48 protein-coding genes (2 of these 48 running past the window's edge) are annotated in these 57,671 nt (G+C 72.3%); 22 read left to right on the top strand and 26 right to left on the bottom strand.

Translation table 11 applies throughout. From position 1 onward, the window contains the following. Positions 1–689: the 3' portion of an NmrA family NAD(P)-binding protein gene (locus Mco01_RS04885; RefSeq protein WP_204055687.1), read on the top strand. Its footprint begins 205 nt before the window's first position; the window shows 689 of its 894 coding nt (coding positions 206–894); its start codon lies beyond the left edge, outside the window; it ends in the stop codon at positions 687–689. 212 nt (positions 690–901) lie between these two features. Here Mco01_RS04885 and Mco01_RS04880 read toward each other — a convergent pair whose 3' ends face one another. The 4 genes from Mco01_RS04880 to Mco01_RS04865 all read right to left on the bottom strand — a co-directional run bounded on the left by Mco01_RS04880 (position 902) and on the right by Mco01_RS04865 (position 6,192). Further along, complete coding sequence (locus tag Mco01_RS04880) at positions 902–1,156, bottom strand: metallothionein (protein WP_036330571.1); 255 nt, start codon at positions 1,154–1,156, stop codon at positions 902–904. A gap of 68 nt (positions 1,157–1,224) precedes the next feature. Next, a complete protein-coding gene (locus Mco01_RS04875; protein WP_204055686.1) occupies positions 1,225–2,610 on the bottom strand; it encodes a hypothetical protein in 1,386 nt (461 codons plus the stop codon). A gap of 682 nt (positions 2,611–3,292) precedes the next feature. After that, a complete protein-coding gene (locus Mco01_RS04870) occupies positions 3,293–4,684 on the bottom strand; it encodes a serine/threonine-protein kinase (protein WP_204055685.1) in 1,392 nt (463 codons plus the stop codon). A gap of 2 nt (positions 4,685–4,686) precedes the next feature. Beyond that, complete coding sequence (locus tag Mco01_RS04865) at positions 4,687–6,192, bottom strand: serine/threonine-protein kinase (protein ID WP_204055684.1); 1,506 nt, start codon at positions 6,190–6,192, stop codon at positions 4,687–4,689. Positions 6,193–6,302: 110 nt separating this feature from the next. On the opposite strand from Mco01_RS04865, the gene Mco01_RS04860 reads away from it, so the two are divergent. Both Mco01_RS04860 and Mco01_RS04855 read left to right on the top strand, forming a co-directional pair. Next, a complete protein-coding gene (locus Mco01_RS04860; protein ID WP_204055683.1) occupies positions 6,303–8,411 on the top strand; it encodes a protein kinase domain-containing protein in 2,109 nt (702 codons plus the stop codon). A gap of 6 nt (positions 8,412–8,417) precedes the next feature. Further along, positions 8,418–10,379: a hypothetical protein gene (locus tag Mco01_RS04855; RefSeq protein ID WP_204055682.1), complete on the top strand. Its 1,962-nt coding sequence runs from the start codon at positions 8,418–8,420 to the stop codon at positions 10,377–10,379. 107 nt (positions 10,380–10,486) lie between these two features. Here the strand turns inward: Mco01_RS04855 and Mco01_RS04850 are convergent, their stop codons facing one another. The 5 genes from Mco01_RS04850 to Mco01_RS04830 form a co-directional block, all read right to left on the bottom strand. Beyond that, a complete protein-coding gene (locus Mco01_RS04850) occupies positions 10,487–13,423 on the bottom strand; it encodes a glycoside hydrolase family 3 protein (protein WP_204055681.1) in 2,937 nt (978 codons plus the stop codon). Between the two features lie 35 nt (positions 13,424–13,458). Beyond that, a complete protein-coding gene (locus tag Mco01_RS04845; RefSeq protein ID WP_239103343.1) occupies positions 13,459–14,343 on the bottom strand; it encodes a carbohydrate ABC transporter permease in 885 nt (294 codons plus the stop codon). Continuing rightward, positions 14,340–15,230 (bottom strand): carbohydrate ABC transporter permease, encoded by an 891-nt coding sequence (locus Mco01_RS04840; protein WP_204055680.1) that lies wholly within the window; start codon positions 15,228–15,230, stop codon positions 14,340–14,342. Before Mco01_RS04840 ends, Mco01_RS04845 begins: the two co-directional genes overlap by 4 nt. 66 nt (positions 15,231–15,296) lie before the next feature. Beyond that, the gene (locus tag Mco01_RS04835; protein WP_204055679.1) at positions 15,297–16,610 is read right to left on the bottom strand and encodes an ABC transporter substrate-binding protein; all 1,314 of its coding nucleotides are present in this window, start codon (positions 16,608–16,610) and stop codon (positions 15,297–15,299) included. A gap of 24 nt (positions 16,611–16,634) precedes the next feature. Further along, complete coding sequence (locus Mco01_RS04830) at positions 16,635–18,917, bottom strand: TIM-barrel domain-containing protein (protein ID WP_204055678.1); 2,283 nt, start codon at positions 18,915–18,917, stop codon at positions 16,635–16,637. 172 nt (positions 18,918–19,089) lie between these two features. On the opposite strand from Mco01_RS04830, the gene Mco01_RS04825 reads away from it, so the two are divergent. Together Mco01_RS04825 and Mco01_RS04820 are read left to right on the top strand one after the other, a co-directional pair. After that, entirely contained in the window at positions 19,090–19,320 is a 231-nt protein-coding gene (locus Mco01_RS04825) for a hypothetical protein (RefSeq protein ID WP_204055677.1), read from the top strand. 99 nt (positions 19,321–19,419) lie between these two features. Then, positions 19,420–19,680: a hypothetical protein gene (locus Mco01_RS04820; protein ID WP_204055676.1), complete on the top strand. Its 261-nt coding sequence runs from the start codon at positions 19,420–19,422 to the stop codon at positions 19,678–19,680. A gap of 187 nt (positions 19,681–19,867) precedes the next feature. Here Mco01_RS04820 and Mco01_RS04815 read toward each other — a convergent pair whose 3' ends face one another. Then, a complete protein-coding gene (locus tag Mco01_RS04815) occupies positions 19,868–20,959 on the bottom strand; it encodes a glycoside hydrolase family 53 protein (protein ID WP_204055675.1) in 1,092 nt (363 codons plus the stop codon). Between the two features lie 102 nt (positions 20,960–21,061). Then, positions 21,062–23,140 carry a beta-galactosidase gene (locus Mco01_RS04810; protein ID WP_239103342.1) on the bottom strand — a complete coding sequence of 693 codons (2,079 nt, stop codon included), beginning with the start codon at positions 23,138–23,140 and terminating at the stop codon, positions 21,062–21,064. 206 nt (positions 23,141–23,346) lie between these two features. On the opposite strand from Mco01_RS04810, the gene Mco01_RS04805 reads away from it, so the two are divergent. The 8 genes from Mco01_RS04805 (at position 23,347) to Mco01_RS04770 (ending at position 30,169) form a co-directional block, all read left to right on the top strand. Further along, positions 23,347–24,660, top strand: coding sequence for an ABC transporter substrate-binding protein (locus Mco01_RS04805; protein WP_204055674.1), 1,314 nt, complete (start codon positions 23,347–23,349; stop codon positions 24,658–24,660). 2 nt (positions 24,661–24,662) lie between these two features. Next, positions 24,663–25,559, top strand: a complete 897-nt coding sequence (locus Mco01_RS04800) for a carbohydrate ABC transporter permease (protein ID WP_204056094.1) — start codon at positions 24,663–24,665, stop codon at positions 25,557–25,559. Continuing rightward, positions 25,559–26,440 carry a carbohydrate ABC transporter permease gene (locus Mco01_RS04795; RefSeq protein WP_204055673.1) on the top strand — a complete coding sequence of 294 codons (882 nt, stop codon included), beginning with the start codon at positions 25,559–25,561 and terminating at the stop codon, positions 26,438–26,440. Before Mco01_RS04800 ends, Mco01_RS04795 begins: the two co-directional genes overlap by 1 nt. A gap of 14 nt (positions 26,441–26,454) precedes the next feature. Continuing rightward, on the top strand, positions 26,455–27,456 hold the full coding sequence (locus Mco01_RS04790; RefSeq protein WP_204055672.1) for a LacI family DNA-binding transcriptional regulator: 1,002 nt from the start codon (positions 26,455–26,457) through the stop codon (positions 27,454–27,456). Between the two features lie 42 nt (positions 27,457–27,498). Further along, positions 27,499–28,536, top strand: coding sequence for a sigma factor-like helix-turn-helix DNA-binding protein (locus Mco01_RS39715; RefSeq protein WP_275410463.1), 1,038 nt, complete (start codon positions 27,499–27,501; stop codon positions 28,534–28,536). After that, positions 28,533–28,982 (top strand): carboxymuconolactone decarboxylase family protein, encoded by a 450-nt coding sequence (locus Mco01_RS04780; RefSeq protein ID WP_204055670.1) that lies wholly within the window; start codon positions 28,533–28,535, stop codon positions 28,980–28,982. Before Mco01_RS39715 ends, Mco01_RS04780 begins: the two co-directional genes overlap by 4 nt. Positions 28,983–29,300: 318 nt before the next feature. After that, positions 29,301–29,462, top strand: a complete 162-nt coding sequence (locus Mco01_RS04775; RefSeq protein WP_204055669.1) for a hypothetical protein — start codon at positions 29,301–29,303, stop codon at positions 29,460–29,462. A 26-nt stretch (positions 29,463–29,488) separates the two neighbouring features. Continuing rightward, positions 29,489–30,169, top strand: a complete 681-nt coding sequence (locus Mco01_RS04770) for a pyridoxamine 5'-phosphate oxidase family protein (protein ID WP_239103341.1) — start codon at positions 29,489–29,491, stop codon at positions 30,167–30,169. Between the two features lie 34 nt (positions 30,170–30,203). On the opposite strand, the gene Mco01_RS04765 is transcribed toward Mco01_RS04770, so the two are convergent. After that, a complete protein-coding gene (locus tag Mco01_RS04765; protein WP_204055668.1) occupies positions 30,204–30,992 on the bottom strand; it encodes a MerR family transcriptional regulator in 789 nt (262 codons plus the stop codon). A 133-nt stretch (positions 30,993–31,125) separates the two neighbouring features. Beyond that, on the bottom strand, positions 31,126–31,689 hold the full coding sequence (locus Mco01_RS04760) for a TetR family transcriptional regulator (protein ID WP_204055667.1): 564 nt from the start codon (positions 31,687–31,689) through the stop codon (positions 31,126–31,128). A 121-nt stretch (positions 31,690–31,810) separates the two neighbouring features. On the opposite strand from Mco01_RS04760, the gene Mco01_RS04755 reads away from it, so the two are divergent. Beyond that, positions 31,811–32,752: an SDR family oxidoreductase gene (locus tag Mco01_RS04755; protein WP_204055666.1), complete on the top strand. Its 942-nt coding sequence runs from the start codon at positions 31,811–31,813 to the stop codon at positions 32,750–32,752. A 72-nt stretch (positions 32,753–32,824) separates the two neighbouring features. Here the strand turns inward: Mco01_RS04755 and Mco01_RS04750 are convergent, their stop codons facing one another. Then, on the bottom strand, positions 32,825–33,538 hold the full coding sequence (locus tag Mco01_RS04750) for an SDR family oxidoreductase (RefSeq protein ID WP_239103340.1): 714 nt from the start codon (positions 33,536–33,538) through the stop codon (positions 32,825–32,827). Positions 33,539–33,614: 76 nt separating this feature from the next. Between Mco01_RS04750 and Mco01_RS04745 the strand changes: the two genes are divergently transcribed. Both Mco01_RS04745 and Mco01_RS04740 read left to right on the top strand, forming a co-directional pair. After that, the gene (locus Mco01_RS04745) at positions 33,615–34,148 is read left to right on the top strand and encodes a TetR/AcrR family transcriptional regulator (RefSeq protein WP_204055665.1); all 534 of its coding nucleotides are present in this window, start codon (positions 33,615–33,617) and stop codon (positions 34,146–34,148) included. Positions 34,149–34,238: 90 nt separating this feature from the next. Beyond that, entirely contained in the window at positions 34,239–34,673 is a 435-nt protein-coding gene (locus Mco01_RS04740; RefSeq protein ID WP_198167472.1) for a YbjN domain-containing protein, read from the top strand. On the opposite strand, the gene Mco01_RS04735 is transcribed toward Mco01_RS04740, so the two are convergent. After that, on the bottom strand, positions 34,670–35,311 hold the full coding sequence (locus tag Mco01_RS04735; RefSeq protein WP_204055664.1) for a TetR/AcrR family transcriptional regulator: 642 nt from the start codon (positions 35,309–35,311) through the stop codon (positions 34,670–34,672). The two genes, Mco01_RS04740 and Mco01_RS04735, sit on opposite strands and share 4 nt — an antisense overlap. 100 nt (positions 35,312–35,411) lie before the next feature. Between Mco01_RS04735 and Mco01_RS04730 the strand changes: the two genes are divergently transcribed. Next, on the top strand, positions 35,412–36,533 hold the full coding sequence (locus tag Mco01_RS04730) for a Gfo/Idh/MocA family protein (protein WP_204055663.1): 1,122 nt from the start codon (positions 35,412–35,414) through the stop codon (positions 36,531–36,533). A 25-nt stretch (positions 36,534–36,558) separates the two neighbouring features. Here the strand turns inward: Mco01_RS04730 and Mco01_RS04725 are convergent, their stop codons facing one another. From Mco01_RS04725 to nrdR, 4 genes are all read right to left on the bottom strand, one after another. Continuing rightward, positions 36,559–37,185, bottom strand: a complete 627-nt coding sequence (locus Mco01_RS04725) for an NADPH-dependent F420 reductase (RefSeq protein ID WP_204055662.1) — start codon at positions 37,183–37,185, stop codon at positions 36,559–36,561. Between the two features lie 54 nt (positions 37,186–37,239). Next, positions 37,240–38,277: a hypothetical protein gene (locus tag Mco01_RS04720; protein ID WP_204055661.1), complete on the bottom strand. Its 1,038-nt coding sequence runs from the start codon at positions 38,275–38,277 to the stop codon at positions 37,240–37,242. A 170-nt stretch (positions 38,278–38,447) separates the two neighbouring features. Next, positions 38,448–41,288, bottom strand: coding sequence for a vitamin B12-dependent ribonucleotide reductase (locus Mco01_RS04715; protein ID WP_204055660.1), 2,841 nt, complete (start codon positions 41,286–41,288; stop codon positions 38,448–38,450). A 91-nt stretch (positions 41,289–41,379) separates the two neighbouring features. Further along, on the bottom strand, positions 41,380–41,844 hold the full coding sequence (nrdR, locus tag Mco01_RS04710; RefSeq protein WP_036330608.1) for a transcriptional regulator NrdR: 465 nt from the start codon (positions 41,842–41,844) through the stop codon (positions 41,380–41,382). Positions 41,845–42,297: 453 nt separating this feature from the next. On the opposite strand from nrdR, the gene lexA reads away from it, so the two are divergent. Both lexA and Mco01_RS04700 read left to right on the top strand, forming a co-directional pair. Beyond that, positions 42,298–43,011: a transcriptional repressor LexA gene (gene lexA / locus Mco01_RS04705; RefSeq protein WP_232326716.1), complete on the top strand. Its 714-nt coding sequence runs from the start codon at positions 42,298–42,300 to the stop codon at positions 43,009–43,011. A gap of 167 nt (positions 43,012–43,178) precedes the next feature. Beyond that, entirely contained in the window at positions 43,179–44,276 is a 1,098-nt protein-coding gene (locus tag Mco01_RS04700; protein WP_239103339.1) for a MalY/PatB family protein, read from the top strand. A gap of 9 nt (positions 44,277–44,285) precedes the next feature. On the opposite strand, the gene Mco01_RS38910 is transcribed toward Mco01_RS04700, so the two are convergent. Next, positions 44,286–45,950: a cellulase family glycosylhydrolase gene (locus tag Mco01_RS38910; RefSeq protein WP_239103338.1), complete on the bottom strand. Its 1,665-nt coding sequence runs from the start codon at positions 45,948–45,950 to the stop codon at positions 44,286–44,288. 181 nt (positions 45,951–46,131) lie between these two features. Further along, entirely contained in the window at positions 46,132–48,594 is a 2,463-nt protein-coding gene (gene leuS / locus Mco01_RS04690) for a leucine--tRNA ligase (RefSeq protein WP_204055659.1), read from the bottom strand. Between the two features lie 430 nt (positions 48,595–49,024). Here leuS and Mco01_RS04685 point away from each other — a divergent pair, with 430 nt between their 5' ends. Then, a complete protein-coding gene (locus tag Mco01_RS04685; protein WP_204055658.1) occupies positions 49,025–50,899 on the top strand; it encodes a hypothetical protein in 1,875 nt (624 codons plus the stop codon). A 6-nt stretch (positions 50,900–50,905) separates the two neighbouring features. On the opposite strand, the gene Mco01_RS04680 is transcribed toward Mco01_RS04685, so the two are convergent. Then, positions 50,906–51,883: a phosphotriesterase family protein gene (locus Mco01_RS04680; protein ID WP_204055657.1), complete on the bottom strand. Its 978-nt coding sequence runs from the start codon at positions 51,881–51,883 to the stop codon at positions 50,906–50,908. Positions 51,884–51,971: 88 nt separating this feature from the next. Continuing rightward, entirely contained in the window at positions 51,972–52,643 is a 672-nt protein-coding gene (locus tag Mco01_RS04675; protein WP_204055656.1) for a hypothetical protein, read from the bottom strand. A gap of 504 nt (positions 52,644–53,147) precedes the next feature. On the opposite strand from Mco01_RS04675, the gene Mco01_RS04670 reads away from it, so the two are divergent. Beyond that, on the top strand, positions 53,148–53,522 hold the full coding sequence (locus tag Mco01_RS04670) for a hypothetical protein (protein ID WP_204055655.1): 375 nt from the start codon (positions 53,148–53,150) through the stop codon (positions 53,520–53,522). 7 nt (positions 53,523–53,529) lie between these two features. Here Mco01_RS04670 and Mco01_RS04665 read toward each other — a convergent pair whose 3' ends face one another. The 3 genes from Mco01_RS04665 to Mco01_RS04655 all read right to left on the bottom strand — a co-directional run bounded on the left by Mco01_RS04665 (position 53,530) and on the right by Mco01_RS04655 (position 57,052). Beyond that, positions 53,530–54,798 carry a cytochrome P450 gene (locus Mco01_RS04665; RefSeq protein ID WP_204055654.1) on the bottom strand — a complete coding sequence of 423 codons (1,269 nt, stop codon included), beginning with the start codon at positions 54,796–54,798 and terminating at the stop codon, positions 53,530–53,532. Between the two features lie 111 nt (positions 54,799–54,909). Further along, positions 54,910–55,767 (bottom strand): alpha/beta fold hydrolase, encoded by an 858-nt coding sequence (locus Mco01_RS04660; RefSeq protein WP_204055653.1) that lies wholly within the window; start codon positions 55,765–55,767, stop codon positions 54,910–54,912. Between the two features lie 10 nt (positions 55,768–55,777). Further along, on the bottom strand, positions 55,778–57,052 hold the full coding sequence (locus Mco01_RS04655) for a cytochrome P450 (RefSeq protein WP_204055652.1): 1,275 nt from the start codon (positions 57,050–57,052) through the stop codon (positions 55,778–55,780). Between the two features lie 100 nt (positions 57,053–57,152). On the opposite strand from Mco01_RS04655, the gene Mco01_RS04650 reads away from it, so the two are divergent. Then, a protein-coding gene (locus Mco01_RS04650) for an NACHT domain-containing protein (protein ID WP_204055651.1) crosses the window boundary here: on the top strand, positions 57,153–57,671 show its beginning. Its footprint extends 1,515 nt past the window's final position; only the first 519 of its 2,034 coding nucleotides appear in the window; it begins with the start codon at positions 57,153–57,155; the stop codon falls past the right edge of the window.

Genomic DNA, 57,671 nt, shown 5'->3' with positions numbered 1-57,671 from the left:
GGCTGATGCCGACCGACCACCACGCGGCCAGCGTAGACGAGGCCTACGTGGGGTTCACCCGGCCGGCCGCCGAGGCGGTGCGCTCCCGCGGGGTGGGACGCGTCGTGAGCGTCAGCGCCCTCGGCCGCGGCACCCCGTACGCGGCCGAGGCCGGGCACGTGACCGCGTCGCTGGCCATGGACGACCTCATCGCCGGCACCGGGGCGGCGTTCCGCGCGCTGGCCATGCCGTCGTTCATGGACAACCTGCTGCGGCAGGCCGGGGCGATCAAAGAGCAGGGCGCGTTCTTCGACGTCATGTCGCCCGGCGGCAAGCGACCCCTCGTCGCCACCCGGGACATCGCCGCCGTCGCCGCCCGCCTGCTGCTCGACGACACGTGGACGGGACAGGCGGAGGTCCCGGTGCTCGGCCCCGAAGACCTGTCCTACGACGACATGGCCGCCGTGGTCTCCGAGGTGCTCGGCACACCGGTCCGCTACCGGCAGATCCCCGCGGAGGCGTTCAAGGACCGGCTCACCGGCTCCGGCATGTCCGAGGCCATGGCTCAGGCGATGGTGGACATGATGATCGCCAAGGACCGCGGACTGGACAACGGGGTCGTCCGCGCGCCGGAGAACGCGATCGACACGCCCACGACGTTCCGGCAATGGTGCGAGGACACCCTCAAGCCGGCCGTACGGGCGCTCTGACCGGTTTCATCGCGCGGCCCGTCGTCAGGCGCGGGCGCACCTCGGGATGGGACGCGGCCGGCGCCGGAAGGACGCCGGCCGGGAAGCCCAGGGCGCGCGGCAGTGACCGAGGCCCACGTCGACAGCGGCTCGGGCGGCGCCGGCAGTGGCTCGGGCGGCGCCGGTTGAAGCCGAGGCCCGCGTCCGGCCGGGAGGCCGGGGGCGCGGGACGGTCACATCATGCCGGCCGTCGTGACCTCCCTGTCGACGATGGTCCTCGCCCCGGACTCGCGCGCGCAGTGGGCGCAGCAGTACCACCGGCCGTCGACCTCCGACCCGTGGCCCACGATCCGGCACCCGCAGTGCTCGCACACCGGCGCCATCCTGGTGATCGCGCACTCGAAGCTGTCGAAGACGTGCACCGCCCCCTGGCTGTGCACCTCGAAGCTCATGTCGTAGTCGTTGCCGCAAACCTCGCAAGTGGCCATGTTTCCCCCCGTTGCCTCGTAGTCCAGAAGGGTGCATACCCGTCCCCACCTGGGCGGACACCAGGGGTCTACAGCTGGCCCAGCAGCGCCTTCGCGACCGACTTCGCGCCGGCGGTCGCCTCCTTCTGGTCCATGAGCACCGAGCCGGCCGCGTTGATGGGCGTCCCGGCGGGGCGGTCGCTGCCGCCCAGCAACACCCAGATGACGGTCTTGCCGCTCCACGCGTAGATCTCGTACCGGTTCGACTGGGCCGTGTCGGTCCGCTGGCGGATGGCCTGGCCGTACGCGTCCTGACCGAACCCGGGAAGCTTGTCGACCCTGCCCCAGTGGATGCCGCCGATCCCGCCGTTCGCCGTGAACTTGGTCTTGGACCGCTGGTCGATGAGGTAGTAGCGGGCCGAGTCGGCGTCCGCGAACTCGTGGATCGCGATCCGCAGGTTGCGCCACCGGACCCTGCCCTGCGCGATCGGCATCGCGTCGTTCCACCACTGGCACTGGGTGACGGTCGCGCCGCCCTCCCTGCCGCGCGCGGCCGCGCCCTCCGTCTTCGGGACGAGCGTGGCGGCGAGCGCCCGGAGCGCGACGCACCGCTCGGGGAGCGGGATGCGCGTGGGCGACGGCGAGGGGGTGGGGCTCGGCTTCGGCCGCGCGTGGTACGGCAGGGGCCGGCCGGCCCGCCACGCGTCCACCGACCGCGCGAGCTGCCCGAGCAGCCCCTTCACCTCGCGCAGCGCGTTCGCCTCGGTGATCGACTGGACGGTGTCGGCGGAGAAGACGTCGGCCTCCTTGTTCTGCTGGCCGGCCTGGTACTTCACCTGGAAGACGACGTCCCCCACCCTGCCGACGCCCTGGCCGAAGGAGTACCAGTACTTGTCGCTCTCCCGCGTCCACTGGTACTGCGCGGCGGCCTGGTCGCCGATGCCGGTGAACTGCTGGGGGGCCGAGTAGTAGTGCTCCTTGTTCGAGACCGTGGCGTTGTAGCGGTACTGCTTGTACTCGCCGTCGAACTGGATCCGGGCCGCCTTGTCGGCCGTGGTCGTGCCGAGGGCCTGGTAGCGGGACACGTTAACGGTGATCTCGCGGCTGCGGGTCACGTCCTTGTACGAGATGTCATGGTTTGCCCAGCCGCAGCTCCAGCGGATGTAGCTGACGAGCGTGTCGTTGCGGTTGTCGTCGGTCGACGAGGTGATCTTCGCGTTGGGCACGAGCCGCTCCGCCTGGTCCGGGTCGAGCATCACGCACACGTCCGCGTTCGCGTTCGCCGCGGCCGGCGACGCGGCGGCCGAGTGGGACGCGGCGACGACGCCGGTCGGGACGACCGGCCCTCCCCCGCCGCGCGCGCTCATGAACGCGAACGTGCCGCCCGCCACCGCGAGCACCGCCACGACCGCGACGACCGCGACGACCGGCGTCACCCACCCCCGCCGCCGGGGCGGCGACGGCTGGGTCGGCATCTGCCACAGCTCCGGAGGCGGCGGCGTCGCACCCTGCCACCCGCCGTGAGGCGGCGTGCCGCCTTGCCACCCACCCTGAGGCGGCGTGCCGCCTTGCCACCCACCCTGAGGCGGCGTGCCGCCTTGCCACCCACCCTGTGGGGGCGTCGCGCCCTGCCAGCCCCCCTGCGGCGGTGTGCCGCTCTGCCAATCGCCCTGAGGCGGCCACTGCCCGCCGCCACCGGCCGGCCCCTGGGGGGTGCCGCCCCACGGTGTCCCCTGTCCCGGCCATCCCTGCTGCGGGCCGGGCTCGAAAGACTGCGGACCCTGCTGGGTGCCCTGCTGCGGTCCCGGCCCGTACGGTCCGCCTGCCTGGCCGGGCCACTGCCCCGGCGGGACCTGCGGCGGGTACGGAGAAGCGGGCCCGGGCCAGGGCGGCCGGCGGTCCGGCGGACCGTACGCACCGGGCTCGCCCGGCGGAGGTCCGTACGGGCCGGGGGGAGGCGCGCCGCCGCCGGCCCGGGACGGCGGATCGGCGTCCGCGGAGGGCTCGGCCGGGGCCGGCAGGCCGTACGGCGGGATCCCTCGGCCGGGGCGGCCCTGAGGCGGGGGCGGCGGGGGCGGGCCGCCGTCCGGCCCGAGGGCTCCGTCGTCACCGCTGGTCATGTCGTCTCCTGGAGGGTTGGAAGGCGAGGAGAGGAGGTCACTCGAGCCCGGCGCCGACGAGCCGGGCCGCCTGCTCGGCCGTCCGCCGGTCCTCGGCGGTGGCGGGAGGTGAGCCGGCCCGCCGATAGGCGACCTCGGCCACGAGATTGCCGAGCCGGAACCACACCGTGGTCCCCACGGTCCCGGCGTCCACGACGTCGCAGGCGACCGCCTCGTCGCCGAGGCCGGCCTCGTCGCGCACGCCGGCGGGGGCCGTGCGGGCCTGCGCCGCCCGGCGCGCCGCGAGGTCGAGGGACGCCGCCCGGCCGCCGTCCTCCGCGCCGCCCGGCAGCCGGTACGCCACGGTGATCGTGGCGTCGCGCCCGCCGGCCCGGTCGGTCCACCGGCAGCCGGATGCGGCGGGCTCGCCCCGGGCGTCGGCGCCGAGCAGCTCGCGGACCTGGGCGTCGGTCAGCCCGCGGCAGGGGTCGGGGGCGCTCGTGAAGCCCCCCGCGGCCTCGCCGCCCCCCGAGGCGAACCGCCAGGCCGCGAGCCCGGCGGCGACGCCGACCACGATCACGAGCGCGGCGCCCAGGGCGAGCCGCAGCAGGCGGCGCGGCCGGCGCCCGGCCCGCGCCGCGGGCGTGGCGGCGACGGCCCGCAGGGCCTGCCGTACGACGGCCGGAGGCGGACGCCGGGCGGGGTCCTTGTCGAGCAGGGCGAGCACGATCCAGGCCATCCCGGGCGAGGCCCGGACCATGGGCTGCGGCGGCTGCATGAGCACGGCCGCCACGAGGGCGGCGGCCATCGGCCGCTGGAACGGGGATCTCCCCTCGACGGCCGTGTACAGGGTCGCGCCGAGGGACCACAGATCGGACGGCGGGCCGTCGGGCTCCCCCCGGAAGCGTTCCGGGGCCATGTACGCGGGCGACCCGGCCGAGCTCTGCCAGCCGGAGCCGTTCCCCTGGCTCACCGGGGCGGCGATGCCGAAGTCGGTCAGCAGCGCCCGGCCGTCCGGGGCGATCAGCACGTTCGCGGGTTTCACGTCGCGGTGCAGGATCCCCTGCGCGTGCGCCGCCTCCAGGGCGTCGAGGACGGCGAGGCCGATCTCGGCCGCCCGCGCCACCGGGAGCGGCCCGTCCTCGCGGATCACCTTGTCGAGCGACCGGCCGGCCACGAGGTCCATGACGATCCACGGCTGCCCGTCGTGCCGGACGACGTCGTGGACCATGACGATGGACGGGTGGCTGAGCCGTCCGGCGGCCCTGGCCTCCTGGATGGCCCGCCCGGTGAACTCGGCGAGCTCCGCTCCGGCGACTCCCGCCGGGATGCGCAGCTGCTTGACCGCCACCTCCCGGTGGAGCAGCTCGTCCACGGCCCGCCAGACGGTGCCGCCGCCGCCCTCGCCGACGGGTTCGGCGAGGCGGTACCGGCCGGCCAGCAGGTCCACGGCTACGCCAGCCCTCTCAGCCCGTCCGCGGCCGCCCCGGCCGCCTCGACCGCGCGCCTGCGCAGGTCGGCCGTGGACGGGGCGTCCAGGTCGGCGTACTGCAGGCGGCCGACGAGGTCGCCCAGCCGGAAGTACACGACGGCCGCCTGGGCCCGCCCCTCCGGAGTGGTCGTGTCGGAGGCGAACGCGTCGTCGGCCAGCCCGGGCACCGGATGCGCGGCCGACACGGTGACCGGGCTCCTGGTGTCGAGGCCGATCTCGTACCAGATCCAGGTGCCGTCGCGGGGTCCGGTGGCGTACTCCCTGCGCAGGCCGTCGAGGAGCGTGCGGGCCGAGGCCGGGGTGAGCGCCCAGGGGTCGCGGGTGTCGGAGTCGGTCTCGGCGGACAGCTCGACGCCGGCGCCGGTGACCGTCCACTGGCAGTCGCCGAGGCCGAGCCGTCCCGCCGGCGGCCGGGCCGTGCCGAGGAGGCGGCCCACCTCGGCGGCGGGCAGCGCGCGGCACAGGTCGACGGCCTTCGTGAACGTCGGCGAGGCGGCCTCCGGCCGGGAGACCGGGCGGTCCCCGGCGGGCCGGAACGCGACGAGCAGGGCGGCGGCGACGCCGAGGACGGCGACCGCGGCGGCGAGGCCGATCCACCGGCGACGGCGGCCGGGCGCGGCCCGCCAGTCCGACCGCACCTCGGGGACACGGCCGGCCGCGACCTCGCGCAGCAGCCCGAGGGCGGTCGCGCTGTCCGGCCGGCGCGCGGGGTCCCGGTCGAGCATCCACACCAGCGGCGGGCCGAGCGGGCCCGCCAGCCGGGGCGGACGCACGTCCTGCGTGAGCGTCGCGCGGATGACCTCGGCGTGCGTGCCCGGGTGCGGCGGGACCCCCTCCACCGCCGTGTAGAGAGTGGCCGCGAGCGACCACAGGTCGGCGGCCGGCCCGCCGGGCTCCCCCGCGAGCCGCTCGGGGGCGATGAACCCGGGCGTGCCGACCAGCAGCCCGGCCTCGGTCAGCGCCGTCTGGTCGGCGGGGCGGGCGATGCCGAAGTCGGTCAGCACGGCCCGTCCGTCGACGGAGAGGAAGATGTTGCCGGGCTTGACGTCCCGATGCTGCACACCGCCGGCGTGGGTGGCCGTCAGCGCCTCCAGCACGCGGGCGCCCACGTCCGCCACGACGGGAGGCGGCAGCGGCCCGCGGACGGCCACCTCGCGGGCCAGGTCGCGGCCGTGCAGCAGCTCCATCACGATCCACGGCTTGCCGCCCTCGAGCAGGACGTCGTGGACCGCCGCGATGCCGGGATGCCGGAGCCGTGCCGTCACCTCGGCCTCCCGCATGACGCGGGCGACGAGCTCGGCGCGGTCCCGCTCCGCCAGGCCGTCCGGGACGCGCAACTCCTTGACGGCCACCTGGCGGTCGAGGACGGCGTCCCTGGCCAGCCACACCGTGCCCATGCCGCCCGACCCGAGCGGATGCAGGAGGTGATAGCGCCCGGCCAGTGGCCCCCCCAGCGTTTCGGCCATATCGGGGAGAATACCGAAATAGTGATCGACGGCTTGGCGAAATCCCGCGCAACCGGCCGACTCCCCAGATAATGGACCACCACGAAGGATCGCCTGAAGCGGGGGACGAGGTGCTCGCCATCAGCCCGTTACGGCCGGACGATCGGGAGCGGATCGGCGGCCATCGGCTGCGCGGCCGGATCGCCGAGACCGGGCGCAGCGTGACGTACGCGGCCGAGTCGGAGACCGGGGAGCACGGCGTCCTGACCCTGTACGAGGTGGACCTCGACGACCCGGAGGCGTTCCTCGCCGGTCTGGAGGCCCTGCACCGGCTGCCGCCCTGCTACCTGGTGCGGGTGTCCGACGGGGGCACCCTCGGAGGGCGGCCGTACGTCGTGGAGGAGCAGGCCGACGGGCCTACGCTGGCCGGGGAGGTGCGCCGAGACGGCCCCCTCTCGGGCACGGCGCTGCACCGGTTCGCGATCGGCACGGCGACCGCGCTCGTCGCCCTGCACGAGGCGGGCGCGGTGCACGGCAACCTCCGTCCGGACACTGTGATCCTCGGGCCGGACGGCCCCCGGGTGGCGGGCACGGGCCTGGCGCCCGTCCTGGCCGCCTCCCCCGCGAGCGTGACGCAGGATGCCGAAGTCCTGGGCACGCCGACGCCGGAGGGGCTCACCGGCCGCCCGCCGGAGGCGGCGTCCGACATGTTCGCGTGGGGCGCGCTCGTCGTCTTCGCCGCGACCGGCCGCCGGCCCTTCGAGGCGGGCACGCCGGCCGCGGACGTGGACCTCGTGCCGCACGAGGAGCCGGACCCGTCCGCGCTGGACGAACCGCTGCGGGACCTCGTGCGGCGGTGCCTGGCGAAGGACCCGGCCGACCGGCCCGCCTCCGCCGAGGCCCTGCTCGCGCTGGTCGGCCACTGCCTGCTGACCACCCGCCTCGATCCGGAGGCCGCGCTCCCGCCCGCCGAGCCCGACGACGCCGCCTCGCCTGTGACCACGCCGGAGGAGACGCCGGCCGCCCCCTCGCACGACACCCAGGCCGCCTCGCCGCCCGACACCCCGGCCGCATCGCCGGCCGAGCCCCCGGCCGTTCGGACGCAGGACCTGCCCGCCGCCACGCCGCGCGGGAGGGACGTCGAGCCGGACGACGGTGCGACTGCCACGGGACCCGCCGACCGCGCCGCTCGGCACGTAGGCGACGACGGACGGCGGCGAGGGCTGCTGCCGTACGCGCTGTCGCTCGCGCTGGCGGGCGTGCTCATCGCGCTCGTGTCGGCCGGAGGGACGTACGCGGTCGTGTCCCGCACCCAGGCCATCCCCTCCCCGTCGGCGCCGCCGTCCGTCCAGGTCGTCCCGGTCGCGGCCGACCCCCCGACTCCTCCCGCCCCCACCGCGCGCGTCCCGGTGCCCCACGCCCGGATGACGCTGCTCGAGAACTCCCGTGACCCCGTACGGCTGACCGGCTACCGGGTCGGCGCGGACACCTACGTGCGCGCGCCCGGCGGGTCCACGTTCACCAGGACCGACGTGAAGGACGCCGACCCCCTGCCCTCGCCTGACGGGGCGTGGCTGGCCCTCGCGACCGACCGGGCCGTCACCCTCGTCGACCAAAGGACGGGCGCGCGATTCGAGACGCGCCCCGAGGCCCCCGCGCCCCTGGAAGGGGCGACGTGGTCACCCGACGGCCGCAGGCTCCTGCTCACCGCGGCGACGAAGGACGTGCCGACGGGGTTCGTCCTGATCGACCCGTCCGCCAGGACCTCGACGTTCGTCGACACCACGGACGACCTCCAGGGCGGCGAGGGGCCGTACGCGTGGCTGCCCGGCGGCTCGGGCGTCGCCGTCGGTCACACGACGGCCGCCGGTCACGGCGTCCGGTTCCGGGACCTGGGCGGCCGCGAGGTGCGGGACCTCCACTGGGTGGGCCGGAGCTCCGGACCCCGGCTGTTCTCCCCCTCGGGGCGACGGCTGGTCACCTCCTGCCCGAGCGGCGGGACGCTCTGCGTCTGGGACGCCACCACCGGGGGCAGGCAGGCGTCCATCGCGGCGCTCTTCCCCGGCGCGGCCCTGCTCGGCTGGTACGACGACCACCACCTGATCGTCCTGGACCCGAGCGGGAAGCACGCCCACCGCGTCGTGGTGATGGACGAGCGCGGGCGCGAGCAGCGCGTGCTCGCGGAGATCGCGCCTGAGGACGGCGCGGACGCCCTGCTGTTCACCTACACCCGGAGCTGACCCCCGATGCCTCCCGTCGTTCCGCTCTCGCCGGGGGACCCGGCCGCGCTGGGCCCGTACCGCCTGACCGGGCGGCTCGGGCCCGCCGTCTTCGCCGCGCTGTCCCCCTCGGACGAGCAGGTCGCGGTGAAGCGGTTCCCCGACCGGCGCGACAGCCGTCCCGACCCGGACCGGGTGGCCGCCCTGCGCGCGGCCGCGCCCATCGGGACCGCGCTCGTCGTGGACGCGGGTCCCGACTACGTGGTGACCGAGCTCGTCGACGGCCCCTCCCTGGACGAGACGGCGCCGGTCACCGGTCCCGCGCTGCACCGGCTGGCCGTCGCGACGGCGGCCACGGTCGCCGCCCTCCACCAGGCGGGCATCGTGCACGGCCACGTCCGGCCCGACCAGATCGTGCTGGGCCCGGACGGGCCACGCCTGCTGTGTCACGGCTCCCCGGCGCCGAACCCCGTGCTCTGGCAGTCTCCGGAGGAGTTGCTGGGCGATCCGGCCGGGCCGCCCGCCGACCTGTTCGGCTGGGCCGCCGTGATCGTGTACGCGGCGAGCGGGCGGGTGCCGTTCTCGGAGGAACGGGTGCGGCACGGCGCGGCCGACCTCGACCCGCTGGAGGGCGACCTGCGCCAGCTCGTGGCCGACTGCCTCGCGCCGGAGCCGGAGGACCGGCCCTCGGCTCGCGAGACCCTCCTGCGGCTCATCGGGCACCCCGGGGCCCTCGACACGGTCGTGCCCGGAAGCGCCCCGGCCGCGGCTCCCGCGCCCGCGGACCGGCCGGCTCCCACCGCACCCCGCGACGACCCCGCCGCCCCGGACCGCGACCTCACCGTCCCGGATGACCGTCCCCGCGTAGCCGAGGTGACAGGCCCGGCGGCCGGGGGGCGGCGGAGGCCGTCCGGGCTGGTGCTGACGGCCGCCGGCCTCGCCGTGGCGCTCGCGTCCGGCGGGACGGCCTACGCGCTCACTCCCCGACCCGCGCATCCCTCCGCCTCCTCGACGGCCCCGGTCTCCCCCGGCCCGGTCGCGGGCACGCCCTCCGCCTCGGCGCCGTCGGCGGAGCCGCCCGCGACCGTGCACGAGGCACCGGCCGATCCGGTCGTCCTCACGTCGTACCAGGTGACGGACGACCGCGGCGAGACCGGCGTATGGACCCGCTCACCCGCAGGCGGCTTCCAGCAGACCGGCGGCGGCGACGTCTTCGCCGCGGTCTCCCCCGGCGGGCGATGGACGGCGGCCGTGAACGAGGGCTTCGCGGCCGGGTCGACGCGCCAGTCGATCCAGATCACCGACCGGCGCGGCGGCGAGCGGTTCTCGCTGCCGCTCGTGTCGCTCCCCTTCATGGGCGAGGGGCCGGCCTGGTCCCGCGACGGGACCCGCCTCCTGCTCACCGTCGCCGGGCGGGAGCACGGGACCGGCACGCCGTACGCGGCGGGGTTCCTGGTCGTCGACCCGGCGGCGAGGAGCGTCCGGTTCGTGCAGACGGCGAACCGGGACGACGTCACGGCCTTCCTGTCCCTCCCAAAGTCGCGCCGCACCTTCGGGATGTTCCGCTGGTCGCCCGACGGCTCGTCGGTCGCCGCGCCGTACGTCACGCCCGAGGGCATGTCCGGCACCCGCTTCTGGGACCTGTCGGGCCGCGTCCTGCGGAGCATGCACTGGACCGGCTCCCCGGTCGGCGGGAACGACCCGTTCTCTCCGTCGGGGCGTCTGCTGCTGACCTCCGGCTGCGACCACGGCTTCGCCGTCTGCGCCTGGGACGTGCGGACGGGACGGCGGGCCGCCACCGTTCCGGGCGAACGGAACCAGGACGTGATGGGCTGGTTCGACGACGACCGCCTCATCAGGGGCGGATGGGTGGACGACCACCTGTACCGCGTGGAGACGGTCGACCTGTCGGGCAGGCCGGCGCGGACGCTCGCGGAGGTCCGGGCGTCCCGCGAGCGGCCGGTCCGGATGGTTTACAGCCGGCCCTGAGATGAGAGCCCACGGCGACACGACCAGTGCCGGCCTCCCCTCACTGACGAGCCGGCGGGCGTCACCGCGTACGGCGACGCCCACCGGCCGGATCAACAGGAGCGTCCTCAGGTCAGTTTCAGGTCCTTCAGCTTGAGGTCTCCCTTGAAGACGGCGTAGAGGTCCCTCACCCCGGTCGCCCCCTTGACGGCGGCGGTGGCCGTGGCCCACGTGTAGGGGCCGCCGGTGGCGCCGACCGGCACGGTGGCCACGAGCGTTCCCGTGGGCGAGCCGAGCCGCAGCTCGATCGATCCGCCGGACGTCGAGGCAACGCCCGCCGCGACACCGGTCGGCGGCCTGCCGAAGGCGACATCCCTGAACGCGATCCAGGCGCCGTCCTTGCCGGCCACGGCGTCGCCGCGCTCCTTCGTCTCGTCCGTCAGCGTGACCCCGGAGTAGTCGTCGAAGTCGATCGCCCGCGTCGTCGCCGACAGGTCGCGGTGCGGGATCTTCTCGCCCTTCACGTCGATCGTGGTCCGCTGCCGGATGGCGGCCGACGACGAGCCCACCAGGACGTCCTGCGCGGACGACTCGACCGTCCACTTGTTCCGGGTGACGTCCCACAGGGCGAAGTCGGCGGTCTTCAGGTGGAAGGTGACGGTCGTCGTCCGCCCGGGGGCGAGTGAGACCCGCTGGAAGGCGCGCAGCTGCCTGACCGGCTGCTTCACCCGTGAGGTGCGCTGGTGGGTGTACAGCTGGACGACCTCGTCGCCGGCCCGGGAGCCGGTGTTGGTCACCTTCACCGACACGTCGAACCCGTCGCCCCTGGGAGTCGCCGTGAGCCCCTGGTAGCCGAAGGTGGTGTACGACAGGCCGTGGCCGAACGGGTAGAGCGGGGAGCCCTTGAAGTACAGGTAGGTCCGGTCCCTCTTGACGATGTCGTAGTCGAGGATGTCCGGCAGGTCGGCGGCCGACCTGTACCAGGTCTGGGTGAGCCGCCCGGCCGGGTCGACGTCACCGAAGATCACGTCGGCGAGCGCGTGCCCGGTCTCGGCCCCCGCGTGGGTGGTCCACAGCAGGCTCGCCACCCGGTCCTGGACCTTGCTCATCGTGGTGGGGTAGCCGTCCTCCAGAACCACCACCGTGTTCGGGTTGGCCCGGGTGACCGCGGCGATCAGGTCCTGCTGGCCCTCGCCGAGCTCCAGCCCGGTGCGGTCGTGGTTCTCCCGGCCGGCGACCCACGGGTTGCTGCCGACCACCACGACGGCCGCGTCCGCGCCCTTCACCGCGGCGGCCGCGGTGTCGGCGCCCCGGCTGACGACCTCCTTGGCGAAGTGCGCCGCGTCGGCCTTGGACCCGAAGCCGAGGGTGCCGTCGGCGCCGACGGTGACGTAGTCCCCGAGCGACCACCAGCTCTCGTTGATTTCGTAGCCCGCGTAGTGCAGGAGGTAGGTCCCGTCGTCCTGCTTCTCCAGCCTGAACTGCTGCTGTACGTACCAGCCGTCCGGGTTGTCGGAGCTGGCGAGGAACGTGCCCCAGTTGCCGGTGAGCATCTTGCCGTTGCCGGCGTTGCGCAGCGTCGACACGCCGTCGGTCCAGTCGGTGACGTCGAACTCCGAGGCCGCGGCCGGCGCCGTGTCGGACACCTTCACCGGGGTGGCGGCGTCGGTCACCGTGACGTACCTGCCGCTCTTGACGTCCTTGAGCGCCACCCGGTCGAGGGCGTCGGTGCCGGTGACGGTCGCCCCGGCGCCCAGCCGCTCCTTGATCCCCTGCAAGGGCGTCACCTGATACGGCATCCGGCCGCCGTACCAGTCGCGGAACAGGGTGTTCTGCAGGGGGCCGACCACGGCGACCTTCCTGGTCCTGGCCGCGTCGAGCGGGAGCCTGCCGGAGTTCTTCAGCAGCACCAGGGCCTTGTCCGCGGCCTCGCGGTTGAGCCGCCGGTTGGCCGCGCTGTCGACGACCTCTTTGCCGATCTTCGCGTACGGCCCGCCGCCGGGGTCGAACTGGCCGAGGCGGAAGCGGACCGACAGGTCGTGGCGGACGGCCTTGTCGACGTCGCCCTCGGTCAGCAGTCCCTTGGCCAGCCCGTCCTTGATCAGGGCGGTCATCGTGGCCGGCTTGTTGTCGTCCACCGTGAAGCTGTCGATGCCCGCCTTGAGCGCCGCCGCGAACGCCTCGGTCTCGTTGGAGAAGTAGTGCTCGGGGTCGGTGAGCGCGTGCGGGGCCCAGGCGTCGCTGACGTTGTACAGGTCCTTGGAGGTCCACGAGCGGACGACGTCGTCCAGGTCGGGGTTGACCGTGTTCGGCCGCCCGTTGACGAGGTTGTAGGACCCCATCACGCCGGTCGCGGCGTCCGCGCTGATGGCGGGCTTGAACGCGGCCTCGTCGTACTCGTGCTTCACCCTCGGCGGCAGGTTGGAGGAGGTGAGGCTGCGCTGGTACTCGTTGTTGTTGGCCAGGTAGTGCTTCAGCACCGGCGCCGTCTTCAGGTAGAAGGGGTCGTCTCCCTCGAGTCCCTTGCCGTACGCGGTGGAGACGGCGCCGGTCAGCAGCGGGTCCTCCGAGTAGCCCTCCTCGTTGCGGCCCCACCGGGGGTCGCGCAGCAGGTTGACCACGGGCGCCCACACCTGGGTGCCCCACACGACCGGGTTCACGGAGTTGTAGCCGCGCACCTCGTCGCCCACCGCGGAGCCGACCCGCTTGACCAGGTCCGGGTCCCAGGTGCTCGCCAGGCCGACCGCCTGCGGGAACACCGTGCCGCTCGCGAAGGTCTGCGCCCAGTCGTGCTCGTCGTCGTTGGACCAGGCGACGCCGTGCAGGGCCTCGGTCCCGTTCTTGTGGTACGGCATGCCCAGCCGCGGGATCGCCGGCTGCGACTGGTGCAGCAGCGAGATCTTCTCGTCCAGCGTGAGCCGGCCGAGCAGGTCGTCGATCCGCCGGTCGAGGGGGAGGGAGGGGTTGCGGAAGGGGAAGTCGTCCGCCGCCGCGGCGGGAGCCGTTGACAGGCTCAGCGCCACGGCGAGTGCGGCCGCCGCCGACAGGGGCCGGCGAAGGGACATTGCGCCTCCAGGTCAGGTAGTGACGCGCGGGGGGATCACTTGACGGCGCCCACCGTTACTCCTCTGGTGAGCGTCCGCTGGAAGATCAGGAAGAAGGCGACGGCCGGCACGATGCCGAGCAGCGCGGACGCGCTGGACATGGTGGCGTCCATCATCTTCTCCCCCTGCAGGACGCCGATGGCGACCGGCACGGTCTGGTTGTCGTTGGAGATCAGGAAGATCAGCGGCAGGAAGAACTCGTTCCACGTCCAGATGAAGAAGAAGATGAGCAGCACGGAGAGGGTCGGCCGGCTGATCGGCACGACGATCCCCCACAGCGCCCGCCACCGTCCGGCCCCGTCGAGCGCGGCGGCCTCCAGGATCTCCCGGGGAAACCGGCCCAGCACCGACGACAGCAGGTAGGTCCCGAAGGCCGCCTGGATGACCGTGAAGATCAGGATGACGGAGAGCTTGCTGTCGTACAGCCCGACCTGCTTGGACAGGTAGTACAGCGGGTAGGCCAGGGCCTCCTGCGGCAGCGTGTTGCCCACGAGGAAGACCACGAGCACCCACAGCCGGCCGCGTACCCGCCCGATCCCCAGCGCGTACGCGTTGAGGATCGACAGCACGACCGCCGCGACGGCGACGGAGGCGCTGATGAGGAAGCTGTTCCAGAGCTTCTCGCCGAAGTCGACCCGGTTCCAGAAGTCGACGACGCCCTGCAGGTACAGCCCCTTCGGCAGGCTCAGCGGGTTGCCGGAGGAGTACTCGGCCGGCGACTTGAACGCGTTGAGCGCGACGATGAGGAAGGGGAACAGCATCACGACGGCGAGGACGACGAGGGCCGCGAGCACGGCCCAGCGTCCGGGAGCGCGGTGGACCGCGGGGCGGGCGGCCCGTACGCGGGCGGCGGGAGCGCTGACGACACGACCGGCGGTCACGGCTCACGCTCCTGGACGCGGAGGAAGAGGAAGGTCACCACGACGATGATCAGGGCGAGGACGGTGGCGATGGCCGAGCCGTATCCGACGTTGACCTTCTCGAAGAAGTTCAGGTAGGAGAAGTACGACGGCACCATGGTGGCGTTGCCGGGGCCGCCCCTGGTCAGCACGAAGATCGGCCCGAACACCTTCAGGGCGGCGATCGTGCAGGTGAGCAGGACGACGTAGATCTCCGGACGGATCTGCGGGATGGTGACGTGCCAGAACCGCCGCCACCAGGACGCGCCGTCGATCTCGGCGGCCTCGTGGAGCGCGGGGTCGGCCCGCTGCAGCCCGGCCATGAAGATGACGACCGGGTAGCCGAGCTGGAACCACACCATGACGGCCATCACCGTGGCGAGGGCGTAGTCGGGGTCGCCCAGCCAGTTGACCTTCAGGCCGAAGATCTCGTTCACCGCGCCGTACGACGGGTGCAGCATCCAGCCCCACACGACGCCGGCGATGGCGACCGGCAGCACCTGCGGCAAGTAGTAGGCGGCGCGCAGCGCCGACGCCGTGCGCGCGCCGAACCGCCTGCCGATGTAGTCGAACAACGCGGCCGCGAGCACCAGCCCGGCCATCGTCGGCACGACGGCCATCGCGACGATCAGCGCGACGTTGTGCTCGAACGAGGTCCAGAACCGCTCGTCCCGCAGCAGCTTCGTGTAGTTGTCGAGCCCGATCCACGTGGGCGTGCCGACCCCGGACCAGCGGGTGAAGCTCGTCGCGACGTTCATCAGGAACGGCACGACGATGACCGCGAGGAACAGCAGCGCGCTCGGGATCAGGTAGGGCCAGTAGCCGCCCCTCCCGCGGGGACGGGGCGGCCGCGCCTCGATTGGCGCCATGAGCAGAGCCTTTCGGGGTCTGCGGTGGGGGCCGGTCAGGGGTCGCCCCCACCGCGGGATGTTCGGCTAGTTGCCGATGTCGGCGAGGTTGTCGTTGTACGGCTGGGCGATCTCGTCGAGCACCTGGGCGGGCTGCTTGGTGCCGTTGATCAGCTCCTGGACGCCGGAGACCAGCACGTCGTAGTAGCCCGGGGCCGGCCAGTCGGGGTAGAAGGCCAGGCCGTCGGAGGTCGTGAGCTTGTTGAAGTTCTCGATCAGCTCCTTGCTCTTCGCGTCCTGGATGGCCGACGGGTCGGCGGCGACCGGGACGCCGCCCGAGTTGCCGAGCAGGTTCTGGACCTCCTTCTTCATCGTGATGTCGATGAAGTCGTAGGCGAGGTCCTTGTTCTTGGCCTTCTCGGGGACGACCCAGATGTTGCCGCTCGACCCGGGCGTCAGCTGGGCGCCGGGGAACAGGAACGACCCCCACTCGAAGTCCTTGATCTCCGACTGGAACCGGCCGTACCACCAGCTGCCGGAGATCATGATGGGGAACTTGCCGCCGATGAACGACACGCCCATGTCCTCGGCCTTGAGGCCGGCCGAGTCCTTGGCGATGTAGCCCTTCTTCACCCAGTCGGCGAACGTCTGCGCGGCGTAGGTGAGCTCCGGGCCGTGGAAGTCGACCTTGCCCTTGTAGAGCTGGAAGGAGTCCACCCAGGGCCGGGCGGCCTTGGTCAGCGCGAGCTGGTAGAAGATCTGCTGCGCCGGGTACTCGGCGCCGGCGGTGGCGATCGGCGTGATGCCGGCCTTCACGAACGTGTCCAGAGCCGCGGTGAACTCGTCGAACGTGGTGGGCACCTCGATGCCCTGCTTCTTGAAGGCGTCCTTGTTGTAGTAGACCATCACGTACTCGCCGTAGTTCGGCACGCCGTACCACTTGCCGGAGCCCATGATGCCCCGCTGGTCGTACTTGGCGGTGGTCTGCAGCGAGGGGCTGAGCAGCTTGTCCCAGCCGCGCTTGGCCGCCTGCTCGGACAGGTCGGTGAGCAGGCCCTGCTTGGACAGCAGGCCCGCCGTGGCGTTGCCCTTGTTGTACTCCATGACGTCGGGGGCCTGGTCGGAGTTGAGGACCATGCCGGCCGTCTTCTGGATCTGCTCGAAGCCCTTCGCCTCGAACTTCACCTTCACGCCCGGGTGGCTCGCCTCGAACTCCTTGACGGCCTCCGCCCAGGCCTTGCCCATCGCGCTGTCGGCGCCCTCGTAGTGCCACAGCGTGAGGGTCTTGCCCTGTGATCCGCCGCCGGACGAGCCCGAATCCGATGAGCCGCCGCACGCGGAGAGCGCCAGGGCGGCCGCGGCCAGAGCCGCCAGCGCCGCCGTCCTGCTTGTCCTGAACATGGGTCCTTCTCCAGGGGGTGGGTGCTAGTTGATGACGACCGGGGCGCCGGGGCCCACGAACTCGACGCCCTCGATCTGCTTGGGGCCCTCGGCGGTGACGACCAGCCGGTCGCCGTCCCGCACCGCCGTGACCGTCGTGTCCCCGTCCAGGTCCCTGATCGTCGTACGGCTCCCGCCCTCGGGGACGCCGAAGGCGAGCAGCGTGACCCGCGGGTTCTCGGCCACCGTGTCGCCCGGCTCGGTCACCGGGATCAGGGCGCCGTGCCGCGCGAACAGGGGGATCCGGTCGAGCGGCGGCGACACCGTGACGTACCGGCCGCCGTCGACCCGTTCGCCGGTCCAGTAGTCCACCCACACCCCCGAGGGCAGGTAGACCTTCCGGGTCCCGTCGGCCGAGGTCATGGGGGCGACGAGGAGGTCGGTCCCGAGCAGGTACTCCAGGTCCGCCTGCCACGCCACCGGATCGTCCGGGAAGTCCACGCACAGCGCGCGCATCATCGGTGCGCCCGTCTCCGCCGCCGTCACCGCCGCCGAGTAGATGTACGGCATGAGCCGGTAGCGCAGCCGGAGCGCCTCGATCGCCGCCCGCTCCGCGTGCGGCGGAAACTCCCAGGGCTCACGGCTCGTCGTGCCGTGGAACCGGACGAGCGGGGACAGCGCGCCGAACTGGGCCCACCGGATGTACAGGTCCGGGGTGGGGGTGCCGGTGAAGCCGCCCGCGTCGTGGCTCCAGAACGGGACGCCGGACAGCCCGTGCGCCAGGCCGCCCCGGATGGTGCTGCCCATCGACGGGTAGACGGCGTCCACGTCGCCGCTCCACTGGGCCGGATGCCGCTGCCCGCCGAGGAACGACGAGCGCGCCCACACCAGCCCGTGCCCGGCGACCTCCCGGGTGACCGCCGCCACCGCGTCGTTGAACAGCAGCGTGTAGACGTTGTGCAGGTCGGCGCCGCGCATGCCGTTGGACGCCACCGCGTCGGCGGGGACGCCCTCGGCGAAGTCGGTCTTGAAGACGTCGACGCCCTCCCGGAGGCGGTCGCGCAGCAGCCCCTGGAACCACTCGACGGCCTCCGGGTTGGTGAAGTCGACGATGCCGCAGGCCGGGTGGGAGCCGTGCCAGGAGTCGGCCACGTAGACCTCGCCGTCCGGCCTCCTCAGGAAGAAGCCGCGCTCGGCCGCCTCGGGGAACGCGGGGCTGAGGTGCGAGACGTACGGGTTCATCCACAGGCAGACCCGGAAGCCCTGCTCCTTGAGGCTCGCCAGCATGCCCACCGGGTCGGGGAAGCTCTGCGGGTCCCACCGCAGGTCGGACCAGTGGTTCTCGGTCTGCCAGTACGTGTCCAGGTGGAGCACGTCGCACGGGATGCCGCGCTCGCGGATCCTCCTGGCCCGCTCCAGCACGCGCTCCTGGTTGTCGCGGAAGAAGCCGGAGGAGATCCACGTGCCGAACGCCCACTTGGGCGGCAGGACGGGCCTGCCGGTCAGCCCGTCGAAGCGGGCGAGCACCTCGGACGGCGTGGGCCCGGCGATCACGTAGTAGTCGATGAGGTCGTCCGGCACCACGATCTGGACGGCGCTGTGCGTCGACTGGCACATGTCGAACTCGACCGGGGCGCCGCTGTCGACGAGCAGGCCGTACCCGCGGCTGGACAGGTAGAACGGGACGTTCTTGTAGGCGCGCTGCGACTCGGCGCCGAACGCGTCGAAGTTCCACATGAGCGGCCGCTGCCCGCGCTTGTCGAGCGGGGTGAACGACTCGCCGAACCCGCTGAACGCCTCGTCCGCCGGGGCCAGGAACGTCTCGTGGTAGGCCACGACGGCGCCGTCCGCCGACGAGCGGCCGAACGGCAGCGTCCGCAGGCGGCCGCTGATGTCGGGCCGGCCCGGGTCCTGCTCCACCAGCGTCCGCCCGGCGCGGTCGGTGAAGCGCAGGTTCCAGGGGCTCAGCCGCACCTCGGCCCGCAGCGACCCGGCGTCCAGCACCACCCGGCTGTGCCCCGCCTCGACGGCCGCTCCCGCGTAGCGGCCCGGCGTCACCATGTCGATCGCCCGCGCCGAGCGGGTCCGGGCGTCCGCGTCCTGCGAGAGCCGGACGCGGATGACCCCCTCCCCTGCCACGGAAAGCTGCACCACGAGCGTCTCGTCCGCCGAGGTCGAGCCCTTGAGCGTCACGCCGAGCGCGTCGGAGGCCACCACCTCCGCGCGCGTCACCGCCGACAGCCCCTCCTCGCCGTCCGCCCGCACGGGAAGCTCGGGTGGGTCCGCGACGAAGAACTCGCGGGCGATCAACGGGGGACGGTACGGCATCGCGGCACTCCTGGCTTCATCCGGCGATTGTGGAGTTAGTTTGCCGTCCATCCCAACAAAGGTCAACGGTCTGAGGAGGATCGTTCCTCGTCCATTTTTCTGCCCTATATTCCGATTTGTTCCATTTTCGGGTAACGTGTCGGCAATTCCCGGTTCACGGAGGTGAAGGTGCATGGACAGGTTCGTGCACGTGATGCCGCTGGACGACGTGATCAGCCATGAGGGCACTCCCCGGTGCGTGTGCGGGCCCGGCGGCCAGCCGGTGACCGCCGTGGACCTCGGGGAGCAGGCCGCGGACGCCGACGTCGTCGGACCCGGCTGGTCGCGGCCCGCCGTCGGCCTGATCTACCACCACCACGCCCTGAGCCCCTGCCGGGAGTGGGAGGCCGTCCCGGAGACCTGAGCCGTTCCGCGCTTCCGCCGGCCTCTAAGGACCTACCGGCGTCCTCGACTTTCCGAACTCTCTGCGATCGATCGTAAACGGAGAGTAATATCCCGGGCCATGCCCGGATTCGATCACGAGATGCCGATCAACCTGGACCTGGGAGAGAAGTACTTCTCCCACTGGGTGGACAAGGGCCGCGATGAGGGCCGGGCGGAAGGCGAGATCAACGCCCTCCTCACGGTGCTGGAGAGCCGCGGCCTGGAGACCTCCGACGATGCACGCGAACGGATCCGCCGGTGCACCGACCTTCAGCAGCTGAAAACCTGGCTTCGCAGGGCCGTCGTCGTCGACTCGGCCGACGAGCTGTTCACCGAGTAGCGCGGCACCACTCCCTCTGTCCCACAGCAGCCGTGGGGTCGGGCGTCACCAGGCCATGACGCCGGCGAGTTCGGTGCGTGAGGTGACTCCCAGCAGTCACGATGTGAAGCCGGGGTGTGCCGGTACCGCCGCACACCCCGGCCCCGTCATGCGAAGAAAGCACTCGATCGCCAGGAGGGATCGAGTATCAGGGGGTCCACCTCACGTTCGGGTTGAGGTGCCCGGTCCAGTTGAACAGGGCCATGTTGTCCCAGCCGTCACCGCTGCCGTTGATGTTCGCGGGGTCCCAGCCGTTGCCGGGCACCGCGTACCACGTCGGCTCCCAGTAGAAGACGCCGACGGCGCCCGCGTTGCGGGCCGTGTTCTGCACCGCCGCGAACTCCGCCCCCTGCCCCTCCCAGGTGAGGCCGTAGCCGGAGCATCCCGACGTGACCGAGTTGCCGGTGGAGTCGGCGTTGCCGGCGGTGAACGGGTAGGCCGTCTCTGCGACGACCACCGGCCTGCCGTAGCGGGACCGCACGTCCGAGATCACGTTGTACAGGTTCGACAGCGTGCCGTGCCACATGCAGTAGTACGACAGGCCGGTGATGTCCCAGGACACGCCCTTGGCCGCGATGCCGTCGTAGAACCAGCGGGCGTTGGCGTCGCTGTCCGCGTCCGCGGTGTGGATGATCACCTGGGTGCCGGGGTTGCAGGCCTTGGTCGCGTTGTACCCGGCCTTGAGCAGCAGGCTCAGGTTCGTGAAGTCGTTGTTGACAACCTTGCCGTCGTTCCACAGCATGCCGACGTTGATCTCGTTGCCGATCTGCACGCTGTCGGGGGTGGTGCCCTGCGCCTTGAGGCTCGCGCACACGTCGTAGGTGTAGCCGTAGACGTTGGCCTGCAACTGGCCGATTCCGTGGTTCGACCAGGCCGCGGGCTTGTACTGCTTGCCGGGGTCCGCCCAGGTGTCGGAGTAGTGGAAGTCCACGAGCAGCTTCAGGCCCTTGGCCTTGACCGTCCTGGCGTACTGAAGGACCTTGGCCTTGTTGTTGTAGCCGCTGATCGGGTTGTTCCAGATCCGCAGGCGGACGTAGTTGACGCCGATGCCCTTGAGGATGTCCAGCGGGTCCCGCTGGGCGCCGCTCGCGTCGTAGTACCTCGCGCCCAGGTCGAGGGCGCGCTGCACCGTGGACACGTCGGCGCCGAGCATGGTCAGCGGGGTGGCGGCGTGCGCCGGTTGCGCGGCGGGGAGCACCGCGGCGGCGCACACGACGAGCGCCGCCAGGATCTTCTTCATGGTTCCTCCGGTCAGGAGAGGATGTGAGTGGTTCCCCCGGTTCCCCCGAGCCCCCGGCCCCGGCGCCGCGCCGTCGCCTGGCGCGACGCGGCGCGGCGCCGTCTACATGCGGATCACCGCCACACCACCGGCCGGCACCGTCGCCGCCCCCGTGACCGGCGCGCCGTCGAGCAGGCTCGTCCCCGAGACTCCCTCCACGGTCGCCGGCCGGTCGCCGTGATTGATGAGGAACAGGTGGCCGCCCCGCCGTACGACCTCGACCGTGTCGGGGAGCCCCGCGGGACGCGAGACGTGGGCGTGGTCGAGCACCTCGGCGAGCAGCTCGCGAAGGCCGGGCCGCCGATCCGGCCCGTCGCCGGGCGCGGGGTCGGGCGCGGGGTCGAGCGCGGTCGCGACGTACCACGCCGTGCCGGCGCCGAGGTCGTGCCGGGTCACGGCGGGGTGCCCGGCGTCCGGTCCGTCGGCGAACACACGCACGGCCCGCGCGCCGGCCACGCGGACGCGCTCCGACCAGATCCGGCCCACGGCGCGCCCCCCGGTGCGGCCGACGGTGCGGCCCGCGCCCGGCTCGACTCCGTCCGGCTCGACTCCGGCCGGCTCGACCCCCACGGTGGCCGCCTCGGCCAGCGGGTGCAACTCCTCCACCGACAGGCCGAGGACCTCGCGGAGCGCGCCCGGGTGCGGGCCCGGGTGGATGGCGTCGTGCTCGTCCACGATCCCGGAGAAGTACGACACCATCAGGTGGCCGCCCCCCTCGACGTAGCGGTGCAGGTTCTTGGCCGCGGTCTCCGCCAGTATGTACGAACTGGGCAGCACGACCAGCTTGTACGCCGTCACGTCGGCCTCGGGGTGGACGAAGTCGACGGTGACGTGCTCCCGCCACAGGGCCTCGTAGAACGCCTCGATCCGCTCCCGGAACCGCAGGTCGACCGAGGGGCGCCACTCGAACTCCAGGGCCCAGTAGGCCTCCCAGTCCCACACCACGGCCACCTCCGCCCGCACGCGCGCGCCCCGCACACCGGCCAGACGGCGCAGGTCGGCGCCGAGCGCGACCACGTCCCGCCAGATCGCGGTGTCCGTCCCCCCGTGCGGGACCATCGCCGAGTGGAACTTCTCCGCGCCGTGCCGGGAGGCCCGCCACTGGAAGAACATGACCGCGTCGGACCCGCGGGCCACGTGGGCCAGGCTGTTGCGGCGCATCTCGCCAGGCCGTTTGGCCAGGTTGCGGGGCTGCCAGTTGACCGCGCCCGTGGAATGCTCCATCAGCATCCAGGGGCGGCCCCCCGCAACCGACCGGGTCAGGTCGGCCGCCATCGCCAGCTCGATGTGCGGGTCGCGGCGGGCGGAGTCGAGGTAGTGGTTGTTCGCGACGACGTCGACCTCCGGCGCCCAGCGCCAGTAGTCCATGTCCTTCGAGTTGGCGATCATGAGGTTCGTGGTGACCGGCAGGTCGCTGAACCTCCGGACGGCGTCGCGCTCCCTGCGGTAGTTCGCGAGGTGGGCGTCGACGGAGAACCGCAGGAAGTCGAGCCGCAGCGCGGTGAGCAGGCCCACCGGCGCGACCGAGGGCGGCTCCACGTCGTCGAACGAGCCGTAGGTCAGGCCCCAGAACGTGGTCCCCCAGGCGTCGTTGAGCGCGCCGACCTCGCCGTACCTGTCCCGCAGCCAGGCGCGGAACGCATCCGCGGAGACCGGGCAGTGGCAGTGCTGGTTGGCCCAGCCGTACTCGTTGTGCACGTGCCACATCGCGAGCGCCGGGTGGCCCGCGTACCGGGAGGCGAGCGCGGTCGTGAGGCGCTCGGACGCGGCGGCGTAGTCGGGCGAGCTGGGGCAGAAGCTGTGCCGGGAGCCGCCGCCGACCACCCGGCCGTCCGCGTCCACCAGGCGGCTGCCGGGGTAGCGCCGGCGGAACCACGCGGGGGGCGAGGCGGTCGGCGTTCCCAGGTCGGCCCGGACGCCGGCCGTGTGGAGCAGGTCGAGGATCCGGTCGAGCCGGTCGAAGTCGTACTCCCCCTCCGCCGGCTCGATCAGGCCCCAGTTGAAGACCCCCACGGTGACCAGGGTGACCCCGGCCTCGCGCATCAGCCGGACGTCCTCCTGCCAGACCTCCTCCGGCCACTGCTCGGGGTTGTAGTCCCCGCCGTACGCGAGGCCCTCCGGCAGGACGGGATATCCGGGCACGTCTTCCCCCTTCACAGGCTCTGTGAACGTGCACAGTAACCCAGGAGGACAGGCTCGGGAAGAGTTCGCCTCTCACCGACGATCCACGTGGCGATTAACAACCACGTAACGGGCATTGACACCATGCGACGGCCCCTCTCACTCTGTGAACGTTCCCAGAGGCGCTCTCCGGCTGACCCCCTCCCCCACCCCCGCAGGAGGCATGTATGCGCACAAATCGGCTCGCAGTGGTGGCGGCCGCGGCTCTCGCCGCGGCGCTCGCCGCCGGATGCTCCGGCGGGTCCGGGGAGTCCGCCGCGCCGACGGCGTCGGGCGGCGCCGCCGCCGGCCCGGTCACGCTGACGTACTGGACATGGGTCCCGAACATGGACAAGATCGCCGCGGCCTGGAACCGGTCGCATCCCGACATCCAGGTCACGGTGAGCAAGCAGGCCGGCGGCGACGACGCGGCCGCCAAGTTCCTGACCGCGGCGAAGGCCGGCAACCCGCCCGACCTGGTCCAGGCGGAGTACCAGATGCTGCCGTCGTTCGTCGCCGCCGACGCCGTGGCCGACATCAAGGCCGAGACCGCCCAGGTGAAGGGCGAGTTCGGCGACGGCGTCTGGGGCCTGGTGACCCTCGGCACCGACGCCGTGTACGCCGTCCCGCAGGACAGCGGCCCGATGATGCTGTACTACCGGCGGGACCTGTTCGAGAAGTACGGCATCGAGGTCCCCAAGACCTGGGACGAGTACGCGCAGGCCGCCCGCACCGTGCACAGGAAGGACCCGAAGGTCTTCCTCGGCACGTTCTCCAGCAAGGACCCGGGCTGGTTCGCCGGGCTCGCGCAGCAGGCCGGCGCCCAGTGGTGGTCGATCGACGGCGACGCCTGGAAGGTCGCGGTCGACGACGACGCCACCACGAAGGTCGCGAACTACTGGGGCGGCCTGGTGAAGGAGGGCGTCATCGACGGCATGCCGTACTTCACCCCCGAGTGGAACAAGGCGCTCAACGACGGCACGCTGCTGACCTGGCCGTCGGCCGTCTGGGGCCCCGGGGTGCTGTCCAGCAACGCCCCGAAGGCCAAGGGCAAGTGGGCCGTCGCCCCGCTGCCCCAGTGGAACGCCGGCGAGAACCACAGCGGCTTCTGGGGCGGCTCCTCCACCGCCGTCGCCGCCAAGTCGCCCCACAAGGCGGCCGCCGTGAAGTTCGCCACCTGGCTGAACACCGATCCGCAGGCCCTCGATCTGCTCATCAAGGAGGGTTCGGTCTACCCCGCCTCCACCAAGGGCGCCGCGCTCCTCACCGAGGCCCCCGAGTACTTCTCCGGCCAGCCCGACTTCTGGCGGCAGGCCGCCGCGATCGGGGCGACCGCCCGCGGCTTCACCTTCGGCCCGGACGTCAACGTCACCTACAACGCCTACAAGGACGCCTTCGACAAGGCCGTCGCCGCCAGGTCCGACTTCGCCGCGGCCGTGCGGACGATGCAGGACACCACCGTCGCGGACATGCAGAAGTCCGGCTTCACCCTGGCCAAGTGACGATGGCGCGACCCACGACGGGCGCCCGCGCCGGCCACGCGGGCGCCGTCCCCTACCTGTTCCTCGCCCCGGCCATGGCGCTGTTCACGCTGTTCATGGCCCTGCCCATCGGCTACACGGTCTACCTGAGCCTGCGGCGCACCAAGGTCTCCGGCCTCGGCCTCGGGAAGGGAGCCCGCAAGGAGATCTTCACCGGGCTGGACAACTACGTGAACGCCCTCGGCGACGGGGAGCTGTGGGCGGGCTGGCTCCGGGTGCTCGGGTACGGCGCCCTCGTGCTCGCGTTCATGCTGGGGCTCGCCCTGCTGTTCGCGCTGATGCTCGACGCGTCGCGCGTGCGGCTCGCCCGGTTCACCCGGATCTCGATCTTCCTGCCGTACGCCGTGCCGGGCGTCGCCGCGACGCTGATGTGGGGCTTCCTCTACCTGCCCACGCTCAGCCCGTTCGGCGGCCTGCCGTTCCTGGGCGCCGACGTCGTGACGTTCTCGATGGCCAACGTGGCCGTCTGGGGCGGCACCGGCTTCAACATGCTCGTGCTCTACACGAACCTGCGGGCCGTGCCCCGCGACTACTACGAGGCCGCGCGGATCGACGGCGCCGGCGAGCTCCAGATCGCCCTCAGGATCAAGGTTCCGATGCTCACCCCGGCGATCATCCTGACGACGGTCTTCTCCGTCATCGCGACGGTCCAGGTGTTCACCGAGCCGACCACCCTGCGGCCGCTGACGAACACGATCAGCTCGACGTGGAGCCCGCTGATGAAGGTCTACCGCGACGCGTTCGTCACCGGCGACCTGTACTCGGCGGCGGCGACCTCCGTCGTGATCGCCGCGATCTCGCTCGTCCTGTCGTTCGGGTTCCTGCGCGTCGTCAAGAGCCGCGCGTTCGGGGAGGGCTGATGGCCGCCACCACGCTGACCAGGCCCGCGAGCCACGTCCGCGCCGGCGCGCGCGGGCCGCTCGGCCTCGTGCCGACCGGGGTGCTCGTGCTCGGAGCGGTCTACACGCTGTTCCCGGTGAGCTGGGTGCTGGTCGCGGCGACGAAGTCGAAGGCCGAGCTCTTCTCGACGCCGACCTTCGCCCCCGGCACCGGCCTGCTGTCCAACCTGTCCGACCTGTTCGCCTACCGTGACGGCGTCTTCTGGCTCTGGCTGCTCAACACCGCCCTGTACGCCGGAGGCGGCGCGGTGCTGTCGACCGCGGTCTCCTGCGTCTCCGGGTACGCGCTCGCGACATACCGCTTCCCGGGCCGGAACCTGATCTTCAACCTGCTCATCGGCGGCATCCTGGTGCCGGCGGTGGTGCTGGCGATCCCGCAGTACCTGCTGTTCTCCAAGGCCGGCCTGGCCGGCACCTACTGGTCGGTGCTGCTGCCCAACGTCCTGCACCCGTACAGCATCTATCTGGCGCGGATCTACGCCCAGGCGGCGATCCCCGGCTCGCTGCTGGAGGCGGGCCGGCTGGACGGCGCCGGCGAGCTGCGGCTGTTCCGCCGGGTGGCGCTGCCGATGCTGACGCCGGGCCTGGTGACGATCTTCCTGTTCCAGTTCGTCGCGATCTGGAACAACTTCCTGCTGCCGTTCATCATGCTCGGCGACGACCACAGGTTCCCGCTGACGGTGGGCCTGTACACGCTGCTCGCGGCCGGGGCGAACCAGCCCTCGCTGTACAACCTGATCATCACGGGGACGATGCTCTCCCTCATCCCGCTGATCGCGCTGTTCCTCACGATGCAGCGGTACTGGCGGACCGACCTGTCCAGCGGCTCCGTGAAGAGCTAGGCGAGAATACCGGCATGGCGAAACGCCCGACCATTCACGATGTCGCCGCGGCGGCGGGGGTCTCGCGGGGCACGGTGTCCCGCGTGCTCAACGACGACCGGTACGTCAGCCCCGCCGCCCACGCCGCCGTCCGGCGGGCCATCGCCGAGACCGGGTACATCGTCAACCGCAACGCCCGCAGCCTGGTCACCCAGCGCACCGGCTCGGTCGTCATGGCGCTGTCCGAGCCGCACGAGAAGCTGTTCGAGGACCCCAACTACAGCGTGCTGATCCGCACCGCGATCCGGCGGCTCGCCGAGCGCGACGTCTCGCTCGTCATGATGCTCGCGGGCGACGAGGGCGACCGCGAACGGGTGCTGCGCTACGTGCGCGGCGGGCACGCCGACGGCGTGTTCCTCGTGTCCACGCACGGCGGGGACGCCCTGGTCGACGGCCTGGTCGACGCCAAGGTCCCGCTGGTGGCGCAGGGCGCGGTCATCGGCCGCGAGAACGTCATCCCCTACGCCGCGGCCGACGACCGCGAGGGCGCCCGGCAGATGGCCCGCCACCTCGTCGAGCGGGGCCGCAGGAAGGTCGCCACGATCACCGGGCCCATGGACACCCCCGGAGGCATCCAGCGGCTGGAGGGCTTCGCCGACGTCCTCGGCCGCAAGGCGTCGAAGAGGCTGATCGAGCACGGCGACTGGACCCGGCTCAGCGGCGAGAGCGCGATGGCCCGGCTGCTGGAGCGCACGCCCGACCTCGACGCCGTGTTCGTGGCCTCGGACCTGATGGCGGCCGGGGCTCTGGCGACACTCCGGGCCGCGGGGCGCCGGGTCCCGGAGGACGTGGCGGTGGGCGGGTTCGACGACTCCTCCGTCGCCGCCTCCACGCATCCGCCGCTCACCACGATCCGCCAGCCGCTCGCCCAGGTCGCCGAGGAGACCGTACGGCTCCTGCTGGAGCTGATCGACGGCACCGGTCACGTGGACCCGGTGATCCTCCCCACCCGGCTGATCGTGCGCGAGTCGACCTGACCCCTTCGGCGTCCCGGAGACCGCGTGTCACAAACTGAGGGCGTGTCCCGTCCTCAGTACGTGAACGACCATGACGACGGCAACGGCGGCCTGTCGGCCGAGTTCCACGCCCTGCGACCACGGCTCGTGGGAGTGGCCTACGGGCTGCTCGGCAGCGTGGACGAGGCCGAGGACGTCGTGCAGGACGCCTGGCTCCGCCTGCGGGCGGCGACGGCCGGACGGGCCGGCGGCTCCGGCGGCGAATCGGACGGCGAATCGGGCGGCGAATCGGGCGGCGAATCGGGCGGCGAATCGGGCGGCGAGGGGGCCGAGGAGATCAGGGACGTGGCCGCCTGGCTCGTCGTGACGGTCTCCCGGCTGGCGCTCGACGTGCTGCGCTCGGCCCGGCACCGCCGGGAGGAGTACGTGGGGCCGTGGCTTCCCGAGCCGGTCCTCGCCCCGCCCGCCGGGTCCGACCCCGCCGACCGCGTGACGCTGGACGAGTCGATGAGCATGGCGATGCTCGTCGTGCTGGAGTCCCTCAGCCCGGCCGAGCGCACGGCGTTCGTCCTGCACGACGTGTTCGGACTGACGTTCGCCGAGGTGGGCGAGGCGATCGGGCGGAGCCCGGCGGCCTGCCGGCAGCTCGCGGCCCGCGCCCGGTCGCACGTCGCGTCGCGGGCGCCGCGGTTCGACGTCGACCCGTCGGAGCACCGGCGGGTGGTGCGGGCCTTCGCCCGCGCGTGCGGGGGTGACGACATGGACGCCCTGCTGGCCCTGCTCGACCCCGACGTCGTCTTCCGCAGCGACGGGGGCGGCGTGGTCGGCGCGGCGCTCAACCCCGTGCTCGGCGCCGCCAAGGTGGCCCGGCTGCTGCTCGGCGTCCGCAGGTTCGGCGAGACCCGCATGATCCCGGCCGTGGTGAACGGCTGGCCGGGGCTGCTGCGGATCCGCGACGGCCGGCTCGACGCCGTGATCGGGATGGCCGTCTCCGGCGGCCGGATCACCGAGGTCGACATGGTTATGAACCCCCACAAGCTCATCCGCGTCCGCCGGGCCACCGGCCTCGCGGGGAGCGATACGAGAAAGGCACGACGATGACGAGGATCCAGGTGTCCGAGCTGGCCCCCGAGGCGTACCGCGCGATGAGCGGGCTGGAGCGGTTCCTGCACGGCAGCGACCTGCCGCACGCCACGCTCGAACTGGTCAAGCTGCGCGCCAGCCAGATCAACGGGTGTGCCTTCTGCGTGCACATGCACAGCAGGGACGCCAAGAAGGCGGGCGAGACCGACGAGCGCCTGTGGTCGGTGGCGGCGTGGCGGGAGGCGCCGTTCTACACCGAGGCCGAGCGCGCGGCGCTGGCGCTGACCGAGGCGGCGACCCGGCTCAGCGACCGGCCCGACCCGGTGCCGGACGAGATCTGGGACGAGGCGGCCAAGCACTACGACGACGCGACGCTCGCGGCGCTCGTGGTGGCCATCGCCACGATCAACGCGTGGAACCGGATCGCGGTGACGACCCACACCGGACCCGGCGCCCACGTGTGACCGCGCGAACCGGGTCCCGGGCACTCCCGGGACCCGGGCTTCGGTCAAGGGACTGCAAGCCGAAAACAAGGGGACGGCAAGCCGCGCGGCGCATAGTCTGCTCAGACGTGGAAGGAGGAAGGCCCATGAGCCGCATCAGGATCGTCAAGCCCCGCCCGACCAGCCGCACCGCGAGTCACGAGAGCCCCGACCTGCGCACTCCCTCAGGCCGCCCGCTTCCGTACTGACCTCGGCCCTCATCTTTACGGCCGTCTTACGCGATCACCGATATCTATCTGGCGGTAGATAACGGAATAATCACGGTCGGGGGGAACGAACATGCTCAAGGTGGTGCCGTCGCTCGCCAAGGTCAGGGACATCAGGCCGGCTCTGCGCCGGCGGCCCGACCACGACCGTAAGATCGTCGACCTGCGGGCGTACACCGGGGGGAACGTCATCCGCTTCCGGCCCCGTACGTCGGGCCCGACCTCGGCGGCCTGACCGCCGATCCTGTTGAATGTCACCTCGTGACCGACCTGTCCGAGACGACGCCCGTCCATCCCGCCGCAGAAGCCGGCGACCTGTCCGCGACCGAGCGGACCCGGCACCGGCGGCTGCGTGAGCAGGGCCGGACCGACCGGGAGGCCCTCTTCGAGGTGCTCCGCGCCGGGTTCGTCTGCCATCTCGGCGTCGTCGTGGACGGCGACCCCATGGTGGTCCCCACCGTGTACGGATTCGACTCCGGCCACCTCTATCTGCACGGCTCGGTCGCCAGCCGCAGCCTCACCCGAGGCGCCACGGCCTGCGTGACCGTCACCCACGTGGACGGCCTCGTCCTGGCCCGCTCGGTCTTCGAGCACGGGGTCAACTACCGCAGCGCCATGATCTACGGCGTGCCCCGGGCGCTGGACGGCGACGAGAAGCTGGAGGCCCTGCGCGTCCTGACCGAGCACATGGCCCCCGGCCAGTGGGACTACGCCCGGCGGCCCAACCGCAAGGAGCTGGCCGCCACCACGATCCTCGCGATCTCCCTCGATGAGGCGTCGGTGAAGGTCCGGGAGGGCCATCCCGAGGACGCCGACGACCCGCACGACGTCTGGGCGGGCGTGCTCCCGCTGACCCGGGCGTGGCTGCCTCCCGTCACCGATCCGCACGCCACCCGGCCCGTCCCCGAGCACGTGCTCCGCCGTACCGGCGCCCCCTTCTGACCGGCGCCGGCACGGCCGTGGGGCAGGACGGCGGTCAGCGGGCCTGCCGCACGCGGTCGACGTACTCCATGATCTTCGGCAGGTCGTCGGGCGCCAGCCACTCGACCTGGTTGCTGACCCCCCGGCTGACCTCGTCCTTGTGGTCGCGCCACAAGGCGGCCGTGGAGGCCGCGATCCGGTCGTTCGCCTGCGGGTCGGGGCTCGCGTAGGGAACGCCGAGCGTCTCCCAGCGAGCGGCGAGGTCCCGTACGGCGGGATCGTCCACCGGTGTGCCGTCCTCCACGTGCTGCTTGAACGCGCGGACGAGTTCCAGCCACTCCATCTTGGTGGCCTCGACGACCTGCTCGCCCAGGTCCGCTCTGCGGCGGGCCAGCACTTCGCGCTGCTCTTCGGTGAAGTAGGTCTCGTACACCGAAATCATCTCCAATGTCGTCAGGAACTGCTCGGGGTCTGGCATGGCCGCCGCGTCGAGCTGTTCGATCAGCCCGCGGAGTTGCTCGCTCAACCGGGCCGCGCGGAGGGCGGACGCCTCGAACTCGGCCAGCTGCGCGGCGAACAGGTCGCGCAGCGCGACCACGTCGTCCGACGAACGGGCGAGCGCCGTGGCGATCTCCTCCAGTGAGAGGCCGAACCTCCGCAGGGCCCGTACACGGTAGAGCCGGCGTACGTCCGACGCCGTGTAGCGGCGGTGTCCGGAGGCGGTCCGCTGCGCCGGGCGGACGAGGCCGATCTCGTCGTAGTGATAGAGCGTCCGGATGGTGATCCCGGTCCTGCGGGACACCTCCCCGATGCTCCAGCCGGGCGCGACGTCGTCTCCGTACATGCTCAGAAGGTAGGACCTGCCGCCACGGGAGGTGCAAGACCGGGCGCCCGCGGACGAAGACGGACGCCGAGGCGGTCCTCCAGGCAAGGCGGCGAGCTCTCGGACCGGCCACCGGACCGCGCCGTGCGGCGCGTCACGTCCCGGCGGTGACCGCCTTGAGGTCGCCGAACGACTCCCGGATGAGGGACGTCAGATCCCGGTCGTCGTCGTCGATCCAGCGCTGGAACGCGATCTTGAACACGGCGATCCCGGCCTCGGCGGCCAGGCTCGCGGCCGGGTCGTCGACGCCGCGTTCGCGCAGCGCGCCGGCGAGCGCCGCGGACAGGTTGGCGAGCTTGATCAGCTCGCGTTCCCGCAGCTCCGCGTTCGCGACGATGACGGCCTGGCGCCGCCGGGCGCCCTCGCGGCGCTCCTGCATCCGTTCGCCGGCGACCTCCACAGCGCCGGCGATGACGTCGATCGGCGCGAGGCAGTCGGGTGCGCCGGCGACGGCGTCCACGAGGTGCTCCTGCAGCGCGGCGGAGCCCCAGAACAGGACCTCGCGCTTGTCCGCGAAGTAGCGGAAGAACGTCCGCTCCGTGAGCCCCGCCCGCCCGGCGATCTCCGCCACCGTGGTCTGCTCGAACCCGCGCTCCAGGTAGAGGTCCAGCGCCGCGCGTTCGAGGCGGCCGCGCGCGTTCGGCTCCCATCGGCCCATGCCCCGCATCCTACTTGATGACAGTGGCTGACATCAGGTGCTAGGTTGATGACAGTCACTGACATCCCCGTCCTCGGCACGTCCCCCGTGCCAGGACCATCGGCAACCGGGAGTACTTGTCATGCGCGTATTCGTCACCGGCGCGTCCGGCTTCATCGGCTCCGCCGTCGTTCCCGAGCTCATCGCCGCCGGCCACCAGGTCGTCGGGCTGGCACGCTCGGACGCCGCGGCGGCCGCCCTCACCGCCGCCGGCGCCCAGGTGCGGCACGGCACCATCGACGACCTCGACACCCTGCGGAGCGCGGCGGCCGCCTCGGACGGCGTGATCCACCTCGCGTTCAAGCACGACATCGCCTTCACCGGAGACTTCCAGGGCGCCGCCGACGCGGACCGCCGCGCCGTCGACGCGTTCGGCGAGGCGCTCGCGGGCTCCGACCGGCCGTTCGTCATCGCCTCCGGAACACTCGGCCTCCTCCCGGGACGGGTGCTGACCGAGCGGGACGGGCGGGCTCCGGAGACGGCGACGGAGACAGCGCCCGGGGCCACGGGCCCGCGGACGCGGCAGGACACCGCGCGGGCGACGCTCGCCCTCGCCTCCCGCGGCGTCCGCTCGTCGGTGCTGCGGCTCCCCCCGACGGTGCACGGCGAGGGGGACGGCGGCTTCATGGCGGCCCTGGTCGGCATCGCCCGCGCCCGCGGCGTCTCCGGCTACGTCGGCGACGGGTCCAACCGCTGGCCCGGGGTGCACCGGCTCGACGCCGCGCTCCTGTTCCGCCTGGCGCTGGAGAAGGCCCCGGCGGGATCGGTGCTGCACGCGATCGCGGACGAGGGCGTGCCGATCCGCACCGTCGCCGAGCTGATCGGCCGCCACCTCGACCTGCCGGTGGTCTCGATCCCGCAGGAGGACGTGGGCGCGCACTTCGGGTGGATGAGCGGCTTCATCGGACTCGACAGCCCGGCATCGAGCGAGCTGACCCGGGAGCTGCTGGGATGGCGGCCGGCGCACCCGGGGCTCGTGGAGGACCTCGACAAGGGCCACTACTTCGCGACGCCGTCCGCCTGACCGGCCACGCCCGGGACCGCCGCTGAGAGGCCGCGCGAGGCCCCTCACCGGCGATCCGCGGGCGAGGATCCGCTACGGCTTGAGGAAGCCTCCCCCGTCGACGCGCAGGATCGTGCCGGTGGTGTACGAGGCGCCGACGAGGTAGGCGACGGCCTCGGCCACGTCGTCCGGGGTTCCCACGCGTCCGACCGCGGTGCCCGCGGCGAACCCGTCGAGCGCGGCCCGCCGCTCCTCGCCCAGCCACTCCCACCAGCCGGTGTCCACCACCCCGGGCGACACGGCGTTCACCCGGATCGGCGCCAGCTCGACCGCCAGGCCGGGGACCGTCGCCTCGATCGCGCCGTTCACGGCCGCGAGCCCCGAGACGCCGGGGAAGGCCGCGCCGGCCGACGCGGCCGTCACGAACGTCAGCGACCCGCCGGGGCGCATCACCCCGGCGGCGGCCTGCGCGGTCATCAGGTGAGCGATCAGCTTGTCCTCGACGGCGCCGCGCAACGCCCCCGCCGTCAGCGACGCGAGCGGGCCCGCGGCCTGCCCGCGCCCCGTCACGGTGATGACCACGTGGTCCACCGGGGCGACCCCCGCCAGGAACGCCCGAGTCGCCTCGGGGTCGCGGGCGTCCACCACCGCGCCGGTCGCCCCCTCTCCGATCTCCTTCAGCGCCTGCTCCAGCCGATCCTCGGCCCGGCCGGCGATCACGACGTCCCGGCCCGTCCGCGCCAGCAGGGCGGCGGCCGACAGGCCGATGCCGGCGGTCCCGCCCACGATCACGACTCGCTCGCTCATCGAGCATCCCCCTCAAATCGAGACACTGTGCCTCGTAACGATAAAACGAGACACGGTGTCCTGTAAAGTGGGCCGCATGGTGGGCAGGCCGCGCAGCGAGGACGCCCGGAGGGCGATCCTCCGGGCCGCCCTCCGGCTGTGCGAGCGCGACGGCTACCCGAACGTGACGCTGAAGGGCATCGCCGAGGAGGCTGGCACCGGCCGCCAGACGCTCTACCGCTGGTGGCGGACGAAGGCCGAGGTGCTCCTCGAGGCGATGACGGACCTGGTGGCGGACCGGCTCGCTCCCCCGCCGGAGGACCTGGAGGAGTTCCTGCGCGACACGTTCGCGCTGACGGACGGGGTGGCCGGCCAGGTCGTGGCGGGCCTCATGGCGGAGGCCCAGTCGGACGAGGCGCTGGCCGCCCGGCTGCGGGCCGAGCTCATCGGCCCGCGCCGCGCCGCGCTCCGCCAGGTGATCCTGGACGGCGGGCCGCCCCCGGGAGCCGACCCCGAACTCCTGGTCGACATGGTCTTCGGAAGCATGTGGTACCGCCTGCTGAACCGGCACGCCCCCGTCGACGCCGCGCTCGCCCGCGACATCACCGCCCTGCTCGGCCGGATCTCCTGACGCGGCGCCCGGCGGCCGCGCCAGGGCGCCGGGAACTCCTCTGGCACGAGTGCCGCCTCATCGACGGCCGCATGGTGCAGGATGGAGGGCGTGACGCCTTCCCCAGCGGTCGTCCAGCCCGACCAGGAGCTCATCAAGGAGATCCTCGACGAGCTGGACCTCGACCACACCCTCGACGCCGAGGGCGACCTGGCGATCTCCACCGCCGAGCTGACGATCTTCTTCCTGTTCGGTTCCGAGGGCGATCTGTTCACGATCCGCACCTTCTACGACAGGAACTACTCCGTCGACGAGAAGCCGATGCTGCTCACGGCGCTCAACGAGTGGAACGCGGACACCATGTGGCCGAAGGTCTACGCGTTCACTCCCGACAACGGGGTGATCCGGGTGATCGGCGATTCCCAGCTCTACATCGGCGCCGGGGTGACCCGGGAGCACCTCACGACGGTGATCGCTCACTGGGTCAGGTTCGCGATCAAGTTCCACCGCTGGCTGGCCGACCGGCTCGCCTTCGAGCTCGACTAGTCGGCCGCCGGCGGCTCGCCGGGGACCGGGCCGGAGGCCGGGGCGCGCAGCCCGTCGAGCACCACGCGCAGGTTGCGCTCCCACTGCTCGCCGCCCGCGCGCAGGCGCAGCGTGCGCTCCCCCGTCGCCACCGCCGCCAGCAGGAACGGCACGTCCTGCCAGGCGAGGTCCGCCCGCATCACCCCGGCGGCCTGGGCCCGCTCCACCAGCCGCTGGATCAGCTCCTGCAGCTCGCCCAGGATCGCGTCCAGACCGGATCCGCAGGCGCCGCCGACCGCCTCGCGGATGCCGCAGCTCTCCGCCCGCAGCCGGGTGTAGGCGGCGGCGAACGTCTCGAACGAGCGCCAGGGGTCCGGGTCGTCGAGGGCGCGGCGGCCCACGTCGGCGGCCTCGCCCAGCACCTCGTTGAGCACCGCCTCCAGCAGCGCCTCCCGTGAGGCCAGCCGGCGGTAGAACGTGCCGATGCCGACTCCGGCCCGGCGCGCGATCTCGTGCGCCGTCACCTCGACGCCGACCTCGGCCACGGCCGCGCGGGCGGCCTCCACCAGCCGTTCCACGTTGCGGCGCGCGTCGGCGCGGGGCGGGCCTCCCGCGTCCGCGGTCAGCAGTTCCCCCAGCGCGCCGTCCCGCCTGATCATACGTGGAGCCTACCAGCAAGCGGACCGACGACGTCCGGTTGTGCTACGGTCAAGGAAAGCGGACCTTTTACGTCCGCTTACCGGCGTAACAGGAGGCGGAATGACGTCCGATCCGATCCGCGTGGGCATCGTGGGCGCGAACCCGGAGCGGGGGTGGGCCCTGCGGGCCCACGTCCCGGCGCTGCGGGCGCTCCCGGAGTTCGCGATCACGGCGGTGAGCACGACCCGCGAGGAGAGCGCCAGGGAGGCCGCCGCCCGGTTCGGCGCGGCCCACGCGTTCACCGACGCGCGGCGGCTCGCCGCCCATCCCGACGTGGACCTCGTCGTCGTCTCGGTCAAGGTGCCCCACCACGCGGAGCTGATCGAGGCGGCGCTGGACGCGGGGACCCCCGTCCTGTGCGAGTGGCCGCTCGCGCGCACCACCGAGGAGGCCCAGGGGCTGCTCGACCGGGCCGAGGCGGCCGGTGTCCGGCACTTCATGGGGCTCCAGGGCCGGTTCGCACCGGGCGTCGCCTACGCGCGTGACCTGATCGCGGACGGCCGCGTCGGCCGGGTGACCTCGGCCGCGGTGTACTCCGCGCTGGGCAAGGGCGCCGGCGGCACGCTGCCGGTCTGGAGCGCGTACACGGCCGACCGGGCGAACGGCGCGGGTCTGCTGGAGGTGGTCGGCGGCCACACGCTCGACGTGGTGGAACACCTGCTCGGCGACATCGGCGCGCTCTCGGCCATGCTGTCGGTCCGGCTGCCGCACTACACGGTCGAGGAGACCGGGGAGAAGATCGAGGCGGACACCCCCGACCACGTCCTCGTGTCGGCCGCGCTCGACGGCGGCGCGGTGGCCTCGGCGCACCTGCAGGTGGTCAAGGTCACCGACGCCCGCACCCGCATCGAGATCGCCGGCACCGAGGGCGACCTCGCGCTCGTCTCGACCGGCCCGGGCGGTCCGTACGGCGTGCAGATCGGGGAGCTGCGCCTGTTGGGCACCGCACCGGGATCGGGGGATTGGGAGGAGCTCCCGATCCCGGACCGGTACCTGTGGGTGCCCGAGCAGGCCCGCGCGATCGAGGCCGTCAACGTCGCCCAGCTGTACGCCCGGCTGGCCGACGACCTGCGTACGGGCGGCCGCACCGTGCCCGGCTTCCATGAGGGCGTGCGGCTGCACCGGCTGCTCGACACGGTCCGCCGGTCGGACGCGACCGGGACCCGCCGCCCGGCCGCCTGACACGCGGCCCGCTCGGACGGCGGTGTCAGCCCTTGGCGAGGGCCTCGCGCAGCTCGTCGGCCGTCAGCCGGGGGCCGTAGGCCGGCTTGTCCCGCTGGAACCTGCGGCCCTCCGCGAGCGGCCCGGCGTCGACGACGTCGAAGCCGAAGGAGTCGATGAGGTCGGCCACGACCTTCTTGGCCTCCTCGTCGTCGCCGGCGATCGGCAGGGCCCGTCGGCCCTCGGCCCCCCTGGGCAGGCCCTGGTCCGCCAGCTCGGCGAAGTGGATGCTGTTGAACGCCTTGACGACCCGGGACCCGGGCAGGTGGGCGGCGAGCACCTCGCTGTCGGTCGTCTCCCCCGCGTCGATCTCCGGGAAGCGGCCGTCCCGCTCGTGGTAGTAGTTGTTCGTGTCGATGACGATCTTGCCGTCGAGCGGCTCGACCGGCACCTCCCGGTAGCGGCCGAACGGGATCGTCACCACGACGACGTCCCCTGCCGCGGCGGCCTCGGCCGCGGTCGCGGCGCGGGCGTCCGGGCCCAGCCGGGCCACCAGTTGGGCGAGCGTCTCCGGCCCGCGGGAGTTGCTGAGCACCACCGAGTGGCCGGCGTCGACCGCCAGTTTCGCCACCGTGCCGCCGATCTTCCCGCTGCCGATCAGTCCGATAACCATGGCCGCTGCAACATCCCGCCCGCCCGGAGCATTCCCGCCTCGGGTGATGGGTTTTCAGTCGCGGACGTCCGGGTTGGCGGCGACGATCTCCTCGGCCAGCGCCCTCAGCCGGGGCAGCCGGCCGAGCAGACGCCGCGCCCGCCGTTCCAGGTCGGCGGGGCGGGCGACGCCCAGGTCGGCCAGCAGGTCCTCGAACGCGGGACGGTGCGCCGCCGCGACGGCGGGCGCGTCCGCCGAGAGGATCTTCAGGCAGCGGGCGTAGGTGGCGGCGATCCAGAACACCGCCTCGCGGTGCCGGCCGCCCTCGACCAGCGCCCGGCCGCCGTCCACTGCGACCGGCCGGGCCGCGGCGGTGATGTCGGAGGAGAAGGGGAACGGCGTGCGGGCCAGCGGGACCGCGGCGTCGAAGACCTCGGTCATCGCGCGCAGGTGCCGCGCCGCCCCGCTCGCCGTCATCCCGGCGCAGCCGAGCAGGTCGAGCAGCTCCTCGTAGCGGTCCAGGCGGCCGTACTCGGCGAGCAGATCCCGCGCGGCCGCGTAGCGCAGCCGCACGGTCGGGTTGCGGAGCCCCGCGGTCAGCACCACGTGCGCGGTCACGCCCGTCGGGAACAGCCACGCCGTCACCCTGTCGTGCACCGGGAGGGCGGCGGACAGCGTGCCGAGGCCGTCGGCGATCCGCAGCTCCGCGTCGCGGCAGCGCCGCCGCACCCACACCCGCCGCGGGTGCTCGGCGGACACGGCCGCCCGCAGCGCTGTCAGCCGGCCGGTCGGGTCGGCGACGATCGTGTCCGTACGGAAGCAGCCCGCCAGATGGTAGGAGCCGAGGACGGCGTCCGGCGGCCCGATGGCGTCCCACGTCAGGTAGGTGACCTCGACCAGCACGCCGTTCCACGGCACCTTGCCGAGCTTGGGAGGCGCCGTCGCGCCCGCCGTCACCACGACGACGTCGACGTCGGAGGCGGGCGGCAGCTCCGCCTCGTCCGGGAGCCACACGGCCGACCCGCTCAGGAAGGCGCCGGCGAAACCCGCAGTCCCGGCCGCGTGTTCGGCCACCCACCCGGCCGCGACGGCCCGCGCCTGCGCCACCTTCACCGCCCCAGTCTCCCCGACCGCCGCCCCCGGCGCGCGCGAGCGGGACTGCGTCGCCGGACGGCTGCGCCAGGGCAGGAGCCGGGGGTGCCGGGGCGCGTGCCGGCCGGGCTGTTTCCGGGCGCGCGGAAGGGGGCCGGTCGGCGACCGGCCCCCTTCCGTCAGGCGTTCTGTCAGCTGCAGCCGCTGGTGCTGCCGCAGCCCTCGCACACGTAGCAGCTGCCGGCGGGCCGCATCTTGGTGCCGCAGGTCATGCACAGCGGCGCGTCGGCCGTGCGGCCCTGGTGGCTCTCCAGCGACGCGCTCGCCGCCCGCCTCGGCTCGGGGACCGCCACGGGCTTCGGCTCGGCCGGCTTCTCCTCGATGGGCGCCGACTGGGCCAGCGCCTGCGTGTCCACGACCTCCTGGAGGGCGGCCGGGTCCTCGCCGCGCTGCTGGGCCGCGCGCTCGGGCGCCGAGAAGATCCCGAGCGCCGCCCGGTCCTCGTACGGCAGGTAGTCGAGCGCGAGCCGCCGGAAGATGTAGTCCATGACGGACTGCGCCATCCGGACGTCCGGGTCGTCGGTCATCCCGGCCGGTTCGAACCGCATGTTGACGAACTTCTGGACGTAGGTGTCCAGCGGCACGCCGTACTGCAGGCCGATCGAGATGGCGACGGAGAAGGCGTCCATGACGCCCGCGAGGGTCGAGCCCTGCTTGGACATCTTGAGGAAGACCTCGCCGAGACCGTCGTCGGGGTACGACGAGGCGGTCATGTAGCCCTTCGCCCCGCCCACGGAGAAGCGGGTGGTGATGCTCGGCCGCTGGGCCGGCATGCGGCGGCGGGTGGGCCGGGCCACCTCCACGACCTGGACGGCCGGGGCGGCGGCCTCCTCCTCGGTGGAGGACTTCTTCGCGGCCGACAACGGCTGGCCGACCTTGCAGTTGTCCCGGTAGACGGCCAGCGCCTTGAGGCCGAGCTTCCAGCCCTCCAGGTAGACCTGCTCGATGTCGTCCGCGGTGGCCGACTCCGGCAGGTTGACGGTCTTGGAGATCGCGCCCGACAGGAACGGCTGGGTCGCCGCCATCATCCGGACGTGGCCCATGGGGGCGATGGCCCGCTCGCCCATGGCGCAGTCGAACACCTCGTAGTGCTCGGCCCGCAGGCCGGGGGCGTCGACCACGTGGCCGTGCTCGGCGATGTACTCGACGATCGCCTCGATCTGCTCCTCCTGGTAGCCCAGCCGGCGCAGGGCCCGCGGGATCGTCTGGTTGACGATCTGCATGCTGCCGCCGCCGACGAGCTTCTTGAACTTCACCAGCGCCAGGTCGGGCTCGATGCCGGTGGTGTCGCAGTCCATCATCAGGCCGATCGTGCCGGTCGGCGCGAGCAGCGAGGCCTGGGCGTTGCGGTAGCCGTTCCGCTCGCCCAGCCGCAGGCAGTCCTGCCACTGCCGGGTCGCCTCGGCGTGGATGGTCCTGTCCATCTCGTCGAGCGCGCGCAGGTCGTCGTTGGCCGCCGCGTGCTTGCGCATGACCCGCTTGTGCGGCTCGGCGTTGCGCTGGTAGCCGTCGTACGGGCCGACGATCCCGGCGAGCTCGGCCGAACGGCGGTACGACACCGCGGTCATCAGCGAGGTGATCGCGCCGGCGATGGCCCGGCCGCCGTCCGAGTCGTACGCGTGACCGGTCGCCATCAGCAGGGCGCCCAGGTTGGCGTAGCCGATGCCGAGCTGCCGGTACGCCCGGGTGGTCTCGGCGATCTTCTCGGTCGGGAAGTCGGCGAACGTGATGGAGATGTCCATCGCCGTGATGATCAGCTCGGTCAGCTTCACGAAGTTCGCGACGTCGAACGTGTCGTCGTCGCGCAGGAACTTCAGCAGGTTGATCGAGGCGAGGTTGCAGGAGGAGTTGTCCAGGTGGAGGTACTCCGAGCACGGGTTGCTGGCCGTGATGCGGCCCGTCTCCGGGCAGGTGTGCCAGTCGTTGATCGTGTCGTCGTACTGCAGGCCGGGGTCGGCGCACTCCCAGGCGGCCTGGGCCATCTTGCGGAACAGGGACCGCGCGTCGACCCGCTCGATGACCTCGCCGCTCAGCCGGGCCCGCAGCCCGAAGCCGTCGCCGGCCTCGACCGCGCGCATGAACTCGTCGGACACGCGCACCGAGTTGTTGGCGTTCTGGTACTGCACGGACACGATGTCCTTGCCGCCGAGGTCCATGTCGAACCCGGCGTCGCGGAGGGCGCGGATCTTGTCCTCCTCCCGCGCCTTCGTCTCGATGAACTCCTCGATGTCGGGGTGGTCCACGTCCAGCACGACCATCTTGGCCGCCCGGCGGGTGGCCCCGCCCGACTTGATCGTGCCGGCGGAGGCGTCGGCGCCCCGCATGAAGGAGACCGGGCCGCTGGCCGTGCCACCGCTGGACAGCAGCTCCTTGGAGGAGCGGATGCGGGAGAGGTTGACCCCCGAGCCCGAGCCGCCCTTGAAGATCACACCCTCTTCCTTGTACCAGTCGAGGATCGACTCCATCGTGTCGTCCACGGCGAGGATGAAACAGGCCGACACCTGCTGGGGGGAGAGCGTGCCGACGTTGAACCACACCGGGGAGTTGAAGCTGAAGATCTGGTGGATGAGGGCGTGCTTGAGCTCGTGGTCGAAGATCTCGGCGTCCTCGTCGCTGGCGAAGTAGCCGTTCTCGACGCCGGTCCGGGTGTAGACCCCGACCACGCGGTCGACGAGCTGCTTGAGGCTCCACTCGCGCTGGGGCGTGCCGACGGCGCCGCGGAAGTACTTCGTGGTCACGATGTTGGCCGCGTTGACCGACCAGAACTCGGGGAACTCCACGCCGTGCTGCTCGAAGTTGACCGAACCGTCGCGCCAGTTCGTCATAACGACGTCCCGCCGCTCCCAGCGGACCTCGTCGTACGGATGGACGCCGGGGGTGGTGAAGATCCGCTTGATCTTCAGCCCCTTGCGGGGCCGCTTGCCGCCGCGGCCCCCCGCGCCCGGTACGGCGCCGCTCACGGTCTCCGTCATGACTTCCCCCTCCCCAGGGCCCGGTGGAGCCCCATGTTTCGGACCACGCTCTCCCATAACCACATCGTGTCGCGCCGTGGCGCGCGGGCGCCTACCGCTCGCCCGCGTCCGCCCGGGCGCCTCTGAGCTGCTCGATCTCCGCCTCGAAGTCGGCGAGGGTCTCGAACCCGCGGTAGACGGACGCGAACCGCAGGTAGGCCACCTCGTCGAGCTCCCGCAGCGGGCCGAGGACGGCCACCCCCACATCATGTGAGGGGATCTCGGCGGCGCCCGTGGCGCGGATGGTCTCCTCCACCTTCTGCCCGAGCTGGGCCAGTGAGTCCTCGCCGACCGGGCGGCCCTGGCAGGCCCTGCGCACGCCGGCGATGACCTTCTCCCGCGAGAACGGCTCGGTGACCCCGCTGCGCTTGCTCACCATGAGCAGGACGGTCTCCTGGGTGGTGAACCTGCGCCCGCACGCGGGGCAGGTGCGCCTGCGGCGGATGGCCCCGCCGTCCTCCGTGGACCTGCTGTCCACGACCCGGGTGTCGGGGTGGCGACAGAACGGACAGTGCATGCCATCGCCTCCCGGAAACGCCCACCAAGAACACAAGGTGTGGTGAACTTACATCGATGTGACTACTAGATGTTGTGGTCCAACCGTAGGAGCGCCCGTCCTTGAACGCAAGTCGGACCGGCCCGCCGAGGCGAAGTCGCTGCTCGCCCGGCGTGTCGCGGGTCCGGGCACGGCTGGTGCCCCTGGGAAGGGGGTGGCGAACCTCCGCGATTCCCCGCTTCGCCGGTACGACCGGAAAAGTCTTGCGCCGACATTTTCCGTCACTTGTGAGCTGGGCCTACACGACGGCAACTAAGATCCGTAAAATCGAACACGATAGCGATCGAACTCCCGTACGATGTGCTCGACCTCGACATCGGCGATTTCGATAATATCGAACAATTGTTTGACGCAGATCTTGGATCGAGGTACGGTCGCTCTGTGCGACATGGGGAACACGGATTGAGAGGTGGCATCGTGAGTGACCGAAGTGAGCAAGCGGAGGGCGTCGGCGACCTCGCGGTTCGCAGGCGCGACTCCCTTGGGCTCACCCCCAGGCAGCGCAAGATCTTGGAAGTGATCCGCGACTCGGTCCAGCAGCGCGGCTACCCGCCGTCCATGCGCGAGATCGGGGAGGCGGTTCAGCTCACCAGCACCTCCAGCGTGTCGCACCAGCTGACCGCCTTGCAGCGCAAGGGCTATCTCCGCCGTGACCCGCACCGGCCCCGGGCCCTGGAGGTCCGGCTGCCGGGTGAGCCGGTCCTGTGGGTGGATCCGGACGCCGCCGAGGAGGAGGCCGGGTTCAACCGGCCCACCGCGGCCTACGTCCCGCTGGTCGGCCGGATCGCGGCCGGCGGTCCCATCCTGGCCGAGCAGAGCATCGAGGACGTGTTCGCCCTGCCGAAGCAGCTCGTGGGCGAGGGCACACTGTTCCTGCTCCAGGTCACCGGTGACTCGATGATCGAGGCCGCGATCGCGGACGGCGACTGGGTCGTGGTGCGCCAGCAGCCGGTCGCCGACAACGGCGACATCGTCGCGGCGATGATCGACGGCGAGGCCACCGTGAAGACGTTCAAGCGCAAGGACGGCCACGTCTGGCTCGTGCCGCACAACCCGAACTACGAGCCGATCCCGGGTGACGAGGCCACCGTGCTGGGCAAGGTGACCGCCGTCCTCCGCAAGCTGTAGCCACGTCCGCCGGTCCGCGGCCGGTGTCCGGCCGCGGACCGGCGGAAGCGGGATCGAGGCCGCTCTCCGTGGACCTGCGAGGCGGGATCGCGGCCGCTCTCCGGCCGTGGACCTGCGAGGCGGGATCGTTGCACGCGGGCCAAATCGGGACCAATAGGGTGAGTCGGGTGAATCTCGACCTGCTCTCCCTCGAAGCGGCCCGCTCCCGTGACGGGATCAAGTGGGCCCGCGCCGCGTCCGGCGTCATCCCGGCCTGGGTGGCCGACATGGACTTTCCGGTCCCCGACGCGGTCAGGGAGGCCGTCGCCCGGCGCGCCGCCACCGATCTCGGCTATCCGGAGTGGCTCGACCAGCCCTCGGCCGGGCCGCTGGCGGAGGCGTTCGCCGAGCGCATGGAGGCGCGGTACGGCTGGCACGCCGACCCCGGTCACGTGCGCTCGTACACGGACATCAACCAGGCCCTGCAGGTCCTGCTGCACGTCATGACCCGGCCGGGCGACCCGGTCGCGATGCACCTGCCCGCGTACGACCCCTTCATCGTCACGATCACCGCCATGGGCCGCCGCCTGGTGCCGATGAGGCTCAGCGCCGAGGGGCGGTTCGAGGTCCCGGACGAGCCCGTCCCGGTGCTCCTGCTGGTCAACCCGCACAACCCGTCCGGGCGCTCGTTCACCCGGGAGGAGCTCGAGTCGGTGGCCGCGTACGCCGAGCGCCACGGCACCCTGGTGATCGCCGACGAGATCCACGCGGAGCTGACCTACGCCCCGGTGCGGCACATCCCGTTCGCCACGATCCTCCCCGGCCGCACGGTCACGCTGACCTCGGCGAGCAAGGCGTTCAACATGGGCGGGCTCCACTGCTCGGTCGCCCACCTCGGCGCGAAGGACGCGCGGGACGCGATCGGCCGCGAGCCCGCCCACATCTACGGCGCTCCCGGCGTCCTCGGCGTGGAGGCCACGGTCGCCGCCTGGCGGCACGGCGATCCGTGGCTGGAGGCGGTGCTGGCGATCCTCGACCGCAACCGCCGCCTGATCGCCGAGCGGCTCCCGCCCCGGGTCCGGTACCGCGTGCCTGAGGCCACCTACCTGGCGTGGCTCGACTTCGGCATCCCGGACGCCGCCGGCCTCCTCGAGCGGGAGGCCCGGGTCAAGCTCAACCCGGGCCCCCTCTACGGAGGCGGGGACACCTACGCCCGCCTCAACTTCGCGACGTCGGCGCCCATCCTGGAGGAGATCCTCGCCAGGATCTCCTCCGTGACGGGCTGACCCGCCCGGTCAGCTCGCCGTACAGGTCACCGGCGACGGGACGCCGTTGGAGCCCGACCAGCTCCCGTTGAAGCCGAACGTCGTGGACGCGCCCGCGCCGAGCGCGCCGTTGTAGGCGAGGCTCGTCACGGTGACGTTGGCCCCGCTCGCGCTGAGCGTGCCGTTCCACAGCTGGCTGATGCTCTGCCCGTTCGGGAAGGTCCACTTCACGGTCCACGCGTTGGTGGCCGACGAGCCGGTGTTCTTGACGGTCACCTCACCCTGGAAGCCTCCCGGGTACTCGTTGACGACCTTGTAGGTGGCCGTGCAGCCCTTGTTCCCGGACGGGCTGGGCGAGGGAGAGGGAGACGGCGAGGGCGAAGGCGAGGGAGACGGAGACGGGGAGGGCGACCGCGACGGGGACGGCGACGGGGACGGCGAGCCCGACGGGGACGGGGACGGGGACGGCGTGCCGCCACCGCCCACCGGCGGGATCAGGTAGGGCTGCAGGATGCTCTGCTTGGCCTGGTCGACCGTGGCCCAGTCGTCCTTGAGGATGCCGCCGGTGTCCCCCGAGTTGGGGTTCCACGACCAGTATGTAAAGGACATCCCGTTGACCCCGGAACCCATGTACTTCATGAGCTCCTGCAGCCAGATCTTGTCGGTGTTGCTGGCCAGCGTCGTGCCGAACTCGCCCACCATGATGGGCGCGATGTTCTGCTTGTACAGGTAGCCCCAGTACTTATCCCAGATGGCCGGCATGTTCGCCGGGTAGGTCGGGTCGTCGAACCAGGTCTGGTGGTAGACCGACGTGGCGTACTCGTGCGGCGAGTAGACGAGCCGGTTGGCCACGTTCAGCCGGACCGGGTACTGCCCGGCCTTGGTGAGGTTGCCGCCCCACCAGCCGCAGTCCTCGTCGTTGCTGGTGTCGTTGTCCCAGACGTTGGACAGGCCCCCGCTCGGGCAGCTCACGCCCTCCACGAAGATCAGCCAGTTGGGCTGGACGGACAGGATCGCGTTGCCCGCCCGCTCGGCCGCCAGGCGCCAGTCGCGGGCCTGGTCGCCACAGCCCCAGCAGGAGCCGATCGCGTTCGGGTTGGTGCCGTCCGCGTGCGGCTCGTTGTGCAGGTCGGCGCCGATGACCGTGGAGTTGCCGGCGTAGTGCTGGGCGAGCGACTTCCAGTCGGCGAGCCAGGTCGACTCGGGGACGCCGGAGGTGTACCACAGGGCCGTCTGGCCGGCGCTGGTCGGGCGGTGCCGGTCGAGGATGATCCGCATGCCCTTCTGGCCCGCGTAGTCCACGACCTTGTCGAGGATCTGCATCGGGGACAGGCCGATCAGGTCGGGGTTGGAGTAGGTGTTCACGCTCGTGGCCTGCGCGCCCGGCTTCAGCGCGTCGTCGGAGAACGGCACCCGGATGGTGTTGTATCCCAGGCTGGCCATGAGATCGAGCTGGCTCTTCCACGGGTTGTTCGCCCACAGCCCGTGGAAGGTCTTGTTGTCGGTCTCCATGCCGAACCAGTTGATGCCGGTCAGCCGGACGGTGGCGCCCGTGCTGTCGACGATCTTGTTCCCGCTGGTGTGCAGGTAGCCGGTGCCGGTGCCGGCGGCGTTCGCCGGCGAGCCCGCGACGACGAGCACCGTCGCCACCATCGCGGCCACGGCCGCCAGCCCGCCGAGAATACGTCTGGACAAGACGTGCCTCCCACGCTGAGGGCACGCCGGTCGTGAGCCGTACGGTCAGGCGCGCACCCCAGAACCACCGCGCGCGGCGGTGGTGGTCGCGGCATGCCCTGACCGCACGCCTAATCAATATGAGTGATATGTGGCTCGGGCGTAATTTTGTCCACCCAGCCCGGCAGGCGTCAACAACCGGTCACGGGACGATGTTGACCAGCTTCGGCGCGCGGACGATCACCTTGCGCGGCGCGCCGTCCAGGTACGGCCTGACCTTGTCCGAGGCCAGGGCCAGTGCCTCCAGATCCGCCTCGGAGATGTCCGGGGCGACCTCCAGGCGGTCGCGGACCTTGCCCGCCACCTGGACGACCGCGGTGACCGACTCCTGGACCAGCAGCGCGGGGTCCGCCTGCGGCCACCCGGCCTTGGCGACCGACGGCGCGTGCCCGAGCCGCTCCCAGCCCTCCTCGGCCGTGTACGGCGCGACGAGCGACAGCATGATCGCCAGGGTCTCGGCGGCCTCACGGACGGCCGGGTCGGCCGCGCCGGGCCCGGAGTCGATCGTCCGCCGGGCGGCCGAGGTGAGCTCCATCATCCGGGCGACCGCGACGTTGAAGTGGTACCCCTCGACGAGCTTGGTCACCTCGTCGATCGTCCGGTGGGTGACCTTCCGCAGCTCCGGGTCGCCCGTGGCGGCGTCCGCTCCCGGGGCGGACGCGGCGCCGGCCTCGGCCATCACGCGGAAGGCCCGGGCCAGGAACTTCAGCGATCCGGCCGGCGAGAGGTGCGCCCAGTCGATGTCGTCCTCCGGCGGGCCGGCGAACACCATCGTCAGCCGGACCGCGTCGACGCCGAACGCGTCGATCTGCTGGCCCAGGTCCACGCCGTTGCCCAAGGACTTGGACATCGCCTTGCCCTGGTTGATGACCTGGCCCTGGTTGAGCAGGCGCACGAACGGCTCGGTGAAGTCCACCATGCCCATGTCGTGCAGGACCTTGATGAAGAACCGGCTGTACAGCAGGTGGAGGACGGCGTGCTCGACGCCTCCGACGTACTGGTCGATCGGGCCCCACGTGCGGACCTTCTCGACGTCGAACGGCCCGCCTGTGTAGTGGGGGTCGCAGTAACGCAGGAAGTACCACGACGAGTCGACGAACGTGTCCATCGTGTCGGTGTCCCGCTGGGCGGGGCCGCCGCACTTCGGGCAGGCCACGTTGACCCACTCGGTCGCTCCGGCCAGCGGCGAGACGCCCTTGGGCTTGAGGTCGGCGCCGCGCAGGTCGGGCAGCGTGACGGGGAGCTGGTCGTCCGGGACCGGCACCTCGCCGCAGTCGGGGCAGTGGATGATCGGGATCGGCGTGCCCCAGAAGCGCTGCCGCGACAGCAGCCAGTCGCGCAGCCGGAAGTTCACGGCCGCCCGCCCGGCGCCGCGCTCCTCCAGGATGTCGACGATCTTCCTGATCGCCTCGGTCTTCGTCAGGCCGTCCAGCGGGCCCGAGTTCACCAGCGTGCCCTCACCCGGGGTGGCGACGCCGGTCTCCCCCGGGTCGGCCAGGCCGGTGTGCACGACGACCTTCACGGGCAGCCCGAACTTCCGGGCGAAGTCGAGGTCGCGCTGGTCGTGCGCGGGGACCGCCATGATCGCGCCGTGGCCGTAGTCGGACAGCACGTAATCGGCCGCCCAGACCGGGATGCGCTCCCCGTTGACCGGGTTGATCGCGTACGTGCCCAGGAAGACGCCGGTCTTCTCCTTGTCGGTGGACAGCCGCTCGATGTCGGAGAGCTTGGCCACCGCGGCCCGGTAGACCGCCAGCGCCTCCCGCTGCTCGGGGGCGACGATCTCCTCGGCCAGCGGGGCGTCCGCGGCGACCACGAAGAACGTGGCGCCGTACAGCGTGTCGGGACGCGTCGTGTAGACGGTGACCGGCTCGTCGCGGCCCTCGATGCGGAACCGGACGTCGGCGCCGGTGGAGCGGCCGATCCAGTTGCGCTGCATGGTCAGCACGCGCTCCGGCCAGCCGCCCTCCAGCTGTGCCATGTCGTCCAGCAGCCGGTCGGCGTAGTCAGTGATCTTGAAGTACCACTGGGTGAGCTCGCGGCGGACCACATCGGCGCCGCAGCGCTCGCACTTGCCGGCCACGACCTGCTCGTTGGCCAGCACGGTCTGGTCGTTGGGGCACCAGTTGACCAGGCCGCCCTTGCGGTAGGCCAGGCCGCGCTCGTAGAAGCGGTTGAACAGCCACTGGTTCCAGCGGTAGTACTCCGGGTCGCTGGTGTGCAGCCGGCGCGACCAGTCGAAGGACACGGCGTACCGCTTGAACGAGGTCGCCTGCGTGTCGATGTTGGCGTAGGTCCACTCGGCCGGGTGGGCGTCGCGCCGGATGGCCGCGTTCTCCGCGGGCAGGCCGAAGGAGTCCCACCCGATGGGGTGGAGGACGTTGTAGCCCTTCTGGAACCAGTAGCGCGCGACGACGTCGCCGATGGCGAAGACCTCGCCGTGGCCCATGTGGAGGTCGCCGGAGGGGTAGGGGAACATGTCGAGCATGTACTTGCGCGGCCTGCTGTCCGACGCGTCCTCTACGGCCGCGAACGGGTTCAGCTCCTCCCACTTCGGCTGCCACTTGGCCTGCAGCGCCTGCGGGTCGTACACCGGCTCGTCCACTTCCACTCCTCGCCCGGCGTCTGGGTCACACAGATGAAGGCGCCCGCCCACGGCAGAGCCCCCGCTTCGTCTGCAAGGACAGCCCGCGTCTCCGCGATCTCACGCGCCGAGTTGTGAGACGGCTGCCCGACAAGCAGGGTGGCGGCACGCGTGTCAAGGGTAGCGCAGACGGGAACCACGCCGCCGATCGATCATGCCGGGCTGACCCGGGCAGTCAGATGGCGATACGCGATGGTGATAGTTCCGTTGTGAGGCGAATGTCCCTTTAGATTACTGTCGCATCGTGGCCAACACATTCCCGCCGGCGGACCTCCCGATGCAGGACCCGCCCACCGATCCGACGGGCGAGCAGTTTCGCGGGGCATTCTCCGGTTTCGCTGCGGCGCCCCCCACGTCCCATGAGATCATGCCAGGCACCCAGAATCCGGGCATGATCTCGGGAGGTTCCGTGCCCTCGGACCAGAGCGAACCCCAGCGAGCGCCGGCATGGCCCGAGGTCCCGCCGGCGTGGCCGGACGCCTCCACGGGGTCGTTCACGCCGACGGTGCGCTCGTTCGTGGAGGCCGCGCCCCCGGTGTCCCCGGTGTCCCCGCCGCAGCCCGGGACCGCGTCGCGGTTCGAGGAACCCGGCCCGATGCCCCGGTTCGACCGTCCCGGCCCGATGCCCGGCTTCGACCCTCCGGCCGCCGGCGCACGGCAGGACGAGGGCGTGGCCGGACCCCGGTTCGACCGGCCCGCGCAGGGATCCCCCTTCGACCGGCCCGCGCAGGGGTCCCCCTTCGACCAGCCGGCGCAGGGGTCCCCTTTCGACCCGGTCGGCCCGCCGCGCTTCGACCCCGCGCAGGGATCCCCGTTCGAGCGGCCGGCGCAGGGGTCTGCGTTCGACCCGCAGGGGTTCGACGCCGCACAGCGACCCTCGTTCGACCCGCAGGGATTCGACGCCGCACCGCGGTCCCCGTTCGAACCGCCGCGCTTCGACCCCGCGCAGCGGTCCCCCTTCGAGCCCCAGCGGTTCGACCCCGCGCAGGGATCCCCCTTCGACCGGTCCGCGCCCTCGGCCCCGCCGTTCGACCGGGCGTCGCAGGGATCCGCCCCTGACCCGTCCGCGCCGTCGGCGTCGCCGTTCGACCGGCCCGGTCCGATGCCCCGGTTCGACGGGGTCGGCTTCGGCGGGCACGACCCGTCGGACCCGCCCACGGCGCAGATGGCCGCAGCCGTCCCCACGGCGCCGCCCGCCCCCCAGTCCGGCCCCCAGTCCGGGCCGCAGTCCGGGCCGCAGCCCGGCCCGCAGACGGCTCCGCACTTCGCATCCCAGCCGGGCCTCCAGCCAGGCGCGCAGCCGGGCCCGCAGGCCGCCGCGCCCCACGGCGCGCCGCTGCCGCCCGGCGGTCCCCAGGCGCCGGCAACGCAGCCGCCCCAGGGCGGGCCGGGCGGTGGTGACGACCCGTACAAGCCGTTCGTGACGGCGGGGCAGATCAGCGGGCCCAAGACGCCGCCCGCGCACCGCCAGCAGGAGCTGTGGAACACGGTCTTCGGCGAGAACTACCGCGCCATGGACGAGTACGACGAGGAGGAGGGCGGCCGCCCCTTCTGGCTCTACGCGCTCATCGTCTCGGTCGTCATCGCGCTCGTCGGCGCCCTCGTGTGGGCCTTCGTCGCCGGGCCGCTCAGCTCGGGTGACGGCCCCTCCACGTCGGCCGCCCCCGAGCCGACCGCCTCGTCCTCGGCCCCGGCCGCCAAGCCGCAGTCGCAGTTCCCCGGGCTGCCCGCCTTCAAGGGCACCCCCTCCCCCGTCGCGGGGACCCTGGCCGACAGGACCGCCGGAATCTCGGTTCCCCGGCTGGGCTCGCCCTGGCAGGTCGACCCCAACCACCAGACCGTCCAGGCGACGTACGGCTTCGCGACCCGGCAGTTCGTCTCGGCCGGGATGACCACCCGGGGCAAGCCGGAGTTCGCCCAGGTGATGACGGGCCCGCTGCCGCAGGCGCTGGCCGTGAAGTACACCACGCCCGACAAGCTCGGGCCGGTCCTCAGCGCGGTGATGTTCAAGGCCAGGCAGTCGCTGTTCCCCAAGGGCAACAAGGTCACCAAGGTGGCCCAGCAGCGCCTGTCGAGGAACGGCCTGACCGGGCTCCTCGCGCTCTACAAGGTCGACGCCGACCACGAGGAGAGCACGGTCCTGGTCGCGGCGGTCAACACCGGCGCCGACCTGCCGGCCGTCGTCTACATGGCCGTCCCGGCCCTCAAGGACGACCTGCTCCCCGACATCACGACCGTCGTACGGTCGATCCGCCCGGTGAAGTAGACGCGGTCAGGAGAAGTACCGCCTGGGGTTGCCGACCAGCATCGCCGTGATCTGGCCGTCGGTGACGCCGCGCTCCCGCAGGGCCGGCAGCACGTCGTCGTGGATGTGGTCGTACCGCCAGTTGGGGGCGGCCAGCTCCTGGACCTGGTCCCAGGCGCCGCCGAAGTAGTCCATGAAGCAGGCGGTGTCGTGGCTGAGGACCATCCGGTCGGCGTAGCCGCGCTCGCACAGGGCCGCGATCGTGTCGATCCGGGCGGCCGTCGAGTTGTAGAGGTCCAGGCCGAAGCGGTCCATGCCGAGCGTGGCGCCCGTGTCGGCCAGCCGCATCAGGTAGTCGAGGTCGTTGGAGTCGCCGGCGTGGCCGACCACGACCTTCGTCAGGTCGACGCCCTCCTTGGCGAACAGGTCGAGGGCGAGCAGGCCCGTACGGGCGGCGGCGTTGGTGTGGACCGTGATGGGAGTCCCGGTCGCGGCGTGGGTGCGGGCGACCGCCCGGCAGACCCGCTCGACGCCGGGCGTGAGCCCCTTGTGCTCCACCACGCACTTGAGGAGCCCCGCCCGCACGCCCGTGTCCGCGATCCCCTCGGTGATGTCCCGGGTGAAGTCCTCCACCATCGGCTCGGGGATGTCCATGACCAGTCCCGGCCCGCGGTGCTCGTACTGGAAGGGCACGTCGTCGTACGTGTACAGGCCGGTGGCGACGACGACGTTGAGTCCGGGCACCTCGGCGACGATCCGCTGGACCCGGGGGATGTACCGGCCGAGCCCCCAGACCGTGGGGTCCACGATCGTGGTGACGCCCTTGGCCACCAGCGCCCTGAGCTTCCCGATCGCGTCGGCGACCCGGGCCTCCTCGTCCCACCAGGCTCCCCGGCCGTAGTTGTCCAGGTGCTCGGTGGCCAGGACGAAGACGTGCTCGTGCATGAGCGTCTGGCCCAGGTCCCCGGTGTCGACGGGGCCGCGGACGGTGGCGACGGTGGCCATGAGACCTCCATACCGACTGGTCGGTCCCCGTACCGTAGGCCGCCTTCCCCTCCCCGTCAACGGTTGCGCCGGGATGCCGGCGGCCCGCCTACAGAGCCGTACGTTCCATGTACCCCCACCGCTGGGCGTTCGGGACGAACACGTAGACCCAGTGGCCGTTGGACCTGCTCGTGCGGGTCAGGTGGACGTGCCAGCCCGCGGGCACGTTGCCGATGACGAAGTTCGCCTCGTCGCGCAGGGTGGCGTTCCTGGTCACCTTCCTGCGGCGCTCGACGATCGGGGCCGCAGGGAGGGCGAAGCCGACGGCCCGCCAGCCCGTCGGGGAGACGTTGCTGCGGCCCTCCTGGATCCGCCGCGGCACGGGAACGCCCGCCGGATATCCCTTCTGCTTCACCGAGCGGCCGATGCAGTCGCGCCGGGTGAAGCCCCACCACGGGAACGTCCGGTCGGCCCGGGACGGGTCGGACACCAGCGCCCAGTCGCTGTCGACGTTGTACCGCCAGATGAGGTGGCGCCCGGCCGGGATCGTGAAGGTGCCGTTCGCCACCACTCCCGGCCTCGGGTAGTTGAAGTGGACCGTGCAGGCGCCGCGGGCGCCGTAGACCACGAACAGCTTCGTCCGCGCCGCGGCCGCCGTCCCGGCGTGGGCCGTGCGGTCCGCGCCCGCGCCGCGCGCGGCGGCGTCGGCCGCGACGGGCAGGCAGAGCACGGCCGCCAGGGCGACGGTTACGGGGGCCTGGACTGCGAAGACGCGTCTCACGTGGAAATGCCTTTCGTGCGATCGACTGGAATGACGTTCGAATTGCCCGAATGAACCGGAGAATGCGATTATGTACATCCGGCTCGCACTTCACAGGATTTTTCACGACGAAAATGACTGAAATGTCGGAAGCCCGTCTACCAGCGGAAACGCGGGCTGAAACGGCGGAGACGGTGAGGGTGAAAACGGAAATGACGCAGTCCGTGGCCGACGCGGTCCGGCGGGCCAGGGAGGCCGCCGGCATGACCCAGCGGCAGCTCGCCGAGGAGATCGACCGGCGCGGAGTGCCGATGTCGACGCCGACGCTGTCGCGCTGCGAGATGGGCCGGCGCGACTTCAAGGACGCCGAGTTGACGGTGATCACGCAGATCCTCGCCCCGGCCGCGGGAGACCACCTGCGCGACCTCGCGCCTCCCCCGCCGGACGGCACGCCCTCCCCGGAGGCCGGGCCCTCCCGGCGGGACGCCGCGGCCGACCCGGGCGACGAGGCCCGGCAGGAGACGCGTGCCGGAGGAAGACGCAGACGGGCGGCGCGGGCGGTGGCCGCGGTCGCCGCCGTCGCCCTGGTGGCCGCGCTCGGAGCCCTCGTCCTCGCCCTGCGCGGCGGCTCCGGCGCCCCCGCCGCCGTCCCCGGAGGGGAACGCCTCGGACGGCGGCCGCGCCGGCTCACGCCCCGCCGGCGGGTGCGGGCGGTACGAGGTGGCCGCGCGGGACCTGTGGCTGCGCGACCGGTACGGCGAGCCGCGCGAGCAACTCCCCCACGGTCTCGTGGTCACCGCCTCCGGCGGGGACGACGTGGAGGGCCGCTACCGGCACGTCACCGCGCCCGGCGGCCGCGACGGCTGGGTGGACCCCTCCTACCTGCGGCCGGTCTGCTGATCGGGGGTCAGAACTCGCAGGTCATGTGCTTGGTGCCGTTGATGAAGCTGGAGAACAGCCGCTCCGGCTCGCCGGCCTCGATCGTTGGGACGCGGCGCAGCAGCTCGCGGAACATGACCGTGATCTCCCGCCGGGCCAGGTGGGCGCCCAGGCAGAAGTGGGGGCCCGGCCCGCCGAACCCGACGTGCGGGTTGGGGTCGCGGGCGATGTCGAACCGCAGCGGGTCGGCGAAGACCCGGTCGTCCCGGTTGGCCGACCAGTAGTAGAGGACGACCTTCTCGCCGGCGCGGTACCGGTTGCCGTTCATCACGTGGTCGCGGGTGACCTTGCGCCGCATGTAGTTCACCGGGGAGGCGAGCCGGACGATCTCCTCGACCGCGCCCGGCGCCCGCCCGTCGACGTCCTCGAGCCACAGCCGCTTCTGGTCCGGGTTCAGCGTCAGCAGGCGCATGCCGTACGAGATGGCGTTGCGGGTGGTCTCGTTGCCGGCGACGACGAGCAGGATGAAGAACGACCCGAGCTCCTGGGCCGTCAGCCGCTCCCCGTCGAGGTTGGCGTTGACCAGCGAGGAGGTCAGGTCGCCCGTGGGCGTCTCCTGCCGCAGGGCGGCCAGGTCCTGCACCAGGGCCTGCAACTCCATCCCGGCCGTGAGCAGCGCGGTCGCGACGTCCTCAGGATCGCTCACGTACTCGGGGTCCGAGGCGCCGAGGATGATGTTGGACCTGTCGAAGACGAACCCGTAGTCGCTCTCCGGGATGCCCATCATGTCGCAGATGACCTTCAGCGGCAGCTTGGCGGCCACCTCGGTGACGAAGTCGCAGCCGGGGCCGGTCGCGAGCAGTTCGTCGACGATCCGGGAGGCGGCCACCTCGACGTCCGCCTCGAACTGCTTGATCATCCTCGGCGTGAAGGCGCGGGAGACGATCCGGCGGAGCCGGGCGTGCCGGGGGTCGTCCATGTTGATCATCGAGCCGAAGTACTCGGTGAACTCCGGGGGCATGTCGACGATGTTCGTCGCCCCGCCGTCACCCGAGCAGAAGATCTCGGGGTTGCGGCTGGCCTCCAGGATGTCCTCGTGCCGGACGAGCGCGTGGTATCCGAGGCCCCTGGGGGCGAAGGAGATCTCGGGCTCCTCGAAGAACGCGGGGGTGTCGAGGTCGCGCAGCAGCCGGAACGCGTGCTCCCGCTCCTCGGGCGAGCGGCCCCAGAAGTCCCAGTCGGACAGGTCGATGTCGGCGACGGACCTGATGGGCGCACGCTCGGCGGGCTGCGTCATGGGCCGGTCCTCCCGGGGTAATAAGTAGAACCGCGTTCGGTTTTCAGTCTGCCACAGCACCCGGTCCACGGCCAGGACCGCTCGCGCCCCGGACCCTCGCTGCAGGGACTCTCACAGCCAGGAGAGGATAAGGCCGTTCACCTCCCGGGGCCGTTCCAGATGCAGGAAGTGCCCCGCGCCCGCGACGACCTCGGCGCGCGAACCGGGCGGCAGGTGGTCCGCGGCGCCGGCCGCCACCTCGGCCCCCAGGCACCCGTCGTCGGCGCCATGCAGGTAGAGCACGGGCCGTCCCGGCCCGCGTCCCGCCGCCTCCTGCTCGGCGGCGTACCGGCCGGTGGGCGGGACGGCGCCGAGCATGGCCCGGTAGTAGCCGATGGCCGCGCGCAGGTTGGCCGGGTCGCGCAGGCACACCCGGGCCCGCGCGGCGTCCTCCTCCCCGTCGTACCCCGGCGACCAGTCGCGCCACAGGCCCTCGACGAAGCCCTTGGCCGCGGCCGCCGTCTCGGCGAAAGCCGTCTGGAACAGGAAGATGTAGAAGGAGCGCTTGAGCTGCTCGTAGCGGAGGAACGCGCCGAGCATCGCCGGGAGCGGCGGGACGACCAGCGCCACGGCGCGGCGGAACCGCTCGGGGGCGAACGCGGTCGCGCCGTAGGCCGGGAACGCGCCCCAGTCGTGCCCGATGACGACGGCCTCCCCGTCGCCGCCGAGCGCCTCGTGCAGGGCCACCGCGTCGGCGATCAGCGCCCCCGCCTCGTACGCGCCGTCGGGCGGCACCTGGGTGGGCGCGTAGCCCCGCATGAACGGCGCGACCGCGCGGTAGCCCCGCTCGGCCAGGCCGGGCAGCAGGTGACGCCAGGTGTACGCCGAGTCGGGGAAGCCGTGCAGGCACAGGGCGAGCGGCCCCCGCGACGGCCCCTCCACCAGGTAGCCGAACTCGATCCCGTTGGCCGTGACCGTCCGCGCCTCCACGGCCCACCCCCTAGTAGCGGTAGCCCAGGTGCTTGACGCCGTTGATGAAGTTCGACAGGAGGTACGACGGCTCGCCCTCGGACCGGATCTCCGGCATCCGCGTGAACAGCTCGCGGAACATCACCGTGATCTCCCGCCGGGCGAGGTGGGCGCCCAGGCAGTAGTGGGGGCCGGGGCCGCCGAACCCGACGTGGGGGTTGGGGCTGCGGGTGATGTCGAAGACGTCGGGGTCGTCGAAGACGGCCTCGTCGCGGTTGGCCGACGTGTAGAACAGCAGGACCTTGTCGCCCCTGCGGTAGTCCTGGCCGTTCATCGTGTGGTCGCGGGTGACGGTCCTGCGGAACTGGATGACCGGGCTGCAGTAGCGGACGATCTCCTCGACCGCCCCCGCGATCCGGCCCTCGAAGTCGGCGGTGAGCAGCGCCCGCTGCCCGGGGTTGTCGGTGAGCAGCTTCAGGCCGTGCGCGATCGCGTTGCGGGTGGTCTCGCTGCCGGCCACGACGAGCAGGATGAAGAACGAGCCCAGTTCCTGGGAGGTGAGCCGCTCCTCGCCGTTCACGAGGAGGCTGGTCAGGTCGCCCGTCGGGCGGCGGCGGCGCTCGTGGGCGAGGTGGCGGGCCAGGGAGCTCAGCCCGTGCCCGGCGCGCAGCAGCGCGGCCAGTCCCCGGGCGGTCGTCCACCGGCTCATCGGCGCGTCCGGGCGGGAGAGGTCGACCTCGATGCCGGAGTACTCGGAGTCGGCGTTCGCGAGGATCGTGTTGGTCCGGCGGAGCACCACGTCATGAAATTTCGGGGGAATGCCCATCATGTCGCAGATGACCTGAACGGGAAGCCGGGCCGCGATCTGGGTGACGAAGTCCCCCGGCCCCTCCTCCATCGCCCGCGAGACGATCTCCTCGGCGGCCCGCTGGAGGTCCTCCTCCATCTTGGCGAGGATCCGGGGCGTGAAGGCCCGGGAGACGATCCGCCGCAGCCGGGCGTGCCGGGGGTCGTCCATGTTGATCATTGATCCGAAGTAGACGGCCAGCCAGCGGGGCATGTCCGGGATGCTGTTGGCCGTGGGCTCGCTGCTGAAGACCCCGGCGTTCCTGCTGGCCTCGGTGACGTCGGCGTGCCGGACGAGCGCGTAGTAGCCGGCCCCCTGCGGAAGGAAAGGGATCTTGTTCTCGGCCAGGAAGACCGGCCGGTCCAGCCGGCGCAGCCGCCGGAACGCCTCGTGCCGCCGCGCCTGGGGCAGGGCCCAGAACGGGATGCGGGACAGATCGAGGTCGGCGTCCACGGTCATGCCGCCACTGTCCAGCACATGACCGGATCTTTCAAGACACCCGGTCACGGACGGGCCAAGAGCCGATAATCGGATCAGGTGCGGGCCGAGGGGTGGTGACATGCGCAAGGGGCGGCTGACGGCCGCGCTGGCCGCCGCCGTCAGCGCGATCCTCCTGCCGGTCGCCGTCAACGTCGCCACCGGCGGAACGCTGCCGGCCGAGCTGGAGCCGTACCGGAGCTGGGCGTGGCCGTGCGTCGCCGTCCTCGGTCTCGCCGTCGTCTGGTTCGCGGTCGACGCCGTGACGCCCGGCGCGGATCCGGCCCGCGACCGGCCGTACGGGAGGACCCGGCCCGAGACCCGCGGACGCGCGGCGGACAACGTGCGGGCGCACCTCACGCGGCGGCTGGACCTCAAGCTGGGCGACGTCCTCCGCGTGGACGTGCGTCTCGAGGACCGTCCCGAGGCGGTCGAGCCGATCCTGAGCAACCGGGTCAGGCGTCTGGACACGACCGCCCCGGTGACGACGAGCGTCCGGAAGGCGTTCGACGACCTCGACCGCTCCATGGTCCTACTGGGCCGGCCGGGGGCCGGCAAGACGACGCAGCTGCTCGAACTCGCCCTCTCCCTGCTCGACGAG

The organism is Microbispora corallina (assembly GCF_016863035.1).
Taxonomy (GTDB): Bacteria; Actinomycetota; Actinomycetes; order Streptosporangiales; family Streptosporangiaceae; genus Microbispora; species Microbispora corallina.
The sequence above is the reverse complement of the archived record's forward strand: the minus strand, read 5'-3'. Positions and strand labels throughout refer to the sequence as shown.

What these genes read in the sequence shown, in the direction of transcription:
- Mco01_RS04745 (WP_204055665.1), top strand. Translation starts at nt 33,615, where the DNA reads ATGGTGGGCAGGCCGCGCAGCGAGGACGCCCGGAGGGCGATCCTCCGG.
- Mco01_RS04685 (WP_204055658.1), top strand. Translation starts at nt 49,025, where the DNA reads ATGATCTCGGGAGGTTCCGTGCCCTCGGACCAGAGCGAACCCCAGCGA.
- Mco01_RS04725 (WP_204055662.1), bottom strand. Translation starts at nt 37,185, where the DNA reads ATGGTTATCGGACTGATCGGCAGCGGGAAGATCGGCGGCACGGTGGCG.
- Mco01_RS04815 (WP_204055675.1), bottom strand. Translation starts at nt 20,959, where the DNA reads ATGAAGAAGATCCTGGCGGCGCTCGTCGTGTGCGCCGCCGCGGTGCTC.
- Mco01_RS04825 (WP_204055677.1), top strand. Translation starts at nt 19,090, where the DNA reads ATGGACAGGTTCGTGCACGTGATGCCGCTGGACGACGTGATCAGCCAT.
- Mco01_RS04765 (WP_204055668.1), bottom strand. Translation starts at nt 30,992, where the DNA reads ATGTACGGAGACGACGTCGCGCCCGGCTGGAGCATCGGGGAGGTGTCC.
- Mco01_RS04780 (WP_204055670.1), top strand. Translation starts at nt 28,533, where the DNA reads ATGACGAGGATCCAGGTGTCCGAGCTGGCCCCCGAGGCGTACCGCGCG.
- Mco01_RS04880 (WP_036330571.1), bottom strand. Translation starts at nt 1,156, where the DNA reads ATGGCCACTTGCGAGGTTTGCGGCAACGACTACGACATGAGCTTCGAG.
- Mco01_RS04655 (WP_204055652.1), bottom strand. Translation starts at nt 57,052, where the DNA reads ATGACCGTGGACGCCGACCTCGATCTGTCCCGCATCCCGTTCTGGGCC.
- Mco01_RS04840 (WP_204055680.1), bottom strand. Translation starts at nt 15,230, where the DNA reads ATGGCGCCAATCGAGGCGCGGCCGCCCCGTCCCCGCGGGAGGGGCGGC.
- Mco01_RS04850 (WP_204055681.1), bottom strand. Translation starts at nt 13,423, where the DNA reads ATGTCCCTTCGCCGGCCCCTGTCGGCGGCGGCCGCACTCGCCGTGGCG.
- Mco01_RS04715 (WP_204055660.1), bottom strand. Translation starts at nt 41,288, where the DNA reads ATGACGGAGACCGTGAGCGGCGCCGTACCGGGCGCGGGGGGCCGCGGC.
- Mco01_RS04755 (WP_204055666.1), top strand. Translation starts at nt 31,811, where the DNA reads ATGCGCGTATTCGTCACCGGCGCGTCCGGCTTCATCGGCTCCGCCGTC.
- Mco01_RS04665 (WP_204055654.1), bottom strand. Translation starts at nt 54,798, where the DNA reads ATGACGCAGCCCGCCGAGCGTGCGCCCATCAGGTCCGTCGCCGACATC.
- Mco01_RS04730 (WP_204055663.1), top strand. Translation starts at nt 35,412, where the DNA reads ATGACGTCCGATCCGATCCGCGTGGGCATCGTGGGCGCGAACCCGGAG.
- Mco01_RS04680 (WP_204055657.1), bottom strand. Translation starts at nt 51,883, where the DNA reads ATGGCCACCGTCGCCACCGTCCGCGGCCCCGTCGACACCGGGGACCTG.
- Mco01_RS04855 (WP_204055682.1), top strand. Translation starts at nt 8,418, where the DNA reads ATGCCTCCCGTCGTTCCGCTCTCGCCGGGGGACCCGGCCGCGCTGGGC.
- Mco01_RS04735 (WP_204055664.1), bottom strand. Translation starts at nt 35,311, where the DNA reads ATGATCAGGCGGGACGGCGCGCTGGGGGAACTGCTGACCGCGGACGCG.
- Mco01_RS04835 (WP_204055679.1), bottom strand. Translation starts at nt 16,610, where the DNA reads ATGTTCAGGACAAGCAGGACGGCGGCGCTGGCGGCTCTGGCCGCGGCC.
- Mco01_RS04805 (WP_204055674.1), top strand. Translation starts at nt 23,347, where the DNA reads ATGCGCACAAATCGGCTCGCAGTGGTGGCGGCCGCGGCTCTCGCCGCG.
- Mco01_RS04800 (WP_204056094.1), top strand. Translation starts at nt 24,663, where the DNA reads ATGGCGCGACCCACGACGGGCGCCCGCGCCGGCCACGCGGGCGCCGTC.
- Mco01_RS04775 (WP_204055669.1), top strand. Translation starts at nt 29,301, where the DNA reads ATGCTCAAGGTGGTGCCGTCGCTCGCCAAGGTCAGGGACATCAGGCCG.
- Mco01_RS04865 (WP_204055684.1), bottom strand. Translation starts at nt 6,192, where the DNA reads ATGGCCGAAACGCTGGGGGGGCCACTGGCCGGGCGCTATCACCTCCTG.
- Mco01_RS04830 (WP_204055678.1), bottom strand. Translation starts at nt 18,917, where the DNA reads ATGCCGTACCGTCCCCCGTTGATCGCCCGCGAGTTCTTCGTCGCGGAC.
- Mco01_RS04760 (WP_204055667.1), bottom strand. Translation starts at nt 31,689, where the DNA reads ATGGGCCGATGGGAGCCGAACGCGCGCGGCCGCCTCGAACGCGCGGCG.
- Mco01_RS04750 (WP_239103340.1), bottom strand. Translation starts at nt 33,538, where the DNA reads ATGAGCGAGCGAGTCGTGATCGTGGGCGGGACCGCCGGCATCGGCCTG.
- nrdR (WP_036330608.1), bottom strand. Translation starts at nt 41,844, where the DNA reads ATGCACTGTCCGTTCTGTCGCCACCCCGACACCCGGGTCGTGGACAGC.
- Mco01_RS04795 (WP_204055673.1), top strand. Translation starts at nt 25,559, where the DNA reads ATGGCCGCCACCACGCTGACCAGGCCCGCGAGCCACGTCCGCGCCGGC.
- Mco01_RS04790 (WP_204055672.1), top strand. Translation starts at nt 26,455, where the DNA reads ATGGCGAAACGCCCGACCATTCACGATGTCGCCGCGGCGGCGGGGGTC.
- Mco01_RS04820 (WP_204055676.1), top strand. Translation starts at nt 19,420, where the DNA reads ATGCCCGGATTCGATCACGAGATGCCGATCAACCTGGACCTGGGAGAG.
- Mco01_RS04875 (WP_204055686.1), bottom strand. Translation starts at nt 2,610, where the DNA reads ATGCCGACCCAGCCGTCGCCGCCCCGGCGGCGGGGGTGGGTGACGCCG.